The organism is Staphylococcus intermedius NCTC 11048 (genome assembly GCF_002902385.1).
In the GTDB taxonomy this organism is placed as follows: domain Bacteria; phylum Bacillota; class Bacilli; order Staphylococcales; family Staphylococcaceae; genus Staphylococcus; species Staphylococcus intermedius.
The window spans coordinates 1-44,054 of sequence record NZ_PPQH01000042.1; the positions used below are offsets into that span (position 1 = coordinate 1).

At 37.9% G+C, this 44,054-nt stretch carries 36 protein-coding genes and 1 pseudogene; 22 read left to right on the forward strand and 15 right to left on the reverse strand.

What is annotated here, in order from left to right:
- Window positions 1-252 precede the first annotated feature (252 nt).
- Window positions 253-777 carry a DoxX family membrane protein gene (locus tag CD138_RS09885; RefSeq protein ID WP_019168884.1) on the reverse strand — a complete coding sequence of 175 codons (525 nt, stop codon included), beginning with the start codon at window positions 775-777 and terminating at the stop codon, window positions 253-255.
- A 460-nt stretch (window positions 778-1,237) separates the two neighbouring features.
- Window positions 1,238-1,864 carry an FMN-dependent NADH-azoreductase gene (locus CD138_RS09890; RefSeq protein ID WP_019168885.1) on the reverse strand — a complete coding sequence of 209 codons (627 nt, stop codon included), beginning with the start codon at window positions 1,862-1,864 and terminating at the stop codon, window positions 1,238-1,240.
- Between the two features lie 368 nt (window positions 1,865-2,232).
- Here CD138_RS09890 and CD138_RS09895 point away from each other — a divergent pair, with 368 nt between their 5' ends.
- Entirely contained in the window at window positions 2,233-2,871 is a 639-nt protein-coding gene (locus CD138_RS09895; RefSeq protein WP_019168886.1) for an NAD(P)-dependent oxidoreductase, read from the forward strand.
- A 76-nt stretch (window positions 2,872-2,947) separates the two neighbouring features.
- On the opposite strand, the gene tcaB is transcribed toward CD138_RS09895, so the two are convergent.
- The 3 genes from tcaB to CD138_RS09910 all read right to left on the reverse strand — a co-directional run bounded on the left by tcaB (window position 2,948) and on the right by CD138_RS09910 (window position 5,431).
- Window positions 2,948-4,159 carry a putative multidrug effflux MFS transporter TcaB gene (tcaB, locus tag CD138_RS09900; RefSeq protein WP_019168887.1) on the reverse strand — a complete coding sequence of 404 codons (1,212 nt, stop codon included), beginning with the start codon at window positions 4,157-4,159 and terminating at the stop codon, window positions 2,948-2,950.
- A gap of 103 nt (window positions 4,160-4,262) precedes the next feature.
- Entirely contained in the window at window positions 4,263-4,832 is a 570-nt protein-coding gene (locus CD138_RS09905; protein ID WP_019168888.1) for an isochorismatase family protein, read from the reverse strand.
- Window positions 4,833-4,867: 35 nt separating this feature from the next.
- Window positions 4,868-5,431 (reverse strand): TetR/AcrR family transcriptional regulator, encoded by a 564-nt coding sequence (locus CD138_RS09910; protein ID WP_174700853.1) that lies wholly within the window; start codon window positions 5,429-5,431, stop codon window positions 4,868-4,870.
- 240 nt (window positions 5,432-5,671) lie between these two features.
- Between CD138_RS09910 and CD138_RS09915 the strand changes: the two genes are divergently transcribed.
- The gene (locus CD138_RS09915) at window positions 5,672-6,094 is read left to right on the forward strand and encodes an Lrp/AsnC family transcriptional regulator (RefSeq protein WP_019168890.1); all 423 of its coding nucleotides are present in this window, start codon (window positions 5,672-5,674) and stop codon (window positions 6,092-6,094) included.
- A 279-nt stretch (window positions 6,095-6,373) separates the two neighbouring features.
- Here CD138_RS09915 and CD138_RS09920 read toward each other — a convergent pair whose 3' ends face one another.
- Complete coding sequence (locus CD138_RS09920; protein WP_019168891.1) at window positions 6,374-7,789, reverse strand: pyridoxal phosphate-dependent decarboxylase family protein; 1,416 nt, start codon at window positions 7,787-7,789, stop codon at window positions 6,374-6,376.
- Window positions 7,790-8,057: 268 nt separating this feature from the next.
- Window positions 8,058-8,354: an SPIN family peroxidase inhibitor gene (gene spn / locus CD138_RS09925; RefSeq protein ID WP_019168892.1), complete on the reverse strand. Its 297-nt coding sequence runs from the start codon at window positions 8,352-8,354 to the stop codon at window positions 8,058-8,060.
- 615 nt (window positions 8,355-8,969) lie between these two features.
- Here spn and CD138_RS14245 point away from each other — a divergent pair.
- Window positions 8,970-9,107 carry a hypothetical protein gene (locus CD138_RS14245; RefSeq protein WP_180706907.1) on the forward strand — a complete coding sequence of 46 codons (138 nt, stop codon included), beginning with the start codon at window positions 8,970-8,972 and terminating at the stop codon, window positions 9,105-9,107.
- A gap of 243 nt (window positions 9,108-9,350) precedes the next feature.
- Here CD138_RS14245 and CD138_RS09930 read toward each other — a convergent pair whose 3' ends face one another.
- A complete protein-coding gene (locus CD138_RS09930) occupies window positions 9,351-9,785 on the reverse strand; it encodes an Hsp20/alpha crystallin family protein (protein WP_019168893.1) in 435 nt (144 codons plus the stop codon).
- Between the two features lie 340 nt (window positions 9,786-10,125).
- Here CD138_RS09930 and CD138_RS09935 point away from each other — a divergent pair, with 340 nt between their 5' ends.
- The 13 genes from CD138_RS09935 (at window position 10,126) to merA (ending at window position 23,375) form a co-directional block, all read left to right on the forward strand.
- The gene (locus tag CD138_RS09935) at window positions 10,126-10,665 is read left to right on the forward strand and encodes a YfiT family bacillithiol transferase (protein WP_019168894.1); all 540 of its coding nucleotides are present in this window, start codon (window positions 10,126-10,128) and stop codon (window positions 10,663-10,665) included.
- A gap of 241 nt (window positions 10,666-10,906) precedes the next feature.
- Complete coding sequence (locus CD138_RS09940; protein WP_019168895.1) at window positions 10,907-12,397, forward strand: catalase; 1,491 nt, start codon at window positions 10,907-10,909, stop codon at window positions 12,395-12,397.
- Window positions 12,398-12,616: 219 nt separating this feature from the next.
- Window positions 12,617-12,940 carry a hypothetical protein gene (locus CD138_RS09945; protein WP_019168896.1) on the forward strand — a complete coding sequence of 108 codons (324 nt, stop codon included), beginning with the start codon at window positions 12,617-12,619 and terminating at the stop codon, window positions 12,938-12,940.
- Between the two features lie 119 nt (window positions 12,941-13,059).
- A complete protein-coding gene (locus CD138_RS09950) occupies window positions 13,060-13,506 on the forward strand; it encodes a Dps family protein (RefSeq protein ID WP_019168897.1) in 447 nt (148 codons plus the stop codon).
- Window positions 13,507-13,817: 311 nt separating this feature from the next.
- Window positions 13,818-13,931, forward strand: a complete 114-nt coding sequence (locus CD138_RS14810) for a putative holin-like toxin (RefSeq protein WP_219727720.1) — start codon at window positions 13,818-13,820, stop codon at window positions 13,929-13,931.
- Window positions 13,932-14,412: 481 nt separating this feature from the next.
- Window positions 14,413-15,795, forward strand: a complete 1,383-nt coding sequence (locus CD138_RS09960) for a sodium:solute symporter family protein (RefSeq protein ID WP_019168899.1) — start codon at window positions 14,413-14,415, stop codon at window positions 15,793-15,795.
- A gap of 70 nt (window positions 15,796-15,865) precedes the next feature.
- Window positions 15,866-17,023 carry an aminotransferase class I/II-fold pyridoxal phosphate-dependent enzyme gene (locus tag CD138_RS09965; protein ID WP_019168900.1) on the forward strand — a complete coding sequence of 386 codons (1,158 nt, stop codon included), beginning with the start codon at window positions 15,866-15,868 and terminating at the stop codon, window positions 17,021-17,023.
- A gap of 210 nt (window positions 17,024-17,233) precedes the next feature.
- Window positions 17,234-18,343 carry an NAD(P)/FAD-dependent oxidoreductase gene (locus CD138_RS09970; RefSeq protein ID WP_019168901.1) on the forward strand — a complete coding sequence of 370 codons (1,110 nt, stop codon included), beginning with the start codon at window positions 17,234-17,236 and terminating at the stop codon, window positions 18,341-18,343.
- Window positions 18,337-19,665, forward strand: a complete 1,329-nt coding sequence (locus CD138_RS09975; protein ID WP_019168902.1) for a nucleoside recognition domain-containing protein — start codon at window positions 18,337-18,339, stop codon at window positions 19,663-19,665. The genes CD138_RS09970 and CD138_RS09975 overlap by 7 nt, the downstream gene beginning before the upstream one ends.
- 150 nt (window positions 19,666-19,815) lie before the next feature.
- The gene (locus tag CD138_RS09980) at window positions 19,816-20,865 is read left to right on the forward strand and encodes an ABC transporter permease (protein WP_019168903.1); all 1,050 of its coding nucleotides are present in this window, start codon (window positions 19,816-19,818) and stop codon (window positions 20,863-20,865) included.
- 12 nt (window positions 20,866-20,877) lie between these two features.
- Window positions 20,878-21,546, forward strand: coding sequence for an ABC transporter ATP-binding protein (locus CD138_RS09985; RefSeq protein ID WP_019168904.1), 669 nt, complete (start codon window positions 20,878-20,880; stop codon window positions 21,544-21,546).
- A gap of 77 nt (window positions 21,547-21,623) precedes the next feature.
- A complete protein-coding gene (gene hypR / locus CD138_RS09990; protein WP_244913360.1) occupies window positions 21,624-22,049 on the forward strand; it encodes a redox-sensitive transcriptional regulator HypR in 426 nt (141 codons plus the stop codon).
- A complete protein-coding gene (gene merA / locus CD138_RS09995) occupies window positions 22,050-23,375 on the forward strand; it encodes a hypothiocyanous acid reductase MerA (protein ID WP_019168906.1) in 1,326 nt (441 codons plus the stop codon). It begins immediately after the preceding gene.
- Between the two features lie 727 nt (window positions 23,376-24,102).
- On the opposite strand, the gene CD138_RS14050 is transcribed toward merA, so the two are convergent.
- From CD138_RS14050 to CD138_RS10005, 3 genes are all read right to left on the reverse strand, one after another.
- Window positions 24,103-24,207, reverse strand: coding sequence for a type I toxin-antitoxin system Fst family toxin (locus tag CD138_RS14050; RefSeq protein WP_019168907.1), 105 nt, complete (start codon window positions 24,205-24,207; stop codon window positions 24,103-24,105).
- Between the two features lie 395 nt (window positions 24,208-24,602).
- Window positions 24,603-25,562 (reverse strand): amidohydrolase family protein, encoded by a 960-nt coding sequence (locus CD138_RS10000; protein WP_019168909.1) that lies wholly within the window; start codon window positions 25,560-25,562, stop codon window positions 24,603-24,605.
- 158 nt (window positions 25,563-25,720) lie between these two features.
- Window positions 25,721-27,115, reverse strand: a complete 1,395-nt coding sequence (locus tag CD138_RS10005) for an MDR family MFS transporter (protein WP_019168910.1) — start codon at window positions 27,113-27,115, stop codon at window positions 25,721-25,723.
- A gap of 125 nt (window positions 27,116-27,240) precedes the next feature.
- On the opposite strand from CD138_RS10005, the gene CD138_RS10010 reads away from it, so the two are divergent.
- Window positions 27,241-28,032 (forward strand): arylamine N-acetyltransferase, encoded by a 792-nt coding sequence (locus CD138_RS10010; RefSeq protein WP_019168911.1) that lies wholly within the window; start codon window positions 27,241-27,243, stop codon window positions 28,030-28,032.
- Between the two features lie 15 nt (window positions 28,033-28,047).
- The gene (locus CD138_RS10015) at window positions 28,048-28,623 is read left to right on the forward strand and encodes a TetR/AcrR family transcriptional regulator (protein WP_019168912.1); all 576 of its coding nucleotides are present in this window, start codon (window positions 28,048-28,050) and stop codon (window positions 28,621-28,623) included.
- A gap of 184 nt (window positions 28,624-28,807) precedes the next feature.
- Here the strand turns inward: CD138_RS10015 and ssuE are convergent, their stop codons facing one another.
- Entirely contained in the window at window positions 28,808-29,347 is a 540-nt protein-coding gene (ssuE, locus tag CD138_RS10020; protein WP_019168913.1) for an NADPH-dependent FMN reductase, read from the reverse strand.
- Window positions 29,348-29,727: 380 nt separating this feature from the next.
- Here ssuE and CD138_RS10025 point away from each other — a divergent pair, with 380 nt between their 5' ends.
- Window positions 29,728-30,261: a hypothetical protein gene (locus CD138_RS10025; protein WP_019168914.1), complete on the forward strand. Its 534-nt coding sequence runs from the start codon at window positions 29,728-29,730 to the stop codon at window positions 30,259-30,261.
- A 146-nt stretch (window positions 30,262-30,407) separates the two neighbouring features.
- Window positions 30,408-33,497: pseudogene (locus CD138_RS10030) on the forward strand (SdrD B-like domain-containing protein); the annotation flags it as partial.
- A gap of 279 nt (window positions 33,498-33,776) precedes the next feature.
- Here CD138_RS10030 and CD138_RS10035 read toward each other — a convergent pair.
- Window positions 33,777-34,271, reverse strand: a complete 495-nt coding sequence (locus tag CD138_RS10035; protein ID WP_019169743.1) for an isoprenylcysteine carboxyl methyltransferase family protein — start codon at window positions 34,269-34,271, stop codon at window positions 33,777-33,779.
- Window positions 34,272-34,514: 243 nt separating this feature from the next.
- On the opposite strand from CD138_RS10035, the gene lip reads away from it, so the two are divergent.
- Window positions 34,515-36,518: a YSIRK-targeted triacylglycerol lipase gene (gene lip / locus CD138_RS10040; protein ID WP_019169744.1), complete on the forward strand. Its 2,004-nt coding sequence runs from the start codon at window positions 34,515-34,517 to the stop codon at window positions 36,516-36,518.
- Between the two features lie 53 nt (window positions 36,519-36,571).
- Here the strand turns inward: lip and CD138_RS10045 are convergent, their stop codons facing one another.
- Together CD138_RS10045 and lqo are read right to left on the reverse strand one after the other, a co-directional pair.
- Complete coding sequence (locus CD138_RS10045) at window positions 36,572-36,673, reverse strand: SE2200 family small protein (RefSeq protein ID WP_019169745.1); 102 nt, start codon at window positions 36,671-36,673, stop codon at window positions 36,572-36,574.
- A gap of 13 nt (window positions 36,674-36,686) precedes the next feature.
- On the reverse strand, window positions 36,687-38,180 hold the full coding sequence (lqo, locus tag CD138_RS10050; RefSeq protein ID WP_019169746.1) for an L-lactate dehydrogenase (quinone): 1,494 nt from the start codon (window positions 38,178-38,180) through the stop codon (window positions 36,687-36,689).
- 757 nt (window positions 38,181-38,937) lie between these two features.
- Between lqo and CD138_RS10055 the strand changes: the two genes are divergently transcribed.
- A partial coding sequence (locus tag CD138_RS10055; RefSeq protein ID WP_180991061.1) for a KxYKxGKxW signal peptide domain-containing protein occupies window positions 38,938-44,054 on the forward strand: 5,117 nt, incomplete at its 3' end.

The window sequence follows — 44,054 nt, forward strand, 5'->3', positions numbered from 1 at the left end:
AAGTTGTATCATATCATATAAATGCTATTAAAATATATTAACTTATTTAGCATTGATATACAATATAGTAGAAAATATTGATAAGAAGTGTTACCAATTTAATGAAGTTTTTGATATTTTTATCAATGATTGAGAATGAATAGTAGAAGAAGGATAACACTATTAGAGAATAAAAAAATCAGGGTGTACTTGTGACATAATGGTGTTAAACACCACAAGTACCCCTGATTGGTTTATAGTCAAAATAAAAGTTTAAATGCTTTTATCTTTAGCTTCTGGATGATAGTTAAAGATACTGAAAAACTTTTTGCTTAACAATGATTTTAAGAAACGGTCTACACCGAAGAAACCACTGTTGTATCCACCGACAAAGATAAAGAATCCGATTAAAATGTAAAGTGGATTCACTGAAACTGTGCCCGCAAATAAGAACAAGAAGTTAAGCACTAAGCCGATCAATGCGCCGACTGGAGTGAAAAGACCTAAAATCAATAATAAGCCTGCGATAATTTCAAAAGCAGGGATGATGACATTGATCGTAGGTGTCATTGGAATGACAACGTGTTCTAAAAATGACGTGAATAAAGGATATTGCACACTTCCATCTGTTCCCATCACAGGTTGTTGCACAGCATGGTGTAAAAATCCTCCTGCATTAAACCCTTTTGGACTTGTCACTTTAGCAATACCTGACATGAGCCAGCCATAACCGAGATAAACACGAATCACCAATAAAATAACACTAGCAATGGTACTTTGCTGGAACCATTTAACCATAAAAACATACGCCTCCTAATTAAACTGTATAATAAACTGAATCGTCTATTAGTATAATTTATATATCTACGAAGCTATTATATATAATCATGAGAAAGGACACAATACAAATGTGATAATATTCACAATTTAGACAAAAATGCTATCATGGCGGTCGTTAAGCAATGATGAAAGAGGTGAAGATTTGGATTTTGAAACGGATTTATATATATTTGGAATAAAGTTTGGAAAAAAATAGCACGTCATAAAAAGCGGAATCTTAATTGATTTTTTATTGGAAAGTTCACAACAATAATATAATGAAATTGAAAGACAGACGTGGTATTTGTTTTAAATTAAGCATGTAAGTCGTTTTATTATATTGTTCAGTTCAGTGATGTGATAATGACTGAAAAGCAACATAACAAAAAAACCCTTTCCGTGAATATCACAGAAAGGGTCTTGAATATCAAAGTTGTTATTAGAAGCTTTGACCAAGTTCTTCAGCTTGACGAAGTGAGTGTGCTTTGATTTCTTCGCTACGTTCTGGAGCAGCGTGATGACCTTCAACAATGATTGTTTCGTATGAAGGTACTCCGAAGAATGCCATCATCGTTTTGATGTAACGGTCACCGTGTTCTAAGTCAGCGCCAGGACCTTCAGTGTAGAAACCACCACGAGCTTGGATGTGTAAAGCTTTTTTGTCAGTTAATAAACCAACTGGGCCTTCTGAAGTATATTTGAATGTTTTACCTGCTACTGCAACAGCATCGATATATGCTTTAAGTACAGGTGGGAATGATAAGTTCCACATTGGTGAAACGAATACATATTTATCTGCATTAATGAATTCTTCAACGATTTCGCCTAAACGGTTAACTTTCTTTTGCTCAGCGTCAGTTAAAGTTTCGCCGTTTTGTAATTTACCCCAACCAGAGAATACATCTGCGTCGATTTGTGGAATATCTTCTTTGAATAAGTCGATGTGTACGACTTCATCTTCTGGGTGAGCTTTTTCGTAACTTTCTTTAAAAGTTTTACCTGCAGCCATTGAAGCTGAAAGTAATTCATCTAGAGGGTGTGCTGTAATATAAAGTAATTTAGCCATAATTAATAATTCCTTCCTTTTTTCAAGAATTGATAGTCTTATTATAACAGGTATAAAAAATATATCAACAGAAAAATCTCGAATTCGTAATTTTTTTGAGTCACACGATAAAGGGTATGTTTACACAGGTAAAAGGAGCCTGAAACAACATTGCTGAAGCGATTATGAGCGATTAACTGTAAAGCCTAAAATCATAAAAGGCATTGAAAGTTCTTGGATGACACACTTTAATCAATGGGAAGCACCATGCATTCGGTATCTCAAATATGAGGTGTGTTAAACATTTGTGGCGAGCGCAAATTTTCCTTTCATTTTACAGCTGGCTTATAATATAACGTAGATAAGATAAAGAGAGGGAGGTCGCTAATATGAAAGTAGGTATTATTGGTGCGACAGGTAAAGCTGGCCGTTTAATTACGGAGGAAGCGGTGAATAGAGGGTTGGACGTGACGGCTATAGTGCGTGATGCGTCTAAAGTATCAAATCAAAGTCTAAAAGTGATAGAGAAAGATATTTTTGATTTAACGACTGAAGATTTGAGTGGTTTTGATGTGGTAGTTAATGCATTTGGAACGCCGATTGGTCAAACACAACCACATATTGATGCTGGACGTGTACTCATTCGCGCGCTATCAGGTGTCGACACACGTTTAATCGTCCTAGGTGGTGCAGGCAGTCTCTATATGGATGAAGAAAGAACGAAAAACAGTTTTGATGTCGGTCGTGTTCCTGATTTTGCGTATGAAATTGCAGTAGGACAAGCGAAAAATTTAGAAGACTTACAGGCAACAACGGATTTGAATTGGACGTTTGTGAGTCCTTCCGCATTTTTTGATGTAGACGGACCGCGTACAGGTAATTATCGTATTGGCGGAGATATCATGTTGTTTAATACTGATGGAGAAAGTTATGTGAGCTATGCAGATATGGCGTTAGCAATCATAGATGAAGTTGAACGTGGCGATCATCTTAAACAACAAATGACTGTCGTGAGTGAAAAGCATTAATGACCTAATTAAAAAGTGTGTATCTACGAGGCTGACTATACGCCTTATAGATACACACTTTTTTGTGGACATGGCTCTACTCTGCATGTACTTGTGATTCATGTCGTGTATTTGTCCAGTAATGATAAAACTGAAGAAACATAATCACAGTCATTGTGACAATCACGACGAAAATGTAAGGTACATAACTGTATTCACCTTGCAAGCCAACGAGTGGTGTTGAAATTCCGCCGATGAAATACTGTAATAAGCCGACTAAACTCGAAGCACTACCAATCCCTTTTTTCTGGCCTTCAACTGCAATGGAAAACGCCAATGTTGCGATGCCGGCGACCGGAGCTACGATAAGTAAAAAGGCAGGTAATAAAATCCATAGAGACCCATGATTAATCAACGTAAAAATAGCTAAAATGGCACCGACCAATTGTACAAATGAAAATATGCGGAACAGCACGTGTTGATTCACATATTTCACGATGCGCCCTGTAAATTGTGCGGTAATAATGAGCCCTAAGCCTGTTAACGCGAAAATGTAACTATATTGCTGAGCAGTCAAGCCATATAAGTTCTGCATAATGAATGGAGATGCCGCCATATAGCTGAAAAACATCGCAAAAGTGAACCCTTGAATTAAAATGGGAAGTATAAATGAACGACGTGTAAGTAACATTTTAAAATCAGCAGCAATCGCTTTTGCATGTGCTGGACGGCGTGAAGCTGACGGCAATGTTTCATCAATTTTAAAGTATGCACCCACTAACATCAATAGAGATAAGAAGGTTAAAATCCAGAATAGGACACGATAGTTGGACAAACTCAAAATGAATCCACCAAACATCGGTGCTAATACCGGTGCTGCCCCATTAACGAGCATCAACAGCGCTAAAAATTGTGTTAACGCGCGTCCTTTATATAAATCAGTAGCAATCGCTCTCGATAAAACAATACCTGCACCACCAGCCATTCCTTGAATAAAGCGAAATGCAATCATCACAATGATATTTGGCGCGAGTGCAATCACAATAGAAGCGATGATGTAAGCAATGAGACTGACGATTAACGGTTTTTTACGTCCAGTGGAATCTGATACCGTTCCAGCGACGATATTCCCTACTGCAAGGCCGACCATGAAGAGTGTTAAGGTAAGCTGCGTGAGGGCTGTAGTCGTTCCTAAATCATTTTTAACTTCAGGTAAAGCGGGCAAATACATATCAATAGAAAGCGGTCCGAATGCAGCGAGACCTGCCATAATCAAAATAAATAATGGAGATGTACGTTTCTTTTCCATAACTCAATCCCTTTCTTTCTATATTAGATGCCATATGAAATGGTAAAAAAAGCACGGAAATCACCCCATTGACTTCCGTGCAACTTTTTCATGAATTGGACACTTACTTTTCAGATTGAAGTTGTGCTTTCATTTCTGCTGTTGTTAAGACTTGACCCATCAGTGGGAAAGTATGCTCAATTGAAAAGTTGTGTAATGATGCTTCAGGTGCTGACATCATATCAGAGACGAAATATTGGTCGTAAGCATGTTGGTACGCATCACGTGCAGTCGTATCGACACCGACATGCGTTGAAATCCCACCAATAACGATATTTTTAATGCCACGACGACGAAGTTGCAAGTCGAGATCTGTCCCGAAAAAGCCGCTAAAACCACGTTTGTTCACAATATAATCATGAGGCTCTGCACCGAGTTCATCAGCAAGTTCCGCAAAGTCCGGTCCAGGGGCACCTCCAGGTAATGGACGCATTGCATTAGGTTTTAAGGCATCCTTTCCGTCATGAAAATTAACGCGTACGAAAGCGATAAAACCATTATTTTCTTTGAATAATTTCACCATTTGGCTCGCATTTTCTAATACAGTCGAGACGCTATGTGGCGCAGTCTCTCCCATATGGGCAATGCCTTTTTGTAAATCAATTAATACAAGTGCTGTGTTTTCAAAATTCATGTTACATCTTCCTTCCATTTAATGACTTCATTAGTTTATGATTGCACACCGCGGATGAAAATCTTCAAAATACGATCGACAAACTGTTCTGATGGAATCCCTTTGACATAGTGTTGATATTCAAATACATCAGCTGAAAATGAATTGAGCAACATGTCACTGAGAAAGTCAGGATCTTTCACAATGTCTAATGTTGTGACACACGCCATGACTTCTTCTTTTAATTTAACGTAAAAGGGTGTTTGCATCATGACACGTTTTTGCTTGTCAGTACGTTCAATTTCTTTTAAGAGGTTGACATTGTCTTCCATCAGTTTAATCAGTGATAGAAAAATGAAGCGGAGTTGTTCGTGCGGATCATCAACCTTTTGCTTGTGACGATCAATACGTTCAAACATTTGTGTCACTTCATGAGCTAACAATGTCGAACAAATATCAGACTTATTGGAGAAATGGCGATAAAGTGTACCAGTTCCAATTTGAGCTGTTTCTGCAATTTTTTTCATACTTACCTTTTCGACAGAGGTATGGTTAAACAATGTCTGTGCTGTGGTAAGAATGAGTTGCTCGTTTCTAAGCGCATCGCTACGTTTGGACACAGTTCCCAACTTCTTTCTTTTAAGATGACGATATTATTATAAGTGGGATGGGTGTCCGTTTCAAGAAATAAACTCATCCTTCTATCACGTTAATACGTCATGATTGTGGTGGTGTTAAAATTGAAAATGACGCCTTTCTACCTATATAATAAAGACAATAGAAAATTACACGGTGAGCAAATGTGAAACTGTATTTTTTCAAGTTGAGCGCTCGTATGGATAGAGAAAGAAGGCGATGATATGGATGAAATCGATGTACAAATATTGAAACTGTTGAAGACAAACGCACGTATGAGAGTGAAAACAATTTCTTCTATAGTCATGTTATCGGAGCCAAGTGTGAAAAATCGAATTTCAAAAATGAAAGAGTCTGGTGTCATTGATGGCTTTCATGTAGATGTAAATTATGAAAAGTTAGGTTATATGATTGATTTTTTCATGAAAATTACAGAGATTAAAATCTCATTTTCAGATTTTGAAAAGCGAATCCAACAGTTTTCTGATTTTCAAGAGTATTATTCGGTGACGGGAACTGAAAAGTTTATTATTAAAGGACATACGAAAGATATTGTCAGTCTGAATGAAGTTATTATGAAGATGGAGCGTATTGCAGAATTTAACACGTCGATTGTGTTAAAGACAATGAAAATGGATGATTTATAGATAGGGGAAGTGTGTTTCCGTTTCAGTTTTTAAAATTAATGACTGTGCGCTTTGGGCATGTTTTGCAAAGTGACGCAGGAATTTCGCCTAGATTTATAATTCGAGTTACTTCATAGTATTGAAAAAGAAAAATTCACATCACTTTTCAAGATAGGGTTGTTTTTCTACATACAAATAGAGGGATCATTCATGCATCGTTATTTCAATCATGTTTGATGTACGCAAAATTTAAGGGCTAGAGAAGACATGACTGACAGTACTCTAGCCCGATGCTTCATTTTATACAGATGCCTCATGGACGTATGTATCCAAACGTTCTAAAGTGCCGTCAATATCTGCATATGTTGTTTCTGGATGAATGGTACAAAAGCGAATGACACGGCGTTGGTTTAATTCTGTCGTGTACGCTATGGCATAACCTGATTGAGCAATCCGTGAAGCGGCGTATTGCATCACTTTATCATTCTCTTCCGGTGATTTTTGAGGGTCTTCATAGCGAAAGTTTATAATGGAAAGTTGTGGTGCTGTAACGATTTTCCAATCGCGCATGTGTTGAATTTGTTGTTCAGCATAGCGTGCCATTTCTTGTCCATGTTCAATACGACGCCTGATTTCATTTTCACCCAGCACTTGTAATGTCACCCATAATTTCAATCCTCGAGGTGGGCGCGTCAATTCAATTCCTAATTTTTCTGGGTCAATATTTTCATTTGTAGAAGTAATGTCATCTAAATATTCAGCTTCGACACCATAAGTGGAAAGAAGGTGATTTTTATTTTTTACGATCACCATTGCGCAACTATACGTTTGAAATAACAGTTTATGGGCATCCCACGTCACACTGTCCACTTTATCGATGCCTTTCAATAATCGTTTACCTTCCTCTGTGAAAATATGTGATAAACCATAAGCGCCATCTGCATGGACCCACAGTCGATGTTGTTGTGCGATACGTGTAATGTGATTTAAATCATCAATGGCCCCTGTATTCGTAGTTCCTGTCGTCGCAACAATCATAATCGGATGATAACCTTGGGCAATGTCGAATCTAATTTGATGTTCGAGAGCCTTCACATCCATCGCGAATACATCATCAGTTGGAATATAGCGTAGTTGTGATTCCGCGAAACCTGCGATGTGGAGTGCTTTTGTGACAGAAAAGTGTGCTTGATCTGTTAAATAAACAGTTGCTTTTGATATTCGAGAAAGTGGAATCATCGCATCTCTTCCAGCAGTAATCGCAGTTAATGTCGCCATCGAACCGCCCGATACAAATACACCACCTGATAATGTGGGATCGAAGCCTATTTTTTCACTTAAATAACGAATGAGGCTATGCTCAATCGCAATAGGAAGCGGTGCATTCGCAAAGTTTGATGCATGAATATTATGGGCGCTCGTTAAAAGGTCAGTCAACCACGACAATTGAGACGCTGGGCCGGGAATAAATGAAAAAGCACGTGGATGATTCGCGCGATAATTATAAGCTAAAATTTCATTATGGAGTAAATCTAGCACTTCATTCACAGCTTGACCTTCTTTTGGAATCGACATATGTTGATATTTAGCAATCATGTGTGCTGTGGGTTGAAGTGTTGCAGGTAAATCTTTCATCTCTCTATTTAATAAATATGCGACTTCATCATGGATTAAATGATTAAATTGTATCTGTTTATTTTTAATATCTATATTCATATGACGGCCTCCATAATATGCTTTTTAAGTCAATATTGCTATTGTAACGAAACGAAAAGCTATCATTCTAAAGAAAAGTTAGCTTGAATATGAAAAAGTTAGTGAGTAACAGTGACAGGAGTTAAGACCTTATTTTATAAAGTTGAGATGACCTTGTACGTTATAAAATGAAGTGAGTGATTAGAAAAAGCCATCACCTTCTTGGTAGCGATAAGGTGATGGCGTTATCTATTAAGCGTTAGAAAGCGTTTAAATGTTAAGTGTCAAATTATTGATTGAATTCTGATACGTTAAGACCGTCTTGCTTTGCTTTTTGAACGATTTCGCTCACTGAGTTTAATCCTTGTTTAGCAAAGTAATCTTGAAGTTGTGCTTTTGTTTGTTGATCTGTATTTGGATTGATAAGTACTTTTACATATTCTAATTCATGTTCAAGGAATCTTGAGTCATCGTGTAAAATGATACCGTTTTGTGATGTCACTTGTGCATTTGCTTCGTGACTTGTTGCGAATACACCTGTCGATAATGCTGCTACTGCTAAACCTGCAACTAATGTTTTTTTCATACTATACAACTCCTTTGTTTTGATGAGACTAATATAACATGTAAATTTTTAAAATATTGCATTATTAAGTGTATTTAATAATAGTTAATATTTGTTTAATATTTGAGCATATGATTTGAATTGTTTTATAAATAGGTGTATGTCGTTGGTTTTTTAATTCAACCAATTTGAGATTGCTGAACGAGTTCTCGCGTTCCCAGGGGACTTGCCTCAACTAAATTTGGCTTGATTTGAAGTGTACACTGGATGGAAGCCAAATTGGATTTTCGGCTGCGTCTGATCCCTCGGGAGTCTCGAACTGTTCTTGCAATCACAGAGAAAGCAATTAACAAAAAAATTACACGTTCTATCAATAAAAATCAACTCGCTTTCATCAACTCAAGCTTTGTATTGTAATTTGGATTGTGAAATGGAGATGCAACGCGTTCCTAGGCGCCTCGCTTCAACTAACCAACGCTCTTATAATGAGACATTTGTTGAAGCGTTGGTGGATTTTCAGCTTCGGCTCAATGCCTCAGGAGTCTCGTCCCCGGTCTGCAATCTTGAGTGGGACATAAACAAAAACGTTAACAGCAGCATAATAAAAATCAACGTAATACCTTCAATGTAACTTTTATGTGGGAGATGGCAATGGTCGTACTGCCCCCGCAAGGCTGGCTAGACTTCTCAAAAGTGAACGCATTGAGAAGTCAGACAGCTACTGCGTTAAACAGTAACCACTATCAAAGTGAAATGACGTCATTTTGTTTTTAACTTTACTTCTCGGGAGTCTCGAACTGTTCTTGCAATCACAGCAAAGAGCATAAACAAAAATGACTTATACCTTTAATGAAAATCAAATTAAATTTTATAGTAGAAAGTGAATTGTGAAATGGTGATGGTGTAGGTTCATCCTATGCCGAGGAAAGTGAGGAGATGTAAAAAGCGCATCATGTAGGGAACATGATACGCTTAAAATGGAAAGGTTATGAAATTCACATAGCAAAATGTGATGTTTTAATCGATAGGAATGTCAGAATTTGTTGAACGACCTGGTGTGCGTTTTCCTAGCGTCACGTTTAACATGCCGTTTTGATAAGATGCTTTAATATTGTTTTCGTCTACGTTATTGAATGTAAATGAACGCTGCATATTACTGAAATGACGTTCTTGTCGAATCATGCGTCCTTCTTCATCTTCTTTCCGATCTTCTACACTGTGTTGTGCAGTAATCGTTAATACGTTATTTTCAAATTTTAATTGAATGTTTTCTTTATCCATACCTGGTAATTCAGCTTCAACGACATAAGCATCGTCCAGTTCTTTAATGTCTGTTTTAATGTGAGAAGTTGTGAATGCGTCGTCTAACATATGACGTCCGAAATCTTTGAAGAAATCACTAGGTTCCATATTGAAAAATGAATGATTAAAAGGTCTCATATCAAAAGCCATCATGTATCTCTCCTTTATTGACTAATTGTTTGAATATAACTCAAACGTTTATTATTTTTACAATCACTCTGACGTTATAACCTCAAAGTAGATTGCTTTATGTTTAAAGTTTACTCCAATAGTCAAAGATAGTCAAGGTCAAAGAATCGAGTAAGCTTTCTAACCATTCATTCAAATTTAATGAAAAAAATAAACATAGGAAGTCATATAAGCGGGTAAAAGTATCAATGAAAGGTTGAAATAGAATGTTAAATGTAGTTTTGCATTATCTGTATGGAATTATATGTATCGTGTGAAATGATATGATGAAACTGTCTAAAATGATGAAGGAGGGGTCATTATGGATGTAAGATATCCTATTGGAGGATTAGAAATGCCGGATAAGGTGACACGTACGTATGTGGATTCTTGGTTAGAAGATATTACACAATATGTCCAGGATTTAAGGAAAACAGTGACGAATTTGAACCAAAATGATTTGCAAGCGACATATCGTGAAGGTAGTTTTACAGTACAACAACTTGTCCATCATATTGCAGACTCACAAATGAATATGTTTCAACGGCTAAAACTTGCTTTAACAGATACGCATCCGCAAGTGCCAAACTTTGTCCAAGATGAATGGGTGAAATTGGCAGACTCAGATTTGCCTATTGATGTATCGATTCAAATGTTAGAGGCAATTAATCAACGTGTTGTTGCAATTGGTCAACAATTAACGGAAGCAGAACTGACAAGAGACTTTGTGTTAGAAAACAGTGGTGCAACGACGGTAGGTGAGACGATAGCGAAGTTGTCATGGCATGAACGTCATCACCTTGCGCATATTCAAATTGCTTTAGGACAATTTGACATCGGCGCTTCGAATGAAAGTTTTTAAAGTAACTATGAGCGTAATAGTTGAAAATGAAATGTAAGGAATTGATATTCTAAGTGAGACGATGATGTATGGAGATAAATTCATTGTAACATCAGTTTCGATGCGATCATAACGGCGTTTATGGATAACTTAGCATAGCGTACACATTATTTTTTTTCAAATTTTTATGAGAATCACTTTGTAATTACTTTAAACAATGGTATACTAAATTAAAATAATTCTAATCTAGAGGTGTGAATATATGAACAGAGATGAATCAAAATTAACGGGCTTATTTGGCCATCCTGTCAGTGACCGTGAAAATTCGATGACTGCGGGTCCACGTGGTCCATTATTGATGCAAGACTGGTACTTTTTAGAACAAATGGCACACTTTGATCGCGAAGTCATTCCTGAGCGTCGTATGCACGCAAAAGGTTCAGGTGCGTTCGGTACTTTCACAGTAACGAATGACATTACGCAATATACAAGCGCAAAAATCTTTTCAGAAGTAGGAAAACAAACTGAAATGTTCGCACGTTTCTCAACAGTAGCAGGGGAACGTGGTGCTGCAGATGCAGAACGTGACATTCGTGGTTTCGCATTGAAATTCTACACTGAAGACGGAAACTGGGATCTTGTAGGTAACAACACGCCTGTATTCTTCTTCCGTGATCCAAAATTATTTGCAAGCTTAAACCATGCTGTTAAACGTGACCCACGTACAAACATGAGAAGTGCTCAAAACAACTGGGATTTCTGGACGTCATTACCTGAAGCGTTACACCAAGTGACAATTTTAATGACTGACCGTGGTATTCCAAAAGGTTACAGACATATGCACGGCTTCGGTTCACATACTTATGGCATGATTAATGCAAATAATGAACGTGTTTGGGTGAAATTCCACTTCAGAACACAACAAGGTATTGAAAACTTACAACCTGATGAAGCGGCAGCAATTATCGCAAATGACCGTGAATCTTCACAACGCGACTTGTACAATGCTATTGAAGAAGGCGACTTCCCGAAATGGAAAATGTACATCCAAGTGATGACTGAAGAACAAGCGAAAAACCATAAAGATAACCCATTTGACTTAACTAAAGTATGGTACAAAGGGGACTATCCTTTAATTGAAGTAGGGGAATTCGAATTAAACCGTAACCCTGAAAACTACTTCATGGATGTTGAACAAGCAGCATTCGCACCGACAAACATTATTCCTGGTTTAGATTTCTCACCAGACAAAATGTTACAAGGTCGTTTATTCTCTTATGGTGATGCACAACGCTACCGTTTAGGTGTGAACCACTGGCAAATTCCAGTTAACCAACCAAAAGGTGTCGGTGTTGAAAACATTTGCCCATTCAGCCGTGACGGTGCAATGCGCTTCTTAGATGGTAACCAAGGTGGCAAAACACATTACTATCCAAATAGTTATGGTGCACACCAAAGTCAACCAGAATACAAACGTCCACCATTAGAATTAGAAGGTGGCGCGTATGAGTATGATTTCAGAGAAGACGACAGCAACTACTTCGAACAACCTGGTAAATTGTTCCGTCTTCAATCACCAGAACAACAAGAACGTATGTTTATTACAACTGCGAACGAAATGGAAGGGACAACGGATGAAGTGAAACGTCGTCACATTAAACATTGTTATCAAGCAGATGTAAACTATGGTACAGGTGTTGCGAAAGCATTAGGTATGGAAGATCAATTAGAAAGTATTATTGCTGAAATCTAATATCGACCATTTTATCAATAATTAAATAATAAAGCTGTGTTACCTTTACAGCTCCCGTTTCACACACGGTATCATTAAAGGCGATTGATTTGATAGCGCACATACTGCATCTTGAAGACAATCGCCTTTGATGCGCCGTATATGATTAAAATGACACTGTTTTATACACTGTTAATCATATGCGCGACTGTTAAATTTAAAATTCGAGAGGTTTTTAAGATGATATTAGATAGAATCAACCCAGATGATTTATTTCCAACAGAACATATTGTAACGTCTGTATTAGGTGTGATGCCTTATCAAATGAAAGACGTGGCAAAACGTTTTGATGCAGCATATGTTGCGACAAATGAACGCTTGATTTTAAACGTGGATATGGACGGTCAATTTTATTACCGTAATATCCAATTTAACGAAATTAAAGCAATTAAAACGACAGATACCGCGTTAGAAATTAAATTTGATTACGGCGTGTTTACGTTAGAAGAGAGTGATGCTGACAAAGTTAAAGCGATGTCGAACTACTTACACACTAAAATCTAAATGTGGAAAACACGTGAACAATTGACGAGTCACGTTTGAGCACATCATACAGCGGTTAAAATATGTATGTATAATTAAATAAAATTAAAATAATAGATTCAAGAAAGGTGAGATGATAAATGGCTCAAGGTAAAGAACTAGTCGTTGAAGACTTAAACTTACAATTATCTAACTTCACAGTATTATGGACGAAAATTCACAATTATCATTGGTACGTAAAAGGTCACAATTTCTTCGCATTACATGAAAAATTTGAAGAACTTTATAACAAAGTGGCAGTCTATGTAGATGAAATTGCTGAGCGTGCGCTTGCTTTAGAAGGTAAGCCAGTCGGTACGATGCGAGAAGTTTTAGAAGTTTCTAGCATTGATGAAGCTGAGAAAAATATTTCAGCTGAGCAAATGGTTGCACAATTAGCTGCAGACTTCGAAACAGTGGTTAAAGAATTAAAACAAGCACAAGGTAACGCAGAAGAAGCGGGCGATGATCGTTCAGCGGATATGTTTATCGAAATTGCGACAGAATTAGAACATAATATTTGGATGTTGAAAGCTTATATTGGCTAATTGACAACGTCATGTAAGGCTCGGGTCATCATGGGATAGTGTTGCTATACCCTCGATGATTCGGGTCTTTTTTAATTTTACTTTAAGAAATTCAGATTCAAGTATAAGAAAGTGGAAAAATAAGGCGCATTTTATCTTATTTTCTAGCTTGAACACACCTTTTTATAACAAATATAATTGTGAACAAAATTTAAAACGGGCTATAAAATGTATTGTGAGAAAGTGAGATGGATGGTGGCTATCTTTGTATAAAGAGAGGTGATGCGTATGAACGTATTATCAAAACCTTTAGAGAGGAGAGGCCTTGAATAATGCGTGTGATAGACATACTCATGCTGATGTGTGCTTTCGGTAACCTTATCGTAGCTTTAATCAGTTTAGTCGTATTTATTGCTATCAATGTTCAAAAAAATAACCATTCCTAACTTTGGCCGAGTTAAATGGTTATTTTTTAACGGTCTCGCTAAGGCAATACATAAGTTGTGTGTTGCCTTTTCTATTTATAAATTAGCACATGAGTCGTTTTTTTGTCTAGCTGATGATATATAGATTTCTTGTATTGAAAACGATTAATACTTTACATTAGATGTATAAAGTTTATAATTTTTAGAAAATAAAGAAATATGACAAAGGGGTAGATTTTGATGTTGCAACACAAAGAGATATGGGTGCTATTTAAGTGTTTAGATCTACTGACAGTTAGGCGAAAACGTGACGTGGAGATATTGAAAAAGAACAGTTTTTGGGGGATGAGGATGTGGGATTTAATCGTATCCTTAAAATATATGATCAACAAGCTTAAGACGACACTCACGCGAAGGGATGTTTCAATCGTGCTCTGAGTTTCGATAATGAATCACCATGTGAAAAAGGGTGAACAACAAAATACAAAGCGAGTTGATTAAAATGAAAACAATAGACTTTTTAGTATTTATTATTTACTTCGCAGCACTGATTTCGATAGGCATTGTCGGTGTATTAAAGGCGAAATCATCTGAAAAATATATGGTGGCTGACCGCAATCTAGGGCTATTTATGTTATTTGGGTGCTTAACTGCTGTGTTTTTAGGTGGCTCTTCTACAATCGGGACGTCACAGTTGGGCTATGAAATAGGACTGTCTGGTTTTTGGTTTGTATTTTCACTGGGTGTGGGTATTACGATATTCGGTTTGTTTTTACTTGATCGTATTATGGATTTACAAGTGATTACGATCAGTGAATTACTATATCGCTTATTTGGTCACCGCGTAAGAGTGATGGGGGCAGTTGTTACAGCGATGTATACACTCATGATTTGTGTGACGCAAGTGATTGCGATGGGGGCGGTCATATCACAAATTTTTCATTGGCCTATGATGACGGCCATTCTCGTTGGTGGAAGTATTGTCTTTGTGTATACGATTTTAGGAGGCATGTGGACGCTCTCGATTACGGATGTGATTCAATTTTTAGTGATGACCATTGGGATGTTTTGTATTATGTTGCCGATGAGTTTACATAGTGTTGGCGGACTGACATCGTTATTTGAACAAATGCCAGCGTCACATTTAAGCTTTTTTAATATTGGTTTTGGGGAAATTGTGAATTATTTTGTGACATATACGTTAGGTGTGATGGTTGGACAAGATATTTGGCAACGTTTCTTTACAGGGAAGACGAAACGAATTTCAAAGACGTCAGGGGTGCTAGTCGGACTTTATAGTGCACTCTATTCTATTGTGATGGTGATTGTCGGTATGTGTGCGTATGTATTGTTTCCACATATCCAGAATCAGAATACGCAAAATGTTTTCGCACATATGGCATTCGAAATATTGCCAAATGGATTGTTGGGGATTGTGTTTGCAGCTTTAATTGCAGCGATTATGTCGACAGCGTCAGGAACATTGCTCGCATCCGCTACGATTATTTCTAATGACTTGTTGAAGCCTTATGTTTTCAAAAATATGGAAGATCATCAGTTTTTAGGAATGACACGATTGACGACATTCATTCTCGCAATCATTGCGATTATCATTTCGATTTGGGTAAAAGAAGTCCTCGTTGCGATAGATATAGCTTATGCGATATTGACAGGGGGCATATTTATGCCAGTTGTTTTAGGATTATTCATAAAGCGGATTACACCACAAGCGGCATTTTACGCGATGATCGCAAGTGTGATTGTTGTTTTTATCGGTATCGCTATTGCAGGGCCACAATCAACTGCGACGATATTTTATGCCATCCTTGTTAATGCTATAATATTATTGATTATGTCGCGATTTCAGCGTAAAAGTGCAACATAAAATGTGGCATATAACGAAATCGTACGATAGACCATCTAAGGTTGATGATTTTTAAGGGGGCATCTATGAAATGGAGTTATTAAACAAGCATATTAAAGACATTGAAGTACCTGGGACACGCCAGTTTGCGAATAAAGTTGATCAATACCCAAACTGTTTAGACTTAACGCTCGGGCAGTCTGACTTCCCAGTTGCTTCTTATGTACAAGACGCCATGATTCAAGCGATTCAAGAAGGTCGATTGAAATATACACACAATAAAGGATTGTTGGAATTACGTACAGCGATTTCAGAATACACGGCCGAACGTTTCGGTGTAACCTATGATCCTGAAACAGAAATTGTCGTGACGAATGGCGCATCAGAAGGGATTGACGACATTTTAAGAACGATTTTAAATCCAGGCGAAGAAGTCATCTTGCCTGGGCCCACGTATTTAGGGTACGAGCCGATTGTAAAACTCCAAGGTGCTGAAGTAAAATGGGTAGATACATCACATACAGGCTTTGTACCGACAGCTGAGGCGATTAAAGCGGCTATTACACCGCAAACGAAAGCCATTATGTTCAATTATCCGACGAATCCTACTGGGACAACACTGTCTTATGAAAATATTGCAGAAATTGTCGAAGTGTTAAAAGAGACAGACATTTTCATTATTACGGATGAAATTTATAGTGAAAATGTATTTGAAGGACGCCATCATTCTTTTATGGAGTTTCCAGAGATTCGTAAGCAATTGTTTGTCGTAAATGGCTTATCGAAATCACATGCAATGACAGGTGCACGTGTTGGCTATGTGCTCTCGACGCCTGAATTGATAGAAGAAGTGACGACGGTACATTTGTATAATTCGATTTGTGTGGCAACACCAAGTCAATATGGTGCCATTCGTGCATTAAAAGAAGGGGCTGCAGACATTGAAAAGATGAATGCTGCTTATCGTGAACGTCGTGACTATATTTACCAACGTTTAACAGCTATGGGATTACCAGTGACGTTGCCACAAGGGACGTTTTATATTTTTCCAGATGTGTCGGCGTACGATCAAGATTCATTCCGTTTTTGTAACCAATTGTTAGAAAGAGAACAGTTGGCCATCGTACCCGGCAAATCATTTTCCGATTTTGCGGAAGGTTACGTGCGCCTCTCTTTTGCATGTGACATGCCAACAATAGAAGAAGCGTGTAATAGGTTGGAACGTTTCTTATCATATTATCAAGCATAGCAAGTGTCAAAGCGCGTATGGGATAACAGACGATCTCATACGCGTTTATATTTTGGCAAAATGGAGATGTGTGTTTAGATGTATTCGTTTCATTTTTAGTTGTTAATGATCATGACAAGTGCAAAGCCAAGTTGTTCGTATTGCAATCGAGAAAGAGATAGTCTACAATTATTAAATCGTAATTATTTCGATTTAGAAAGAGGGATTGTAATGAAACAACATCACCGAGTCATAATTATTGGTGCAGGTGCTGCAGGGATTGGTATGGCTGTCACGATGAAGACGCTCCATTTTGAAGATGTTTGTGTGATAGAGGGAGGTTCAATCGGGCAATCCTTCAAAAATTGGCCGAAATCGACCCGCACGATTACACCGTCCTTTACTTCAAATGGTTTTGGTATGCCAGATATGAACGCGATTGCCAAAGATACATCACCCGCATTTACATTTAATGAAGAACATTTATCGGGTGATACATATGCAGAATATTTAACAGTTGTTGCTGAACACTATGACATCGATGTGCGCACAGAAACGAAAGTGGAAGATGTTCAATTTGTTGATGGTGTTTACGAATTAAATACATCTAAAGGGACATTTACAGCGGATTATATTTACGTTGCGACAGGTGACTTTGCCTTTCCAAACCAGCCGTTCGATCATGGTATTCATTATAGTGAAGTGGATGATTTTAATGAGTTACCTGGCAACACGTTTACGATTATCGGGGGGAATGAAAGTGCATTTGATGCTGCCATTCATCTCGCGCATCAAGGGGCACAGGTGTCGATATATACAAGTTCAACTGGCTTTGATGCAGATGATGCAGACCCAAGTATTCGCTTGTCGCCATATACACATCAACGTTTAAGAGAAGTGGTCCGTCAAGGTGCGGAAATTGAAATGAACGTCCACTATCGTGCGGAGTCTATTCTTTTTCGTAATGGACAATATGAAATCCATTTTGATAATGGTGCCATCGTCTACAGTCCGACAGAACCAATTATCGCGACAGGTTTTGATGTCACGAAAAATCCACTCATTCAACAACTGTTTACGGTGAGAGATGGAGAAGTGCGATTAACAGATTTAGATGAGTCGACACGCTATCCGAACGTCTTTTTAATCGGAGCGACAGTACGTCACGACGAAGCAATCCTTTGCTATATTTATAAATTTAGAGCACGATTTGCTGTGTTAGCACGTGCCATGATGCAACGTGAAGGCTTGGCTGTGGATCAAAAAGTCATTGATCGTTATCGTGACAATCAAATGTATTTGGATGACTATCGTTGTTGTGAAGTGGACTGCTCATGCTAACAGTAGCGTATGATTTAGTGCGTGGACGTGTCTCCAACATTCCGAATGAACCCCATCAGTTTCGTTTACAAGGACTCAAACAACTGACACCGTATGAACAACAAGCATTAAAACGTTTCATTATTCAACAACGTTTAGAAGTATCACTCCAACATGCAGTTCATTGCACAACTGAAGAGACACGACGTCATGTAGAAGCATTACAATCGTTTTGGCGCGCACATCAACATCAGCGACCACGTCCTTGGCATACGTTATTAGGATGGTTATGTGTCTTTTTAATGTTCGCATTACCAGTCTATGGTGCGTACCATTTGTCAGATTGGCTACAAAATCAATACGTTGCACCTTGGATTGACACACTTGCACAATATTCGTTATTTCGACCGTCACTCGTACAAGCATTTTTCTTTGGAGATTATGGCGTACTGTCACTCGGGACGTATTCACTCGTTTGGGCGTTACCTGTCGTTGTAATGCTCAGCTTATCGAGTGCATTTATTGATCAATCGCACCTGAAGCAATATATCATTTGGTCGATTGCACCCACGATAGGAAAAGTTGGACTCGATGGCACAGATATTATTCCACTACTAGAAGGATTTGGTTGTAACGCAGCGGCTATCGTACAAGCAGGTCATCAATGTCGCTTATGTACACGGACACGTTGCATGAGTCTCATCAGTTTTGGGACGTCATGCAGTTACCAAATTGGTGCAACACTTTCTATATTTAATGTCGCGCATCAAACGTGGCTCTTTATCCCGTATTTATTACTCGTCTTAATAGGTGGGTTACTGCACAACCGGCTATGGTACCCGTCAGAACAGCAGTTGATGTCTCCACAAATGACGTTGCACGAACCTTTAACATGGCCATCGTTAGGACGTGTTTGCTTGCAAATGTGGGACAGTGTCAAAATGTTTTTGTTTCAAGCATTACCGATATTTATAGGGATTTGTTTAATTGCAAGCGCATTTGCATTGACTCCAATACTTGAACTCATCTCAAAAATGTTTATTCCGGTCCTCAGTTTATTACATATTCCACACGAATTATCACCAGGAATATTGTTTTCAATGATTCGTAAAGATGGCATGTTGTTGTTTAACATGGGAGGCGGAAGTTTAATTCAAAGTTTGTCGGCATGGCAAGTGCTGATTCTCGTCTTTTTCAGCTCAACATTTACCGCGTGTTCGGTCACAATGACGATGGTGATGCGGCAATTAGGGTGGCGTGAAGGTGGTAAAATGATTGGACGTCAAATGATCACTTCAGTTGTGTGCGTTATTATATTAGGCAGTATCACATGGCTTGTGTGACTTTAAACATACATTTTATAAAAGAGATACCGCAGAGGGCTGGGAGAACTTCATTGTCTCTCGGCCTCTTTCAATTTTTAAATATCGAAATAAGGCTTAAATATTGCAAAAATAGGGAAAATAAAACCATTACAATCCCTGGAGGTGCCTATGTTTTTAGCATGGAATGAAATCAAGCGCAACAAACTTAAATTCAGTCTCATTATCGGAGTTCTGATCCTCATCAGTTACTTGTTATTTTTACTGTCTGGACTGGCGAAGGGGCTTATCAATATGAATACGGAAGGCATTAATCGTTGGCATGCAGATGCAATTGTGTTAAATAAAGATGCCAATCAAACCGTCCAACAATCCAGCTTTGACACCTCGCTTGTAAAGGGGAAATTTGACAAGCAAGCGACGTTGAAGCAGACAGGGGTCATCGTTTCTAACGGTAAAATTGAAGAAAATGCATTACTGTATGGGACGCAAAAAGATGCCTTTATTGTTCCTAAATTGACAGAGGGACGAACATTTAAAGCAAATCATGAAGTCATTGCGGATGGTACATTGAAAGAAAAGGGATTTAAGCTAGGAGACACGTTGTCGTTATCTCAGTCAGATGAATCACTTAAAATTGTAGGCTTTACGGAATCAGCGAAGTACAATGCTTCTCCTGTGCTCTTTGGTAATGATCAAACCATTGAAAAGGTGAATCCGCTTTTAACAGAGGACAAAACCAATGCCGTCGTTGTGAAAGATAGTGACTGGCAAAATCAAAAATTAGACGACTCACTTGAAGCGGTTGATATCGATACGTTCATTGAAAATCTGCCAGGCTATCAAGCACAAAACTTAACGTTAAACTTTATGATCAGCTTTTTATTTATTATTTCAGCCACGGTGATTGGTGTATTTTTATATGTCATCACGTTGCAAAAGACGCAATTGTTTGGCGTATTGAAAGCACAAGGATTTACAAATGGTGATTTAGTGAAAGTCGTATTATCTCAAACATTTATATTAGCGCTCATTGGTACAGTCATTGGTTTAATTTTGACATTAATTACTGGCAATTTTTTACCTTCTGCCGTACCGATTCAATTTGATATATTGACACTGATGATTTTTGGTATTGTCCTCATTTTAGTGTCACTATTGGGAAGTCTATTTTCAATCGTCACAATACGTAAAATTGATCCACTGAAGGCAATCGGTTAGGGGGTAGGAAATATGTTGAAATTTCAAAATGTCACGAAATCATTTCAAGATGGTCAACAAGTCATTGAAGCGGTAAAACCTACAACATTACAGTTTGAGCAAGGGGAACTCATCGCAATTGTAGGGCCATCAGGTTCGGGGAAAAGCACATTTTTAACGATGGCAGGTGCATTACAAACACCGACATCAGGCGATATCACGATTGGTGCACAAAAAATAACAAATTTAAGTCAAAAAGCATTGGCGCGTGTCCGTATGCAACAAATTGGGTTTATATTACAAACGTCAAATTTAGTACCGCTTTTAACAGTGAAACAGCAATTTCAGCTCTTAAAAAAGCGGAAAAAGGATGTTTTGGCACAAGAAGACTTTGATGCATTAATTCAACAATTAGGATTGGACAGTATCATGAATCAACTACCAAGTGAAATATCAGGTGGTCAAAAACAACGTGTCGCTATTGCCAAAGCGATTTACACGAACCCAGATATCATTTTAGCAGATGAACCGACTGCCGCTCTCGATACCGACAATGCGATGGCCGTCATGGAAATTTTGAAAAACCAATCTAAACGACGTAACAAAATGTGTATGATTGTCACGCATGATGAACGACTAACTGCATATTGCGACAAAGTTTTCGAAATGAAAGATGGCGTGCTCGCTGAAAAAGAAGAATAAATGTTAAGCATTAGAGTTCCCATTTACTGAAAGTTGTGATTTAATGTAACTATAAGAATTACAATTAAAGAGGTGCAATGATGAATCTTGAATTTAATATTGCCGTGCACGTCCTCGCATTTTTAAATCAACATCATGGAGAAGTGTTTAATAGTCAAGCGCTTGCTGGGAACGTCTGTGTCAATCCTGTGCAATTAAGACGTGTCATGTCAAAATTGCAACAAGAAGGCTATGTCAAAGTGATGCGTGGTCAAAAAGGGGGTTACCTCGCTACGGAAGATGGGCCAGCCATTAAGTTGGAAGCACTCTTTCGTCTGTTCAATCGTCCAGAGAATCATGGTCGCTTATTTACAGGGCATCCTTCAATTCACTGTGAAATCTCACAAAAAATCGAACAAGTCATGTATGGCCACTATTTAACTGAACAAGATATCATTGCAAATTATTACCAAGATCAAACGATAGGTGATATTTTGAACCAAATTAAAGAGGTGGAAGCATAAATGGAAAAATACGATTTAATTGTTGTCGGATTTGGTAAAGCAGGGAAAACACTGGCAAAATTTGCAGCACAACAAGGAAAAAAAGTAGCCGTTGTTGAAAAATCTGCTGAAATGTATGGGGGCACATGTATTAACATCGGCTGTATCCCATCAAAAGTGTTAGTGCATGATGGTATTGAAGCGGCATCTTTTAACGACGCCATGCAACGTAAACGCGATGTAGTCAGTGCATTAAACAACAAAAACTATCACAATCTCGCGGATGAAGAAACGGTAGACGTCATCAACATGACAGCAGCGTTTAAATCTGCACATGAAATCGAGTTGTTCAATACAGAAGGGAAGTCAGTTCAAACGATTGAAGGCACACATATTGTCATCAATACAGGTGCAAAATCAGTCATCCCAAACATTAAAGGTGTAGAGACATCCCAACGTGTGTATGACTCAAAAGGCATTATGGATTTAACAACACAACCGAAACGTTTAGTCATCGTTGGTGCAGGCTATATTGCGCTTGAATTTGCATCAATTTTTGCAAATTTCGGTACAGAAGTGACAGTTTTAGAGCGTTCTAATCAAATTTTGAAAAAAGAAGACGAAGCCATTGCGAAACATGTGACAGAAGATTTAACACAAAAAGGCGTTAAATTTGTTTACAATGCGGAAACAGAAGCGATTCAAGATGAAGCAGATGTGACAAAAGTCGTGACAAGCCAAGGTGAATTTGAAGCAGATGCCGTTCTTGTGGCAACAGGTCGCAAGCCGAATACAGAAGGGTTGAACTTAGAAGCGGCAGGCGTAAAATTAGGTGAACGTGGCGAAGTCGTTGTGAATGACAAACTTCAAACATCAGTTGAGCACATTTATGCAGTCGGCGATGTGAATGGTGGCTTACAATTCACATATATTTCATTGGATGACTTTAGAATTGTGAAATCTCAGTTATTCGGTGATGGTCAACGTACATTAGAACAACGAGGCGCAGTACCATACACAATGTTCATCGATCCACCGATGTCACGCGTAGGTATGACTGCTGCAGAAGCGCGTGAGAAAGGTTATGACGTGCTTGAAAATCAAGTGCCAGTGAACACAATGCCACGTCATAAAATTAACAATGATACGAGAGGCTTGTTCAAAGCGGTGGTAGATGCCAAATCAGGCCAAGTGTTAGGTGCGACATTGTATGGTCAGCAATCTGAGGAGCTGATCAATATTGTGAAGTTGGCCATTGATCAGCAGTTGCCGTATGCGGTGTTGAGAGATAATATTTATACACACCCAACCATGGCTGAGTCGTTTAACGATTTGTTTAATGTATAGTGATGTTATTGAGACATGTGTCTGTGATGGATGCGTGTCTTTTTTCGCTATTTAGCATTTTTCAGCATTATTGATACATGATTGTTCATAGTCTTTGATTGCCTAACGAATCCTCGTTTCTTATAGTTACATTATATATAGATTGCCTTTTTGGTCTCGCTTTCCGAGGCGCTGAATTCTCAACTAAATCCGGCTTGATTAAGTCAAGGTAGCCGGATTGGATTTTCGACTTCAGCTGATGCCTCAGGAGTCTCGACCAGGGGCAATCATAGTGTAAGCAACACGAGGATTCGATTTGGGCAATCAAAGAAAAGTGGTTCTAAACGTTGATAAGTGGGTGAATGAAAAAAGTGAGTGATACCATACACAGAGGTGGTTTCAATCACTACCGGGATGGGGATAGATAAGGCAAGATGGTGTGTTGCGTACCCAGGAGTCTTGCGCGATTTTGGTAATCAATGGAAAGTGGTTCTAAACGTTGATAAGTGAATGAATGACTTTATACATAGTCTTAAATCACTATGAGGTTGAACAGATAGATGGTTTTCGGGAATATTCATATAGAATTAAACTTAGAATGGCAATACAGTATTGATTTTATATACAATAAATTTTACATTGCATTTTGTGGTTGCGGATGCTATAATAAAAGCAGAAGTCTAGCATATAAACACCAATCCCCTCACTATGCGGTTAGTGAGGGGATTTCTAATGGTGTGGTTATTTGTCACTTTTTCGTTTTATCATTGCGTTTACTTAACCAATATGTAAAATACACAACGATGCAGCCACTAATGCTAGGAGCCGCTATACTGACAATCAAGTCTAGCATATAGAACACCTCCTCTCTACGTCAAATTCAGACTGCTGAGGGATAAGTGACGGAAATATTATACCATGTACGGTGAAATATTTTTCTATCATTAATGGTATATGAATACAAATGTGGTAAATATATATGTTTTTGGAATAATATATAAATAGTTATACATCATTAAATAAGGTGTTATTTAAATGCATCATGGATTGCTAGACTTAAAAATAGATGGTAAGAAAAGTGCAAAAAAGATATCATTAAAATGTGTTAATTCAGAGCTCCAAAACAGTATATCAAACGTACTTAAATCAAAATCACCCCCACACAAATAGTGTATAGGGGTGAATTTTTTTTATCATTAAAGCGTTGAGTGATTTGCTGATGGTTAAAAAGCGAAATGATGGTGGTTATTAATGATCATGCTCAATCTCAAAGAACTCTATCGCATTACCATACAAAATACCATCAATTTTCTCTGGATCAATGCCTGAATCTTGAATATAAGTAACGGCACGTGTATATTTCTCGTCTTGGAAATATGGGAAGTCACTACCCATCATGAGATGATCAGCACCAAATGAATCCATCGTATTGATGAGTGATGGACCATGGAAGTTCGTAGTGTCGTAATAGAATTGACGATTTAAAATTTCCCAAGGACTGTCATCAAATGCGTTCCAATCTTCATAGTTGTCTTCAATGCGTTGGATGAAGAATGGTAAGGCACCCCCTAAATGTGAGATGTGGAATTTAATATTTGGATATTTTTGGGGAATTCTATTTTTCAATAAGTGCAATGCAACAAATGTGGACTCTAAAGGTGCCCCGATGACCCAGTGTAATTGATAGTCATTGATCATCGGTGATTGAGCCCCGCAACCTGTGGGATGAATGTAAAGTGTTGCGTTCAGTTCATTCATCGCTTCGAAAAATGCTTCAAATTGTAAATCTGCAATAGAAACTTTATCTTTCACAAGTGTTGGAATGGCAATACCGACAAATTCATCTTTAGCTAAAAGTTCGCGCGCTTCTTCAATCGCTTGATCAAGGTATGGTAATGATACGGCACCATAGGCCAAGAAACGATCTGGATATTTTTTAACGAGTGATTCATATAAATCGTTAATGATACGTGCAGACTCTTTAGCTTCTTCTTTTGAACCCCATTGCGGTGATTGTGGTGTCGCGGAGATGATTTGTTTGCCGACACCCGCATCGTCCATCATTTTAAAACGCTTTTTTAAATCTTCTTCTGAGTCCGATTGGTTGATACCTTTTGCGACTTCTGTCCCTTGGCTGCTTAATTTACCTAATCTTTCGAGATAGGATTCACTCCATAAATGTGCATGTGTATCAATTGCTTTTACCATAGTGTAATTCAACTCCATTCAGAATTTGTATTTGAGATAGCTCTGTAAGACTGTTATGCCCCAATCTGACAATTTGAAACGATTCACCGCTCGGATAGCAATCGAAGTCAGTTGATGCGCCAGGTTTTGTTGACTGTGGCGTGATTTTGTTAAAGTGGTTAAGTTGGCTTTTTAGATACGCGTGTAGCGACAAGCAATCCAAAGACCACGATGAGCGCGACAATACGATATGTCCATTGTAAGCCAAAAATGTTGCGCATCACTTGGTCGCCACCGTGTGCCATCGCGATTTGAGACATTACTGTAACGAGTAAACCTGTACCAATCGCAGCAGAAATTTGACGTAATGTATTATTCATAGCTGTCCCGTGAGGTATGAGTGATTTCGGTAGGGCATTCATTGCTTCAGTTGTCATTGGCACCATAATGCCAGAGTTACCAAATGTAAGGATGACAAAAGACAAGATGATATACCATACCGGCGATGTTTCATTTAAGAATGAAATCATCACTGTGCCAATAAAGATAAAGGACATCCCTGTTACCGCTAAAATACGACCGCCAATGTTGTCGTAAAGTCTACCATTCATCGGTGCGAGTAAGCCCATTACAAGACCTCCTGGCAATAATACTAAACCTGATTGCAAGGGTGACATACCTCTCATAGATTGCATATAAATCGGTAACATTGTCATTGTCCCAATAAAAATTAAGAACATGAGCACGACTAAAGCAATCGGCACTGTAAACGAACGATGTAGAAAGACACGCATTTCGAGCATAGGGGATTCGAGTCTGAGTTGACGAAAGACGAATAAGGTTAAAATGATGAGCGCGACAATAATCGTAACGTAGCTGAGTGGATTGCCCCAACCATATTGACCTGCTAAACTAAATCCGAAAAGTAAACCGCCAAACCCTAATGTAGATAGAATAACGGACAAAATATCGAGTGACGGATGGCTTAATTCAGTTGCATTTGTCATTTTAAAGATACCTAAAATGAGTACGATCATCGTAATGACTAAAATGATTAAAAATAGGTAACGCCAATTGAACAGGTTGACGAACCAACCGGATGCAGTTGGCCCTATCGCAGGCGCAAATCCGATAACTAGTCCAAATAATCCCATTGCCATCCCACGTTTTTCAATAGGGAAGACAAGGAACAAAAATGTTTGCGTTAAAGGCATTAAAATTCCTGCCCCCATCGCTTGAATCGCGCGCCCAACAAGAACGAAAATATAATTTGGTGCGAGCATCCCTAGTAATGAACCTATGAGAAATAGTGTTAAAGCTGTGAAAAATAGCCGTCTTAAAGTAAAGCGTTGAGATAAATAAGCTGTCACTGGAATCATAATCCCATTAACGAGCATGAAAATTGTGGTCACCCATTGCGCTTCTGAACTTGTTAATTGGAAGTCGGCCATAATTTCAGGTAATACAGTTGAAAATAAAGTTTGATTAAGAACAGCGATAAAGGCGCCAGAAATCATGATGACAATAGCAGGTAAATGCTGTTGAATTGAATGATGATAAGTACTGCCTGACATTTGAGTGACGCTCCTTTCTAAACGGAAATGACTATCGTTTATTCTAAGTGGAATGCATTCCATTTGTCAAATAACTGAATTCCGGATATGATAGGACCATAAAACACAATTTAAGGAGGGCCATGATGGATACACAACAAGTTGATCGAAAATTAGAGATAGATGAACAAAAGCAGTTTCAAAGTCGTGTAGAAGCACTCGATTACTATACGCAACAATTTATGCGTCATGTACCATTTGAAAATTTGGATGTCCAAAATGGCGTACCCATTTCTACAGATTTAGATGATTTATATCACAAAATTGTTGAACAAGGCCGTGGTGGATATTGCTATGAAGTGAATACATTTTTCGCTGCATATTTAGCGTCTAAAGGGTACGAAACACACTTCCTTCCTGCAACTATTCACACACCCAATGGCGGGCGCAGTTTGGAAGATTCACATTTGACACTTGCTGTTGTTATCGATGGTGAAACATATATTGCGGATGTTGGTTTTGGAAGTTTGCCGGTAAAAGCGATTCATGTGACGGATGATGGTCATGATACAGTACAGGATGTGAGCGGTAAGTATCGTGCTGTGAGAGAAAATGGTATGATTGCTGTACAAAATGAAGTTGAGGGTGAATGGCAAACGAAATTTGAAGCAAAAGCACAGCCCAAAACACTCGATTATTTTGACGATAAACTCGAGTATAATCAACACAATCCCAAATCACTATTCGTCCGCAGTTTAATTGTTACAATGCCAACCGCAACTGGGCGAGTGACCATGTCACAAGATTATTTAACAATCACTGATCAAGACGGTAAGCATAAAACGCCTGTGACACCAGATAATTATCAACAATTATTGCAAAAATACTTTGGGATCCATTTGAAAGTACCGCGTTTAGAGAAATTAGAAAACGAATAAAAGAGGATGTAATCTATGGCAAATCAAGAAAAGACAAAGCGATTAGATGCGCGACGGAATAAAGATAAGATCTTATCAACGGTAGCGCAAATGATTCGTGAAGATGATGACGTAGAGGCAATGAAGATGACTACAATTGCTAAACGTGCAGAAGTCGGTGTCGGCACATTGTATCGACATTTTGCAAATAAATCGATACTTTGCCAAGGAGTCATTGATAATCAAATAGATGCAATGTTAAAAGAGATTAGAACGTTTTTATCAGAACACGAGAACGCTCCTTTATATGACAGAGTGCATGGGATACTCGAAATATTTCTCACATTAAAGGACAATAACTTAAATTTATTGAACTTTATTGAAAAAAATGGCTTAAAGACGAATGCCATGAGTGGTGCCCCTTTTTATAATGATTTGTATCAGTATATTCAGCGTGAGATGGAGAAAGAACCAGAGTTGGTAGATATTGAGTTGAAAATTGATATGCTACTTAATGCTTTTTCTTCTGATATGTATATGTTTGAACGATTTACACGAGGTTATTCCAAAGAAGCGTATTTAAAAAAGTTACTCAATATTTACTTGAAATAGTATAAAGGACATGCTGTTTTGAGATGAGAGCATAGGACTGACATACATGAAGTGTCTAGGTCCTATGCTTTTTTATAGTTAATAAAAAAAGACCCCACCTTCGTCATTGAGAAATGAACCCCAAAAATTAGACCTAAAATCTAACTTTTGGGGTTCTTTGCACGGAGTCTCTTTATCATATGGATTAATCTGAAACTTGTGATTTATCGTTCACAAACTTTTTCAATGTTTTATTTAATGCCTCGTCAGCTTCTTGGTCGAATGAATATGTGCCATCTTCATTATAGGAAATGTGTTGGTCTAAGATGAAGCGGCCTTTATGAATGGTATCAGCACCAAGCTCTTTAATGACTGGATCTAAACTGTATTGAAGTGCGAGCACGTGCGCGAATGATCCTCCGACAGCTAAAGGCAATACAGTTTTGCTAGCGAAAGCGCTACGAGGGAGTAAATCAAGATATGTTTTTAAAATACCTGAATCGGCAGCTTTAAAAACGGGTGAAACGATAATAATCCCGTCTGATGCTTCAATAGTTTGATGTGTGGCATTAATAGATTCACTCGTAAAGTCAGCCGTAATCAGTGCTTTTGCATGGAGTTGATGGACTTGAATCACTTCTGTATCGATGCCTGCTTGATTGAGGTAATGTTCTGCATAATGGATGACACCTGTCAAACGTGATGCTACTTTTTGACCACCTGCAATAATCGTTACTTTTGCCATGAAAAATCCTCCTTTGTTTGTTGCAACAAGATATATTATTGATTTTTACCTATTATAACAAGTCAACATCAAAATGCATGTAAAAGGAATCATATTTCAAAGTGATTTGAAATGGATTATGATAATTTATAAATTATTTGAGCATATCTTTATTTCATTAGCTTCAAATGTGGTACAACATATAGGTGCCTTTAAAATAGAAGTGAAAAAATAATTATTAAACTATTAATGAAAAGATAAAGTGAGGTGATAAATAATAGAATAAATTGGTGTGGTTGTAATCAATAAACTTTTTTAAAGTTTTAAAAAATTGATTAAAACAGATGACATGATATGTCCACCCTTTTTATTATAATGTAAATAGTCACTGGGAGGAAACTATGAATCAACATAATCGATTACTTTCTATTTATACCGATTTGATTGCAGGAAAGATAGTGAATAAAACAGAACTTGCGAGAGATTGGGAAGTAAGTAAAAGAACAATACAACGGGACATTGCGCATATACGAAATTTTTTGTATGAACATTGTGAGTGGTTGGTGTTAGATAATCCAATAATTTATGACAGTGACAATGACAGCTACTATTTGAAACAAAATACCAAACAAACAGATGAGTATCACTCTGCTTTCTTAAAACTAAATAAAATTGAGAAACAAAAAATTTTTGTCAAATTTGAAGTGAATAATAATATTTGGAAACTCATTAGTCGAAAATTCGTTTCTCAAGTATGTTCGACAAATGAAAAAGTTGTGATTGGCTCGGTATACGTCACAGAGGAAGAAGCTTTGAAAATGAGTTTTGAATATAAAGGTCAAATCAAATTGTTAGAACCTGAGACCGTTAAAGAAAAACTCATTTATGAAATCACACTTCTTCACTCGCTTTATCAAAATGAAAAAAGTGACTAATAGTAGTAGAAAAAATAATTATTACCCTGCAAATAAAGATTTAGTACTTCTTAAGTCATGATATTGCAGGTCATGAAAGGCCAGAAACACAGTATTATCAGAGTTTAAAAAAGTTTTACAATTTAATATGAGGATGATTAATAATAATGAACAAAAAAACAAATGCATTTTTACCTAATAAGCAAAACAAGTACTCGATTAGAAAATACACAGTAGGAACAGCATCATTGCTAATCGGTGCCACATTGCTATTTGGTTCACATACAGAAGACGCAAATGCAGCCGAAGAGACAACTGTTGATAATAGTCAAGTGAATAAAGACGAACAACCTGATACAACTGTTGAAGAAAATAAGGCCGAGGCAACACCTACTACTGAAGAAACATCTAAGACAGAAGTAACAACAGCCGAGAATGCGAGCACAGTTAAAGAAGCAGAAGTAACTCCGTCTACAGAAGAAAAAGTAGCAACATCATCTGAAGTAGCTCCCCCTACAGAAGAAAATGCTGAAGTGAAATCATCTGTTGAAAACAAAGCTGACGTAACACCTGCCACAAAACAAAATGAAGTTGACACAACATCAAATGTGAAAACTGAAGCAGTCAATCCTCCAGTAGCTAAAACAGTAGAGTCGGAAGAAGTCGTAGCACCGAAAGAGGCAGCAACATCATCTGAAGTAGCCCCTGAAGTAGCACAAGCTCCTAGCAACGAACAAATTGATGAAGGTACGTTCATAGGTGTTCCAATTACTGAAAACAATTTCAATATTTTAGACACAGACGAAGAAAAATCAGAAGCATTAGTAGATTTTTATGCTAAAAATACAGGTTTAAGTATTGAAGCAGCAACTGAAAAAGTACAATCTATGAACATTGACTATTCAAAAGTGAATGCACAAGATGTATTGGCGCAATTGCTAGTTGAATATGCAAATGAACAAGATAAGAAGAAAGTTGTAGCAACACCTGTTTCATTAAGAAGTCCACGTGCATTCATGCGTTTAGCAGTGGCAGCACAACCATCAGGGCAATTAATCACAAAAGATAATGGTATTTCTAACATTAAAACAACGATGGTAGATGTAGACAAAGATAATGCCAATGGTGATGGTACGATTTATCCACAAAACTTTGGATATGTTAAAATTCAAACATCATTTGACGTCGCAGATTCAGTAAAATCAGGCGACACGTTCCAAATTAAATATAATGACAACCTCCAAATCAGTGACTATTTTGAAGATCGTGTAACGCCACCTAGTATATATAATGCAGGCGGAGACCTCATTGCAACAGGCACATATGATATTCATACAAGAACGATGACGTATACGTTTACAGATTATGTTGATCAGCATAACGATGTGAAGGTTGCATTAGATTTAGCAGCATACGTGGAAAGAGATGTTGTCAAAGACAATGGGACATACAACTTTGATGCTACGGTTGCAGGTCAAACGACATCTACACAATTGAATGTGAAATATCTTGATCCTCGTGAGAACAAACAGCTGAATTTAAATTCATTTTATAATGAATATGATAATGTGACGGGTAAATACTCACAAACAGCGTATATCAACCCTAAACAACAACAGTTAATCAATCCTAAAATTGTAGTAAAAGGTTATAGTGGCGCAGATAATGCAACACCAGGATCAAGTAGTGCCGTTGTATCTCCAGCAGGGATATTACAAGTCTATGAAGTGCCAGACGGTGTAGCTTTACCGGGCAATCTAAAACCAGATTTTACACAATTGAAGATGTTGACTGTAGACCAAGATTATACATTATCATATGGCGATGATATGGCCACAATTGTTTTAAATGATAAAAACAGCACGAAACGCTATGTTGTTTATACTGAAGGTCAACAAGATATGAATTCAAATGCACCATTAGTTCAAAGTGTCACATTACATGGTGAGACTTCTGATGCAAATGGTGAATATTTCTCACATTTATACTCTGAAAACTTTATCGAAACAACACAATCAGATGCTGCAGGACAAGGTGAACCAACATACAAACTGGGTAACCGTGTCTGGGAAGATATGAATAACAATGACGTTCAAGACATTAACGACAGAGGTATTGCCAACGTAACTGTAACGTTGAAAGAAGCTGGCACAAATAAAGTTCTTCAAACGACAACTACGGATAAAGATGGTTACTACTTATTCGAAAACCTAAAAAATGGCGACTACATCGTTGAATTTACTGATCCAACGAAAAGCGTTGAAGGTAAAGACTATGTTCCGGTTAACGAACGCGTAGGAAACGATAAAGAAGTCGACTCTGATGCACAAATCGTTAATGTGACGATTCAAGGTAAAGATGATTTATCTATCGATAGAGGTTTTGAAGTTGCACCTGAACCGAAATTCAACCTTGGTGACAAAGTATGGGAAGATACGAATAAAGACGGTATCCAAGATGCGAATGAACCAGGAATTGAAAACGTGAAAGTGACGTTAACGAAAGAAGACGGAACAACAGTAACGACAACAACAGACAAAGACGGTAACTACAAATTTACTGACTTACCAAACGGTAACTACACAGTAACATTTGAAACACCAAATGGTTACGAAGCAACAACACCAAATGCTGGAAGCGATGACGCAAAAGATTCAGATGGTCAAACAGTGAAAGTGATAATCGACAACAAAGATGACATGACAATCGACTCAGGATTCCATAAACCAACACCGGACGAACCAGGTAACCCAAGTAATCCGACACCGGATGAACCAGGTAACCCAAGTAATCCAACACCGGACGAACCAGGTAACCCAAGTAATCCAACACCGGATGAACCAGGTAACCCAAGTAATCCAACACCGGATGAACCAGGTAACCCAAGTAATCCGACACCGGACGAACCAAGTAACCCAAGTAATCCAACACCGGACGAACCAGGTAACCCAAGTAATCCAACACCGGACGAACCAGGTAACCCAAGCAATCCAACACCGGAACAACCGGGTAATCCAAGCAATCCAACACCGGAAATGCCGGAACAACCTGGACAACCTGGACAACCTGGACAACCAAGTCCATCAATGCATACAACACCTATGAGCACAGGATCACATATGAATTCATCACATAACCCAGCACCTAAACAAGAGATGAAATCATTACCTGAAACGGGTGAAACACCAGCAAATCAAGCACCATTATTAGGTGGCTTACTTGCAGCATTAGGCGGACTATTCTTTGTTGGTCGTCGTAAAAAGCAAAAAGAACAATAAGAAATAAATATTGATTTAAGAGGCTTAGAGCTTACAAGTTCTAGGTCTCTTTTTTACATTTTGAAAGAAAAATCGACTTGGATACATCGTTGTTATCAAGTAGTTTCACATGTGATGATGTCCAGTGATAAAAACACGATTAAGTATGGGGTGACATCAAAGTGCACGAGGTTGGGAAGAAAGTAGTCAATGGTGTAATAGCTAAAAAAAGACACATGTCGAAATAGCAAGTTTCAGCTTTCAACATGTGTTTTTGAATTAGAGTGACATCAGCTTTTCTTCTTGGCGAATACGAACAAACAAGAAGTAAGCGTATGGAATGAGTAAGATAGATGTATAAGTTGCATGTGTCAGCAACAGTACACCAATTAATTCTGGGATGATATTCAAATAGTAGTTCGGATGTTTTGTAATACGGTATAATCCTGAACGAATAATAGGGTGGTTTGGTAAAATATACAATTTCAATGTCCAAATAGGTCCTAAAGTTTTAATAACATGGAATAAAACGAGATACGCTAAAATAAGGATAATCAGACCTATAGTATTCATCCATCCCCATGTGTCATGGTTTAATAACGTCTCAATCGCTGCACCAACATAAATTAAAATATGTGTGATCGCGAGCCATTTCGAATTTTTTTCACCGTAAGCTTGTGCGCCTTGTTGAACGAGTTGTTTCGAATGTTTGATTGAAATCGCAAGGCTAAACAGACGAATGATAAAGAAAATGAGTAAAATAATAAAAGCCATGGTGTGCCTCCCAATTAAATAAAATCAATTCATTCCTATATTTTATAGTTTGATATTTCCAATTGCTATTAACTAATTATTAAATGTATAGAAATTAACAATATTTTTGCTATATTAAAAGGATTTTATATCACAGATTTGTTTAATATAATATAAATTAACAGTTAGGCAAAAATCAAAATGGTTGAGATGTTGATTTGCTATATTAATAGTGTGATAAATAATATTTAAGGAGGAATACAATTGCAGAAATTTAAAGAACGTAATACATTCGCACTTAGAAAATTATCGATGGGTGTCTCTTCGATTATGATTGCATCGGGGTTATTTATGCTAGGGAGTCAAGATGGACAAGCGGCTGAAAATGATTCAAATCATGATGCACAAGTCGTAGAGGTCCAGCAACAAGACAGCACGCAGCAACTCAAGGAAACGAATGAAGCAACTCTTCCAAGTGATGCATACTCTTTGAAAGATAATCCTGAAACGAGCGAGGCAGCAATTGTTAATCCATCATCAACAGAATCTGCCCCTTCTGATCAACCATTAGCTGCATCTGCTGAAGTTGATCATGAGAAAACACCTGATAAGGATACACAAATATTAGAAACGCGTGAAAATCAGAATCGTGAAGCAGCGCCATCAGAAAAAGGAGACGTACATACAACATCGGTACAACAACCAAAATTAGACCCAGAATTCTCGGTAGTTGACCGTCAAGATAAAGATGACAAGGCAGAGGAACAAGCCGAACCAGCAGCAAAACCAAAATTAGACCCAGAATTCTCGGTAGTTGACCGTCAAGATAAAGATGACAAGGCAGAGGAACAAGCCGAAACAGCAGCAAAACCAGAATTAGATCCAGAGTTCTCAGTCGTTGATCGTCAAGATACCGACAAAAATACACAAAAAGAAACGGAACAGAAGCCAAAAGCGACAGAAGCACCAAAGCAAGATGTCCAATCCACTTCAACAGATCAAAACAAAAAAGTCGAGGCGCCACGTTCAAAAGCAACAGCCCAACCTACACGCACAACATCAAACGGCCAAACACAACCGACAACCGCACCATCTCTTTCAGAAAAAGCACAAAAACTTGGGAAAGATAAGTTTATCAATCAAGATCCGATTGTTTTTGTACATGGTTTTTCTGGGCTTGTTGGTGACAATGCGCCAAAAGGTTCAAATTATTGGGGTGGTTCAAAATATAAAATGATTGAAGAGCTTCGCAAAGCAGGTTACAACGTATTTGAAGCAAGTGTCAGTGCATTTGGTAGTAACTGGGATCGTGCTTCTGAACTATATGCTTACATAAAAGGTGGTATTGTCGATTACGGTGCGGCCCACGCTGAAAAGTACGGTCATGAGCGTTATGGGAGAACATATGAAGGGATTTTACCGAATTGGCAACCTGGTCAACGCATTCATTTAGTCGGTCATAGTATGGGAGGCCAAACGATTCGTCTCTTAGAACAATTATTACGTCACGGTGATGCTGACGAAATCGCTTATCAAAGAGAACATGGTGGTACGATGAGTGAACTTTTCCAAGGTAATCACGACAATATGGTGACATCCATCACAACGATTGCGACGCCACACGATGGCACAGTGGCTTCAGATGATTTAGGTAATACAGAAGTGATTAAACGCATATTATATGAGTACAATGTCTTTGCTGGACGTAAAGGTCAAAAAATTGATTATGGTTTAAAACAGTGGGGATTAGAACAACGTGAAGGGGAGACTTATGCAGAATACGCGAAACGTGTAAGTAACAGTCCATTGTTCACATCTAAAGATACTGCACTTTATGATTTGACGCGTGAAGGTGCGAAAAAATTAAATGCGCGCGTAGATTTGAATCCTGACGTTTATTATAAATCTTATACAGGTTCTGCGACGTATGAAACGATCTTTGGTACACACATTGCAGATCCATATATGAATATTGCCCACGTCTTAACAGGAGATTTAATTGGGATGACAGATGATTCGGCATGGAGAGAAAATGACGGTCTCGTGTCAGTCATTTCGTCACAACACCCAGAAGATGAAGCGTTTGAAAATGTCGATTTTGATACACCAGCTGTGAAAGGCATCTGGCAAGTCACACCTACATTAAAGGGATGGGACCATACAGACTTTACAGGCCAAGATGTATTAGATTGGCGTCGTAGTGGTGCAGAGTTACAAAAATTTTATCATGACTTAGTAGAAGATTTAGTACGCAAAGAAACAGTATAGGACAAAGAAAAACCCGGCATCTCTCGATAGAGATGTCGGGCTTTTTGCATGCTTTAATATTCGATATTTGGTGCTTTATTGACGTGTTCTTGATAACGTTTTAAAGCAACAAAAGCTGCAGTGAGTACAGTTGCAACGACTAATAATTTTTTCATACTAGCAACTCCTTTACTCGTAGTAGTTTAATTCTAAGTCTTTAGAAGTTTGTTGACGTGTTTTTCTCATTAAGTCAGCATCTTCAATTAATGATTTACCGTATGAAGGAATCATTTTTTGTAATTTTGGTGTCCATTCAGACTCGTATTCAGCAAAGTTGCGTTCTAATACTTCAAGCGCAACAGATACTGATGTAGAAGCCCCTGGTGATTCACCAAGTAACGCGATAACAGTATGGTCTTGTGAGTTAACCACTTCTGTACCGAATTGAATGAAACCTTTACCGTATTCTTTAGTGTCTTTGATGACTTGAACACGTTTACCAGCAGTGTATAATTCCCAATCTTGATCTTTAGCTTCAGGGTAGAATGTACGTAAGTGGTTCATGCAACCCTCTTTAGTCATTAAGATTTGGTCGATTGAGTATTTAATTAATGGTAAGTTTTTCACTGCTGCCGCAAGTAAAGTTGTAATGTTGTATGGTTTAACAGACTTGAATAAATCTAAGTTTGAACCATTTTTCAAGAATTTAGGGCCAATGCTTGCGAAAGGTCCGAATAATAATGCTTTACGGCCATTGATGTAACGTGTATCCAAGTGAGGTACAGTCATTGGAGGTGTACCTGGTGGCTCTTTACCGTATACTTTCACACCGTGTTCTTCGATAACATCTGGGTTTGTACACATTAAGAATTGTCCTGTAATAGGGAAACCACCTAAATGTTTACTTTCAGGGATACCTGTTTTTTGTAACAATGGAATCGCACCGCCACCAGCACCGATGAAGATGTAGTCAGCAAGTTGAACTTGTGATTCACCTGTATTACGGTTCACCACTGTCACTTCCCATTTACCGTCATTACGACGATTGAAGTCTCTTACTTCATGGTTGTAGTGTACGTCTGCGTTCTTATGCGCTTCGATACTTTTCGCCATCTTACGTGTTAATTCACCAAAGTTAACGTCAGTACCTTCATCAATTTTACTTGCAGCCATGATGTCGCTTGCACTACGGCCTTGCATCATCAATGGCATCCACTTTCTCATCACTTCAATATCTTCTGTGTATTCGATATTGTCGAACATTGGGAAGTCTTTCATTTTGTTATAACGGTCTTTTAAGAATTGAACGTTATTTTTCCCACGTACGAAACTGATGTGTGGAAGAGGATTGATGAAATCTCTTGGTGTATCAATGTTTTTACTTTTAACAAGATAGCTCCAAAATTGTTTTGAGATTTCGAATTCTTCGTTAATCTCTTTTGCTTTTTCGATGTCGATTGAACCATCTGGTTGTTTCACAGTATAGTTCAATTCGCAAAGTGCAGCGTGACCCGTACCGGCATTGTGACGTTCGTTTGAACTCTCAACACCTGGACTATCTAAACGCTCATATAATTTAAGATTCCATTCTGGTTCTAAATCTTTAATCATTGAAGCGAAAGTCGTACTAAGCACACCGGCACCAATAATGACAATGTCTTTTGGTTCTGATTGTGTTGGCATACATAATCACCTTTCGTTTTTTGTATATTGCGGAATATGATAGGAATCGAGTCCTTTCAATCACTTCATACGTCATTATAATACATTTTCGACGTTAACAAAAATGAATCAGTCTGATGAGAAAAGAATGTTATCTCATTGTAATGATTGACATACAAACGATTATCATAATTACGCGTTACTACACTAATAATAACCCGTATTAAAGGAGTGAATCAATGGTTTTTATAAATAATTGAAGAGTTTTTCAAATTTATAAAAAGAAAATTAGTAAGCAATAAATAAATAGGAAGTAAAGCATGGCAATTTGAACTCAAAATATACCTTCATGACTGCGAACGTATCTGTTTAAAATCGCATGATATTCCCCTTTAACTGTTACCTCGAATTGAACAACTTGAATATTTTTTATTTTAGTTGCAAAAACTTCAAGACTGAAAATTTTATTAAATCACTTATCAATTAGATACATGTAAGTTGTAATCAATGTTTTCAATAGCACGTATCCAACAATAGAACCTTAATTTAAGGCGATTTCCCCTATACAGATTCCTTATTTTTTATTTATACAAAAAACCAACTAGCCAAATAAATCATAAATTTAATCAAAGAAAAATCAAATGAAGAAATACGTTATATATGAAACAAAGTAATGAGTGAAATTAAGTTGCTTAATATGTAAATTCGTATTATTATCTAATAATGCAGTGGTGACATGTTTGGAATTAAAGGAAATTTATGATATGGGAGTTTTGCAATGACAAGAAAATTTAGGGAATTAAAAAAGAGTTTAAGTGAAGAAAAAGCAAGAGTGAAACTTTACAAGTCTGGTAAAAACTGGGTTAAAGCTGGTATTAAAGAGTTTCAATTATTAAAAGCTTTAGGTTTACCCTTTTTAAGCCGTGACATTGTAAAAGATGAAAACGGAGAAGTCACTACACAATTTGGTGACAAGTTGAAAAAGAATGCATTAAGAACAACAGCAATTGCTGGGGGTATGTTTACCGTCAACATGTTACATGACCAACACGCATTTGCCGCATCAGACGCACCGATCACTTCTGAATTGGCAACTAAGAGTCAAACAATCGGGGATCAAACGTCTGTAGCGATTGAAAAGTCAACGTCAACAGAAAGTCAAAGTACAAGTGTTGTAGAAAGTGAAACAGAACAAGAGTCAGAAAGTGCAATATCTGATGAAGATCAAGCAAGTACTTCAACTTCAGAATCTGAATCAGAATCTAAATCATTAAGCACGTCAACTTCAGAATCAACTTCAGAGTCAACATCACTTTCAACTTCGGTTTCAGCATCTGACGAATCAGAAAGTGAAGCGAAAGCCTCAACATCTGCTGAGCACCAAGAAAGTACATCAACACAAACTGAATCAAGCGCATCAACAGAAAAACAAACAAGTCATGCAATTGAACCATCAAGTACTTCTGCTAACGTGAATCAATCACTAAGTACGTCATCTTTAGTTAGTTTAGATACTACAGCTCCAAACAACGTTCATTTACCACTGCAAGGATCAACAGTTCAACTTGGTCATACAGCATTTAGAGCTACAGCTGCTGTAGCACCAGTAACGAAAACATATACTGGTACGGGTAAAGACACAGTGAACAACGTGCCTATTTATTACAAACTTGATGTTACTGGTGACGGTTCATCTTTAAAATTCAGGTACACAATCTCGTATGATAACCCTGCAACGGCAAGCATTGAGAAACCGAAGCTTAAGAAAGATAAAGCAGTTGTTCAAAATACACTCAACGATACATTAAATATGCTTAAGCTTGGTAGCGCATACGGTACACCGTCGAATGTTACACAAGGGATTACTGCTGCTGGCTACGGTGGTTTCGAAGGCAATACAACTCGAACGAATATGCAAGGGAATAAACTAGCGGGTTATCACTGGACGGCAGGAAATTTAGGTTATAATGCCGGGGTACAAGGTAAAGGATATACTGCAGAGTTTTCAGCACCAGTTACAAACTTAAATGGTGAACGTACTTGGGAGTTCCATCCAGTCGGTGCCGAGTTCGTAGTACGTGGAACTAAAGGTTTTAACTACTTCTCAGCTTATACACATTCAGGAAAAGATCCGTATGTAGAAGCTATTAAGAAGTATAACGAATCTGTAAAAGCATCGAGAAGTATTTCAACATCTATATCGATTGAAGAAAGTAACTCAATCAAAGTATCACAGAGCCTTTCAGAAAAGAAATCGACAGCAGTTGCTAAATCTGTGAAGAAGAGTAAATCTATTTCAAAGAGTTTATCAACAGTAGAATCTAAGAGAAACAAAGGTAAGAAATCGCTATCAACCATTAAGTCAAAAAATGATGCTGCACATAAAAAGCATAGTGAGCAAGTTTCGAGACAACAAAGTGCCATTTCAACGAATAAATCGGTGTCTGTGGCCAAAAGCCTAGCAGACAAGAAACGACAAAGTGCGATTTCAACGAATCAATCATTAGCTGAATCTGAAAAATTAGCAGCAGCAAGACGTAGCAGTGCGCTTTCAACGAATGAATCATTAAGAGAGTCAAAAAGTATTGCAGATTCGATATATAATTCGAAAAAGTCTCTTAACGAATCAATCAATAAAAGACATAGTCTTCAAGTTTCACGTATTAATTCTATCAAATCTGCAAATTCAATAGCGATCTCTAAAAAGAAATCAGCGTCAATCGCAAAATCAAAAAGCTTATCTAAAAAGAAATCAAAAGCAATAAGCAAATCAGAGTCGCAATCAATTTCGAAGAGTACGTCAGCATCAACGAGTACGTCAATTTCATTATCTAAATCACTCAGTACATCAACAAGTACTTCGATAAGTGCATCGACAAGCACATCAGAAAGTACATCGACAAGTACTTCAGTGTCAGATTCTGAATCGATTAGCAGATTGAAACAAAAAAGCGCAAGTGATTCAACTAAAAAATCACAATCAGCGTCAACTTCGTTATCAGAAGCAGAAGCAAGTGCATCATTATCAACTGCGAAATCTCAAAGTTTAGCAAAAGCGGATAAAGATGCAAAAGCGAAGAAATCGACAGCAGATAGTATTAAGAAGTTGAAAGATGCAAGTACAAGAGCTTCAAAAGAGGCAAGTACGTCAACACTTAAGTCTGAACAAAAAAGTACAGCTGTATCAAATTCAAATTCACGTTCAACATCGATTAAAGTATCTCAAGGTGTTGAAGGTTCGATTTCAAATTCTAAATCAGTTTCTAGAAATGCATCTGTAGGTTCAAGATCAGTATCGATTAAAAAGTCTAAAGCTGCATCTTTAGGATCTGAGTCATTATCGAAGAGTCTTTCTAAACGCTTATCGGCTGAGGCAAAGAAATCACTTTCTAAGAGTACTTCAACGTCCATTAAGAAATCGAAAAGTACATCAACGAGTGTTTCTTTAAGCACTTCAACAAGTATTTCAGAGTCGACTTCAGCATCAGTAAGCACATCAGAAAGTACATCGACAAGCACATCAGAAAGTACATCGACAAGTACTTCAGTGTCAGATTCTGAATCGATTAGCCGATTGAAACAAAAGAGTGAAAGTATTTCAACGGAAAAATCACAATCAACATCAACTTCTCAATCAGAGGCAGAAGCAAGTGCAAGTGCTTCAACTTCAGTAGCCGAATCTCAAAGTTTGGCAAAAGTTGAAAAATCGACAGCAGATAGTATTAGAAAGTCGAAAGCAGAAAGTACTAAGAAGTCAAAAGCGGCAAGTACAAAAGCTTCGAAAGCAGCAAGTACTAAAAAATCAAAAGCAGCAAGTACTAAAAAGTCTAAGGCAGCAAGTACAAAGAAATCACAATCAATCAGTACTGAAAAGTCAATGAGCTTATCTACTGCAAAATCGATTTCAGATTCAGAAGCAGCATCAGTAGCGAAATCGACAAGTATTTCTACATCAGAGAGCATGTCGATAAGTGAATCAGAAAGCATTTCAAATGCTAAAGCAGCGAGTGATTCAACGAGCACGTCGAAATCAACTTCAGATTCAGAAGTAGCATCAGCAGCGAAATCGACAAGTATCTCAACATCAGAGAGTACGTCAACAAGCGAATCAGAAAGCGTTTCAATTGCTAAAGCAGCGAGCGAATCAACAAGTACATCGAAATCAACTTCAGATTCAGAAGCGGCATCAGCAGCGAAATCAATGCGTGAATCAACAAGTACGTCGAAATCAACTTCAGATTCAAAAGTAGCATCGGCAGCGAAATCAACGCGTGAATCAACAAGCACGTCGAAATCAACTTCAGATTCAAAAGTAGCGTCAGAAGCGAAATCAACGCATAAATCAACAAGTACGTCGAAATCAACTTCAGATTCAAAAGCGGCATCTGAAGCGAAATCAATGAGTATCTCAACATCAGAGAGCACGTCGACAAGCGAATCAGAAAGCATTTCAGCTGCTAAAGTGGCAAGCGAATCAACAAGTACATCGAAATCAACTTCAGATTCACAAGCAGCATCAGCAGCGAAATCAACAAGTACATCAACATCAGAGAGTACGTCAACAAGTGAATCAGAAAGCATCTCAACTGCTAAAGCGGCAAGCGAATCAACAAGTACGTCGAAATCAACTTCAGATTCACAAGCAGCTTCAGAAGCAAAATCAACACGTGAATCAACAGCGAAGAGTACGTCAACAAGCGAATCAGAAAGTACTTCAACTTCAACATCAGTAAGTGGATCATTATCAACATCTGATAGCGAATCAACTTCAATGGCGGAAAGTACTAAAAAGTCAGCATCGACAAGTACTAAAAAATCGAAGGCTGCAAGTACTAAAAAGTCAAAAACAGCAAGTCACAGAAAATCTACAAGCTTGTCTAAGAGTGCTTCAGCGATTGAATCACAATCATTGAGCAAGTCTATTTCGGATTCTCAATCTGATAGTACATCAGCTTCATTAAGTGCAGATCAATCAACTAAAGAATCTGCGAGCACATCAGTATCGACAAGTACATCAACATCACTGAGTGAATCAACATCAATCGAAAAATCTGCAAGTGCATCACAATCAGCGCAAGGTTCATTAGACGATTCACAATCAGCGTCAGTTAGCGAAGTTAATTCGACTCGAGCTTCATTGAGCACATCAGCATCAACAAGTGTGTCGAATTCAGAAAGCGCATCAACGTCAGCTGCAGCAAGTGAATCAGATTCAAGAAGTACTTCAACTTCACAATCAGACTCAGACGTGAAATCGACTTCGGTTTCAAACTCAGAATCTGTTGCAAAATCAGAATCTGCATCTGAATCAGCAAGTGAATCAACATCAAATACGCATTCAGCAAGCTTAGATAGTGAAGAAGCTTCAGAAAGCACATCGACGTCACTTGCAGAATCAACTTCAATTAGTGAAGCAAATTCAGCAAGTGCTTCAACATCAGCTGTTAAGTCAGAATCAATGGCTTCAACAAGCACATCAACATCAGCGAGTGCATCTGCATCAACGGCTCAATCAGAAAGTGTAGCGAGCGATTCAGCAAGCACATCAACATCAGTTGAAAAGTCACAATCAGTATCTGAGTCAGAATCAGAAGCAAAAGCAAGTGCTTCAACATCAACATCAGCGAGCACGTCAGAAAGTGTAGCGAGCGATTCAGCAAGCACATCAACATCAGTTGAAAAGTCGCAATCAGTCTCTGCATCAGAATCAGAAGCAAAAGCAAGTGCATCAACATCAGCGAGTGCATCAGCGTCAACAGCGCAATCAGAAGGTGTAGAACGTGATTCAGCGAGCACATCAACATCAGTTGAAAAGTCACAATCAGTATCTGAGTCAGAATCAGAAGCAAAAGCAAGTGCTTCAACATCAACGGCGCAATCAGAAAGTGTAGCGAG

What these genes read in the sequence shown, in the direction of transcription:
- CD138_RS09885 (WP_019168884.1), bottom strand. Translation starts at nt 777, where the DNA reads ATGGTTAAATGGTTCCAGCAAAGTACCATTGCTAGTGTTATTTTATTG.
- CD138_RS09890 (WP_019168885.1), bottom strand. Translation starts at nt 1,864, where the DNA reads ATGGCTAAATTACTTTATATTACAGCACACCCTCTAGATGAATTACTT.
- CD138_RS09895 (WP_019168886.1), top strand. Translation starts at nt 2,233, where the DNA reads ATGAAAGTAGGTATTATTGGTGCGACAGGTAAAGCTGGCCGTTTAATT.
- tcaB (WP_019168887.1), bottom strand. Translation starts at nt 4,159, where the DNA reads ATGGAAAAGAAACGTACATCTCCATTATTTATTTTGATTATGGCAGGT.
- CD138_RS09905 (WP_019168888.1), bottom strand. Translation starts at nt 4,832, where the DNA reads ATGAATTTTGAAAACACAGCACTTGTATTAATTGATTTACAAAAAGGC.
- CD138_RS09915 (WP_019168890.1), top strand. Translation starts at nt 5,672, where the DNA reads ATGGATGAAATCGATGTACAAATATTGAAACTGTTGAAGACAAACGCA.
- CD138_RS09920 (WP_019168891.1), bottom strand. Translation starts at nt 7,789, where the DNA reads ATGAATATAGATATTAAAAATAAACAGATACAATTTAATCATTTAATC.
- spn (WP_019168892.1), bottom strand. Translation starts at nt 8,354, where the DNA reads ATGAAAAAAACATTAGTTGCAGGTTTAGCAGTAGCAGCATTATCGACA.
- CD138_RS14245 (WP_180706907.1), top strand. Translation starts at nt 8,970, where the DNA reads ATGTGGGAGATGGCAATGGTCGTACTGCCCCCGCAAGGCTGGCTAGAC.
- CD138_RS09930 (WP_019168893.1), bottom strand. Translation starts at nt 9,785, where the DNA reads ATGGCTTTTGATATGAGACCTTTTAATCATTCATTTTTCAATATGGAA.
- CD138_RS09935 (WP_019168894.1), top strand. Translation starts at nt 10,126, where the DNA reads ATGGATGTAAGATATCCTATTGGAGGATTAGAAATGCCGGATAAGGTG.
- CD138_RS09940 (WP_019168895.1), top strand. Translation starts at nt 10,907, where the DNA reads ATGAACAGAGATGAATCAAAATTAACGGGCTTATTTGGCCATCCTGTC.
- CD138_RS09945 (WP_019168896.1), top strand. Translation starts at nt 12,617, where the DNA reads ATGATATTAGATAGAATCAACCCAGATGATTTATTTCCAACAGAACAT.
- CD138_RS09950 (WP_019168897.1), top strand. Translation starts at nt 13,060, where the DNA reads ATGGCTCAAGGTAAAGAACTAGTCGTTGAAGACTTAAACTTACAATTA.
- CD138_RS14810 (WP_219727720.1), top strand. Translation starts at nt 13,818, where the DNA reads ATGCGTGTGATAGACATACTCATGCTGATGTGTGCTTTCGGTAACCTT.
- CD138_RS09960 (WP_019168899.1), top strand. Translation starts at nt 14,413, where the DNA reads ATGAAAACAATAGACTTTTTAGTATTTATTATTTACTTCGCAGCACTG.
- CD138_RS09965 (WP_019168900.1), top strand. Translation starts at nt 15,866, where the DNA reads ATGGAGTTATTAAACAAGCATATTAAAGACATTGAAGTACCTGGGACA.
- CD138_RS09970 (WP_019168901.1), top strand. Translation starts at nt 17,234, where the DNA reads ATGAAACAACATCACCGAGTCATAATTATTGGTGCAGGTGCTGCAGGG.
- CD138_RS09975 (WP_019168902.1), top strand. Translation starts at nt 18,337, where the DNA reads ATGCTAACAGTAGCGTATGATTTAGTGCGTGGACGTGTCTCCAACATT.
- CD138_RS09980 (WP_019168903.1), top strand. Translation starts at nt 19,816, where the DNA reads ATGTTTTTAGCATGGAATGAAATCAAGCGCAACAAACTTAAATTCAGT.
- CD138_RS09985 (WP_019168904.1), top strand. Translation starts at nt 20,878, where the DNA reads ATGTTGAAATTTCAAAATGTCACGAAATCATTTCAAGATGGTCAACAA.
- hypR (WP_244913360.1), top strand. Translation starts at nt 21,624, where the DNA reads ATGATGAATCTTGAATTTAATATTGCCGTGCACGTCCTCGCATTTTTA.
- merA (WP_019168906.1), top strand. Translation starts at nt 22,050, where the DNA reads ATGGAAAAATACGATTTAATTGTTGTCGGATTTGGTAAAGCAGGGAAA.
- CD138_RS14050 (WP_019168907.1), bottom strand. Translation starts at nt 24,207, where the DNA reads ATGCTAGACTTGATTGTCAGTATAGCGGCTCCTAGCATTAGTGGCTGC.
- CD138_RS10000 (WP_019168909.1), bottom strand. Translation starts at nt 25,562, where the DNA reads ATGGTAAAAGCAATTGATACACATGCACATTTATGGAGTGAATCCTAT.
- CD138_RS10005 (WP_019168910.1), bottom strand. Translation starts at nt 27,115, where the DNA reads ATGTCAGGCAGTACTTATCATCATTCAATTCAACAGCATTTACCTGCT.
- CD138_RS10010 (WP_019168911.1), top strand. Translation starts at nt 27,241, where the DNA reads ATGGATACACAACAAGTTGATCGAAAATTAGAGATAGATGAACAAAAG.
- CD138_RS10015 (WP_019168912.1), top strand. Translation starts at nt 28,048, where the DNA reads ATGGCAAATCAAGAAAAGACAAAGCGATTAGATGCGCGACGGAATAAA.
- ssuE (WP_019168913.1), bottom strand. Translation starts at nt 29,347, where the DNA reads ATGGCAAAAGTAACGATTATTGCAGGTGGTCAAAAAGTAGCATCACGT.
- CD138_RS10025 (WP_019168914.1), top strand. Translation starts at nt 29,728, where the DNA reads ATGAATCAACATAATCGATTACTTTCTATTTATACCGATTTGATTGCA.
- CD138_RS10035 (WP_019169743.1), bottom strand. Translation starts at nt 34,271, where the DNA reads ATGGCTTTTATTATTTTACTCATTTTCTTTATCATTCGTCTGTTTAGC.
- CD138_RS10045 (WP_019169745.1), bottom strand. Translation starts at nt 36,673, where the DNA reads ATGAAAAAATTATTAGTCGTTGCAACTGTACTCACTGCAGCTTTTGTT.
- lqo (WP_019169746.1), bottom strand. Translation starts at nt 38,180, where the DNA reads ATGCCAACACAATCAGAACCAAAAGACATTGTCATTATTGGTGCCGGT.